Source organism: Aquaticitalea lipolytica, from assembly GCF_014641635.1.
Lineage (GTDB): Bacteria > Bacteroidota > Bacteroidia > Flavobacteriales > Flavobacteriaceae > Aquaticitalea > Aquaticitalea lipolytica.
This window is the reverse complement of sequence record NZ_BMIC01000001.1, coordinates 519,045-564,543: the sequence shown is the minus strand read 5'-3', so window position 1 is coordinate 564,543 and position 45,499 is coordinate 519,045. Positions and strand designations below refer to the sequence as shown.

Below are 45,499 nucleotides of genomic sequence, written 5' to 3'. Positions count from 1 at the left end.
CACGAATGTAACTGATGACAGTGATGATCCTAATGATCCGACTGATATCGATCCAGATACGGATGGTGATCCAGATGATCCAACAGTAACGACCATTGCGGAAAACCCAATATTAGAAGTTATAAAAACAGCAGCTGTTACGGATGATGGAGATGGTGTTGTTGGTGTTGATGATGTTATAACTTATACTATTACAGTAGAGAACACTGGAAATGTAACACTAACAAATGTTGGAATTATAGATACTTTTGAAGACCTAAATGGAAACCCATTAACATTAGCAACAGGTCCAACATTTGTAGGTCCAACATCAAGTTTAGGTAGTGCTGAAGGCACCTTACAAGTAGGCGAGATAGCTACCTATACTGCTACGTATGTGATAACACAGAGTGATGTAGATTCAGGCGGTGTAAGTAATAGCGTAGTGGCAAATGGTGATAGTCCATTAGGAACAAATGTAAATGATACTAGTGATGACGATGATGATTTAGATGGTAATACAACAGATGATCCAACAGAGACATTAACAGATTCAACATTTGAACTATCTGTGTTTAAAGAAGTTGATAATACATCTCCTTTAGTTGGTGAACAAGTGACGTTTACAATTATATTATCTAACGAAGGCTATGTTACAGCAAATAGTATAGTTGTTGATGAAGTTATACCAAGCGGTTATACATATGTTTCATCTATTACAACTGGAGGTACATACTCAGAAGTTAATGGAACATGGACTATAAGCCAACTAGATCCAGCACAAGTTGAGATATTACAAATTACTGTTGAAGTATTAGGATTTGGAGACTATTTAAATATAGCAACTATATCTGCTTTTGATGGTGGGACGGATGTTAATATAGATAATAATGAATCTGAAGCTTTTGTAGTGCCAATTTGTTTAACTATTTATAATGAATTCTCGCCAAATGGTGATGGTGTTAATGAGTTTTTCAATATCGATTGTATTGAAACTTATCCAAACAATAAAGTAGAAATATACAATCGTTGGGGTAACATTGTTTATGAAAAACGTGGTTACAGAAATGATTGGGATGGAACTTCAAATGGTAGAGTAGTTGTTAATGAATCTGATAAATTACCAGTAGGAACATACTATTATGTAATTGATTTAGGTGATGGATCTAAACCAAAAGTTGGTTGGTTATACATAAACAGATAATATTAAAGACAAGATTAAAACAATATAAAATGATACAAAAATCATCGATATTAAAAGTGTTATTAGTAGTGTTCACAGTTTTTGCTGTTGATATTAGTTTTGCACAGCAAGACCCTCAATACACTCAATATATGTATAACACAATGAGTGTTAATCCAGCTTATGCGGGACAGAGAGAAGTTTTAAGTGTTACAGGTTTATATAGAACACAATGGGTTGGAATAGATGGAGCACCAAAAACTCAAACTTTAGGAATTCACGCACCTTTAAGAAATGAGAAAATAGGATTAGGACTATCTATTGTTAATGATGCTTTAGGGCCAGCAACAGAAAGTTATATAGATGCTAACTTTTCTTATACTATACGTTTAGATGATGCTAATACAAAATTATCTTTTGGTGTTAAAGGAGGAGTACATTTACTAGACACAGATTGGAGTAAAGGAAGATTTCAAAATCCTGACGTTGTATTTAATGAGAATATAAGCTTATTGTCGCCAACAATTGGAGCAGGATTATATTTACATAATCGTAAATGGTATGTTGGACTTTCTGTACCTAATTTTTTAACTACCGATCATTATGATGATTTTCAAGAGTCTGTTGCAGCAGAGCGTCTTCATTATTATTTAATCGCAGGTTATGTATTCAACTTAAGTGAAAATACCAAATTCAAACCAGCAGCTTTGGTTAAAGGTGTTTCAGGAGCTCCAATTATTGCAGATGTTTCAGCTAACTTTTTATTCAATGATAAGTTTACTTTAGGTTTAGCTTGGCGTTGGGATGATTCTGTTAGTGGATTAGCAGGATTTCAAGTATCTGATGGATTATATATTGGTTATGCATATGATGCAACAACAACTAATTTGAATAATTACAATAGCGGATCACATGAAATTATGTTGAGATTTGAATTACAAAAACTAGGTAGAATATTATCACCACGATTCTTCTAAAAAATAGACTATGAAAACAATTAAATTTATATTCATTATTGTACTAAGCTTAACATTTTCTTTTGGATATTCTCAAAAGGGAAAGGTCAGACAAGCAACAAAAGAGTATGATAATTATGCGTATTTAAGAACAAGTGAAATCTTATTAGATGTTGCTAATAATGGTTACAGATCTGTTGATTTACTCCAAAAACTAGGAAATTCTTTTTATTTTAATAATAAGATGGAAGATGCCGCTAAGTGGTATGGTGAATTAATGGCAATGAACGAGCCTGTAGATGCAGAATACTACTTCAGATATGCACAAGCATTAAAGTCGGTTGAAAATTATACTGAGTCTGATAAATGGATGAAGAAATTCCATGAAGCAAATAAATCTGATTTAAGAGGAAGAGCTTTTGCATCAAGAGTTGATTACTTGTCAAAAATTGAAGCTGCAAGTAGAGATTTTGAAGTGAAAAATTTAGACATAAACTCTGATAAATCTGATTTTGGGACAATTCAGTATAAAAATCAAATAATTTTTGCTTCAACTCGTGGTGGCGGAAAAAAATATCAGTGGAATGAACAACCGTTTTTAGATTTATTTTCAGCTGTTAAACAAGAAGATGGTAGTTATAATAATGTAAAAGAGTTTGGTGGAGATATTAATACTAAATATCATGAATCTACAGTTTCATTTACACCAGATGACAAGGCAATGTATTTTACTAGAAACAACTATTTTGAAGGCAAATACAAAAAAGGTGAAGATGGTGTTAATCGATTAAAAATATATAAGGCTACTAAAGGTGATTATGATAAGTGGGAAAACATTGAGTCAATTCCATTTAATAGTGACAACTATAGTGTAGCACATCCTTCAGTAAATATAAAAGGAACTAAGCTATATTTTGCTTCAGATATGCCTGGAACACTTGGTAGTTCAGATATATTTGTTGTAGATATTAATGATGATGGAACGTTAGGTGAACCTGTTAATTTAGGAGCGTCAGTAAATACAGAAGGACACGAAACATTTCCTTTTATTAATGAAGTAGGAGATTTGTACTTTTCTTCTAACGGATTTGCTGGTTTAGGTGGATTAGACGTATTTGTGATTAGAGATTTCGAAAATCGTTTAGAGAAAGGACAACCTTTAACTTTAGAAAATGTTGGTAAGCCAATTAATAGCTCTAAAGACGATTTTGCATACTATGAAAATTTAACAACAGAAGAAGGTTTCTTTACATCAAATAGAGATGGTGGAAAAGGAGATGATGATATTTATACATTTAAGTTCCCAGAATGTGTACAGGTTGTTGAAGGCATTGTAAAAGATAAAGATACACAAGAAATTATCCCAGGAGCTACAGTAACTTTATTTGATGGTGAAGGGAAGCAAATTGATAAAGTAGTAGTAGGTGATGATGCAGCATTTTCATTTGATGTTGAGTGTGATAAAGAATATTTAATTAGAGTTGAAAAAGAAACATATTCTTCAGATGAAAAACGTTTTACAACACCTAACAAAAAGCAAGAACTTAAGTTAGAAATAAACTTAGAGCAGGACGAACAAGAAATTAAGCCAGGAGACGATTTAGCCAAAACGCTAGATATTCCTATTATTTATTTCGATTTTGATAAATCTAACATTCGTCCAGATGCAGAAGTAGAACTTCAAAAAGTAATTGCAGTATTAAATAAATACCCAACAATGAAAATTGATGTTCGCTCTCATACAGATAGTAGAGCCACAACTCAATATAACGATGCATTGTCTAAACGTAGAAACAAATCTACAATAGACTATATCGTTAAAAAAGGAAACATAAGTAAAGACCGTTTAACTGGTCAAGGTTATGGTGAAAGCCAATTAGTAAACAAATGTAGTGATGGTGTAGATTGTACAGAAACAGAACATCAGTTAAACAGACGTAGTGAGTTTATCATTATAAGTATGTAAACACTATTAAATTATAGTTAAAAGCTGCCTTTTTTAAGGCAGCTTTTTTATTTATAGTGTATTTTAATTTTTTGTTGGTATTTTTGTATGCTATGATTGAAGAACACGTTATCCTTGTAAATGAGAATGATGAGCAAATAGGTACAATGCCTAAATTAGAAGCTCACGAGAAAGCTGTGTTGCACAGAGCTTTTTCTGTATTTATATTTAATGATAATAATGAACTGATGTTACAGCAAAGGGCATCACATAAGTATCATTCACCATTATTATGGACCAATACTTGTTGTAGTCATCAACGCGTTGGAGAAACTAATATAAAAGCAGGAAAACGTCGTTTACAAGAAGAAATGGGCTTTGTTACAAGTTTAAAAGATACTATTTCGTTTATTTATAAAGCACCATTTGATAATGGTTTAACAGAGCATGAGTTTGATCATATATTGGTTGGTCATTATAACGATGCTCCTAATATCAATCCAGATGAAGTTGAAGATTGGAAATGGATGCCTTTAGAAGACGTAAAAAAAGATATTTCAGTACATCCAGAAATATATACAGAGTGGTTTAAGATTATTTTCGATAAATTTTACCAACATATAAACATAACAAAATGATAGTTACAGTAAGTAGAAAAGCACATTTTAATGCTGCACATCGTTTGTATAGAAAAGATTGGTCAGACGAGAAAAATAATGCTGTTTTTGGCAAGTGCAGTAACCCTAATTTTCATGGACATAATTACGAGCTTATTGTTAGTGTAACTGGTCGCATAAATAAAGAAACGGGTTATGTTATGGATATGAAAATTCTTAAAGATATTATTAAGGAAGAAATTGAAGACGCCTTTGATCATAAAAACCTGAATGTTGAAGTTCCAGAATTTAAAGACTTAAACCCAACAGCAGAAAATATAGTTGTTATAACCTACAATAAGATTAAAGCAAAACTAGACCCAATTTTAGACTTAGAAGTTGTGCTTTACGAAACACCACGTAATTTTGTAACCTATTCAGGTAGATAATGAAGAGTATATTATATCCAATTAAATTTCAACCCATTTTAAAAGACAAAATTTGGGGAGGAAAAAAACTAAAAGCTATATTAAACAAAGATTCTAATCTGCCAAATGTTGGAGAGAGTTGGGAAATAAGTGATGTTGAAGGTGATACTTCAATTGTAAGTAATGGTAATTTAGAAGGTCAATCGTTAAAGCATTTACTAAGTACCTATAAAGCAGATTTAATTGGCGAAAAAAATTATAAGCACTTTGGTAACAAGTTTCCGTTGCTAATTAAGTTTATAGACGCTAAAGAAGATTTATCAATACAATTACATCCTAATGATGAATTAGCAGCAAAACGACATAATTCGTTTGGAAAAACTGAAATGTGGTATGTAATGCAAGCTGATAAAGATTCTAATTTAATAGTAGGTTTTAATCAAAAGGTAACACCAGAATTATATCTAAAACATCTTGAAGATAAGACACTCACCAAAATTCTAAACTTTGATAAAGTAAAAGAAGGCGATACATATTTTATTGAAGTAGGTCGTGTACATGCCATTGGAGCAGGTGTGTTATTGGCAGAAATACAACAAACCAGTGATATTACATATAGAGTTTATGATTGGGATAGAGTTGATGATAAAGGTAACGAACGCGAATTGCACAACGATTTAGCTCTTGATGCTATTGGTTTTGATATGGAAGACGACTTTAGAGTTGTTTATGATAAGGAAATGAACCAATCTAATCAAATGGTAAGTTGTCCATATTTTACAACAAGTTATTTAAAAGTTGATTCAAAGCTAAAAAAGGAAAACACAAACGATTCATTTATTATTTATATGTGTGTTGATGGTGAAGCAGAGATTTCAACACAATCACATTCCGAAACGATTGTTAAAGGAGAAACAATTTTACTTCCAGCAGCAATCAAAACTTATGAAATAACTTCTAAAAATGCTACACTATTAGAAGTTTATGTTTAATTTTGCACGCAATTAAATAAAAAGATATTATGGCAAATGTTAGAAACCTAAAGAAAGACATTAATTATGTTATAGGTGATATTATTGAAGCAATCTATGTTTGGGAATATACAAACACTGATAAAGACACAAAAAAGAGCGAAGCGTTAATTGATGAGGCTATCGAAGTTTTTGATGAACTTATTGCTAAAGTAAACGATAAAACTGTTGAGAATAGAAAAGCTCACCTTAAAGCGGTTAACAATGAGTTAGAAGTTAAAGGAAGAGCGTTAATCGAAAAGATTAACAAACTCTAATAATTTTTTTTCAAAAGATTTGCAAATATAATTTTCACTATTATATTTGCAGTCTTCAAAAGCCGATGTAGCTCAGCTGGCTAGAGCAGCTGATTTGTAATCAGCAGGTCGTGGGTTCGAGTCCCTCCATCGGCTCTTAAAAAGTCTCTCAAAATGAGAGACTTTTTTGTTTTATTAATTGTCGTTTTCTTCAAGGTTTTCATCTTCATCTTTGTCTTTCTTTTTCTTTTTAAGCCAAGAGAATATTCCTTTTTTAGGTTCTTCTTTAAATTGTATGGTATCTTTTTTGCTGCCAAAAAGACGCTTAAAGAATCCATCAGTTTTTGTTAATTCGCAGTCTAAAGACATTAAAACCTCTTCAGTAGGATATTCAAATTGAGCTTTTGTAATAGCATTGTATTTTGAATCTCTGTTTAGTTTTTGAAGGTATTTGGCAAAAATTGGAAGTGCTGAGTTTGCGCCTTGTCCAATACCTGTATTGCTGAATCCTATTTGCTGATTATCGTTGCCAACCCAAGTTAAGGTTACTAATTTTGGAGTTATACCAACAAACCAACCATCTTTATTATCTTGAGTAGTTCCTGTTTTTCCAGCTATTGCATTTTGCAGATTGTATTTGGTTCGCAACCTATTTGCTGTTCCATCATTAACAGTAGCTTTCATGAATTCTAATAAAACTTGTCTTGTATCGTCACTATAAGCTTTTTCGGTTACAGCTTTTGGGTTTATATCTTCATACGAAGCAATTACATTACCGTTTTTGTCTTCAATTCTTGTAATAAAAACTGGAGTTACTGGTTTACTATCATTAACATATGTTGTATAGGCTCTAGCAAGCTCTATCATGCTTAAATTCGCAGAACCTAAGGCAATAGAAGGCACAGCTTCAATATCGCTTTTAATGCCCATATTATGAGCTTGTTTAATCACTTCGTCTATACCTACTTCATCCAATACTTTTACAGCGATAGTATTTACTGAATTGCTCAACGATTTTTCTAAAGAATAATTAAGATTTTCTTCATCTTCAATATCAGATGAGTTAGTTGGTGTCCAGTTTTTTTCATCAGTATAGGTAACTGCTTTTAAAGGAAAATACGTGCAAGGCGACATACCGTTTTCAATTGCAGCAGTATATACAAAAGGCTTAAAAGTTGAACCTACTTGACGTTTGCTTTGCGATATATGGTCATATTGAAAAAATCTGTAATCTATGCCTCCAACATAAGATTTTATAGCTCCAGTTTTTGGGTCTAAAGACAAAAATCCTGCATTTAAAAACTTTGAATAATATTCAAGACTGTCTAATGTAGATATGGTTTTTATTATGGTTTCATCCCAAGAGAAAAGTTCTGTTTTATGTGTCTTTTTTAACTCGTCTTCAATAGCCTTTTCCGATAACCCTTTTGCTTTTAAGTCTCTATATTTTTTTAATCGCTTTTTGGCTTCCAGATAAGCAGGTTTGTTTTTTAACCAAGGTGCTCTTTTTCCGTATGCTACTTCAAATTGATGTTGTAACTCTTTCATATGTTCTCGCATAGCTTCTTCTGCATAGCGTTGCATAGTATTATCTAAAGTGGTGTAAATTTTAAGTCCATCGTGATAAATATTATATTGCTCACCATCAGGTTTTGTGAATTTTTTCTGTTTCAGAATAGCATCTAATTGCTTTTTTATTTCTGCTCTAAAATATGGAGCTAATCCTTGGTTTGGAGCATAATACTGATAATCTAAAACAATGTCTTTGCTTTTATTTATTGCTGCATCAGTATCAGACAGGTACTTGTAGTTTACCATTTGATCGATAACTAAGTTACGTCGTGCTTTAGATTTTTCAGGAAATAACCTCGGGTTATAACTATGATTTGCTTTTAATGTGCCAACAAGAGTTGCTGCTTGCCATACATTCAAATCTTTAGTATGTACATTAAAAAATTTTTCTGAAGCACTTTCAATTCCGTAAGTGTTATCAGGAAAGGGAACAGTGTTTAAGTATAAGGTTAAAATCTCTTTTTTACTGTAAAGGCTCTCAATTCGTTTAGCAACAATGCTTTCTTTTATTTTATTTACAACGGTTCCTATAGCTCCAGAATGTTCTCTTCCAAAGAGATTTTTTGCTAGCTGTAAAGTAATAGTGCTTCCTCCACCTGAAGATTCGTCAGACAGTAAAATGGTTTTAAAAAACACTCTTAATAAACTCTTGTTGTCTACTCCATTATGCTCATAAAAACGAACATCTTCAGTTGCAATTAAAGCATCTAATAAGTGTTGCGGAAAATCTGAAAAAGTTATCGATTGCCTATCGTAGATGTAAAGCTTTCCAATAAGATCGTTATTTGCGTCTAGAATTTGTGTTGCTTGACTTTGCTTAAGACCTACTATTTTTTCGTTAGAAGGAATTTTTCCCCAAAGTCCAAAGTAGATGCTTGCATAAAAGCAGGTAAAAAGTACTATAAGCGTTAGGATACTAAAACCTATTCGCTTAAGCCATTTATAAAGTTGTTTTTTGTTTAGCTTCATTCAGTTTTATATACGTTACAAATTATCAAATAGTCTTTGAAAGCTATGAGATTTAACGTTTTTTAAAACTAATTAGTCTAAAAACAGAATATAAGGAGTAAAAAAAGGAACTATTGCGCTTTTCTTTTATTGATATAGTCTTGCAATTGTTTTCCGTATTTAGATGCTTTTACTTTTGGAGTTAATTGGTTATTAATAGTATCTAAATATTTAATATTTGCGTCATAAATTTCAGAAAGCGCTAAATAAGGTGCAACTTCACTATCCTTATTATTTATTGCAAAATTGATTGTGTACAAGTATTTACTTTTTATAATGCCTTGATATTGCTTTACACTTTTGTTAAGCTTAACAGTATCATTATCTTTTTGAGCATCAAGATTGTCTTTAATAATGTCTAAGTTTTTATTGTTGTAGCGTGACATCATTAAAAGGTATTCTTCTAATTTTTCTTGTTGTTTTGAACCTTTAATCTTTGCATCCATCTCGAAGTTTTTTAAGGTTGAATTAAATTCAGTAACACCCTTATCAGCAAAGAATGTAATAATATGCTCTTCATTATCATTCATATGAAGTTTTAAAAACAGAACCTCAGGAGATTCTATATTTGTATGTAGCTCAAACTCTGGATTTCCATTTACAACCAACGAATCTATAGTTTCAAAAACAGAGTCTTTTACCTTTTGAAGATACACTGTTCCTTTTTTTAACCCTTTAACGTTTCCTTTTAAAGTAAAATTTGAATCACTGTCTTTACCACAAGAGATTATCAAAAGTAAAAGGACTAAAAGACTTAATTTTTTCATTGGTTTTTAATTTTTTTGAAGCTGATTAGTTAATTTTTTGGTTCGCAAATATCTTATAATTATTCAATAAAAACTAACCTGCAGAAGCTATTTTCATAAGCTCTGCACATAAAATTGCACCATAGGTTCCCACTACATAACCAAACACTGCTAGTAATGCTCCAACAGTAGCTAGTGATGGATGAAATGCTGCTGCAACAACAGGAGCAGAGGCTGCTCCGCCAACATTTGCCTGACTACCTACAGCCAAGAAAAAGTATGGTGCTTTTATTAGTTTTGCGACTAAAATTAATAATCCAGCATGAATAACCATCCAAACTATACCAATAAGGATAAGCCCTGGATTTTCAAATATTTTACCTAAATCCATTTTCATACCAATGGTAGCGACTAAAATGTAAATAAAAACACTTCCAATTTTACTGGCTCCAGCGCCTTCATAATTTTTTGCTTTTGTAAATGATAATAAAATTCCCATTAAGGTTGCAATAGAAATCAACCAAAAGAAACTACTTCCAAATGATGATAATGCACTTTTCGGATTTCTTACCGATTCAAAATTATCGACTAAATATTTTGAAATAACATCTGCGCCATAGTGTGCAATTCCAACAGAAACAAAAGCAAACATGAGTATAACTATTATGTCTGTTAATGATGGATTACGTGTTATTTTATCTGTAAATGTTTGTACTCTGTGTTTTAGTTCGTCAATAGCAGTATTGTCAGCTTTTAGCCATTTGTCAATCTTAGCTTTCTTCCCAATTCCGAAAAGTAAAACAGCCATCCAAATATTGGCAACAACAATATCTACTAATACCATTCCACCATATAACTCCTGATTAAATTCATATATTTCTAACATCGCAGCTTGGTTGGCACCACCACCAATCCAACTACCAGCAAGTGTAGCAAGACCTCTCCAAACAGCATCAAAACCAGCACCTCCAACGGTTTCTGGTGAAAAAGTAGAGATAATTAAAATAGCAATTGGTCCACCTATAATAATACCAACAGTACCTGTAAAAAACATGACTAATGCTTTCCATCCTAAATTAAAAACTGCTTTTAAATCGATACTAATGGTTAAAAGTACCAACGAAGCAGGAAGCAGATAACGACTGGCAACATAATAGGTTTGTGATACATCTGCAGATATTAATCCTAGAGAATTAAAAACCGCAGGAATCATATAACACATTAAGAGTCCAGGTATATATTTGTAAAATTTAGACCAGAATCCTGTTTCTTTCGATTCGGTGTAGAATACAAAGCCTAAAGCTAGCATTAAGAGTCCGAATACAATTCCGTCGTTAGTAAAAATAGGTGCGTTTTCCATTTTAGTTATTTTATCTGTGCAAAATACCAAAATTAACTAAACATTAAAAAGGTATTTTCGTTTTTGGCACGAAGTTTGAAATATACTTTTCGTAAAACTTTACTCTCTTCATTAGACAAAAGGAGTAGTTAACCTTAAGAGAAGTTAATATTACATTTGGTTGGTTAGTTAGTAAAAAAGCACCTTTTTAAGGTGCTTTTTTAGATTTATAATGTTTGGTGAATTTATTTTTTAATAAATGCAACAATAGTATTTATGAGTTCTTCTGATACTTTTCCTGCATGATCGTTATACGATTTTGCATTTTCCTGATCATCACCTTCAATAATAAAAAGCACATGATTCATTTTATCAATAAGTTTTAATTCAGAATTTTTTGCTGAATCATTAAGCAGTTTTGCTTCTTCAACACTTACTTGCAAATCTTTAGTGCCATTAACAATAAGTATTGGCATGTCTAATTTTTTAATTTCTTCTTGCGGATTATAACTCATCCAATTGGCAATAAAACGCTGAACACTAATATCGAAAACAGAAGCTAGTGCAGCAGGATAATCTGTAGTAGTTTTACCTTCTTTAAGTACAGAAAACACGCGTTTTGTATCATCAGTAAACATAGGAGCTGTTTTTTGTATTTGCTCTGTAATTACATTATCAATAGTTTGTCCTGCTCCAGCAAGCGATACAAAGCCATCAACATTCTCTTTTGCAGCCATCATACCAATTAAGCTTCCTTGACTATGACCAATAATATAAATTTTCTTGTAAGTGTTTTGCTTTTTAAAATAGTTAACCACATCTATTGCATCACTAACAAAATTATCGAACATAATATTTGGGTCGACATTTCCTTTACGAATTTGCTTTACAATGCGCTTATCGTACCTAAACGTTGCTATACCATTATTTGTAAGATTGACTGCAAGCTTTTTAAGATTACTGGTTTTTAAAAAATTCTGGTTGCCATCTCTATCTGTTGGTCCAGAACCAGCAATAATAATAGCTAATGTATTAGAACCTGAGTTTGGCGTAAGTAACGTACCATCAATAAATTTTGTAATTGGTAAATCGGTTTGCGTAAATGTTATTTCTTGACTGTAACCTAAATAACTGATTACTAGAAAGAAGAGTGTTGCTATTTGTTTCATCTGCTAATACTAATTGTTTTTAAACGTCAGATGGAACATTCATATTAATATTCCGTTGTTCTATTAAGAATTAATAATGAATGTTTCATTTTTTTATGCACTGTTATGTGATGCTAAAGTAATTGTTCTAATTCAAATTTGTTGTAACAACGCAAAAGTTGTTCCGTTTATGATGTGTTTTATTATTTTTTTTAGACAATTTTAAAACGCATTTCATCGTTAATATCGTTAATTTCATCTACAAATGTTAAAATTTAATGTATTTCATCGATTAATAATGTATTTTGACAGATAATATCAATTTTAATTTTACATTTGAAGTGTACTAAAATTTAGTTTTTAGTTCAATGGATTAATTAATTAATATTTGCATATGTGTTGACTTAGAGACCCTAAATCTACCACATATATAAAAAGCAAATTAGGAGAACCAAGGTTGAGGGACCTTGGTTTTTCCGTTTTATATACCTAAAGGTTAAATTAATCCGCTCTCCAATTTCGCGTTTTGTTTTTGGTATTTGATGTAACCAATGTGCTTGCATTTCGCCTTTCATGATTAATAGGCTTCCATGTTCTAGTAATAGTTTGTGTTTTTGATCTTTTAACGTTCGGTGTTTAAAATGAAAATAGCGTTCGGCACCAAAACTTACTGAAGCAATTACAGGATGCATTCCTAATTCTTTTTCATTATCGGCATGCCAACCATTGCTATCGCTACCAAATCGATATAAATTAAGTAATACACTAGTAAACGTATGGCTAGCCAATTGTTCAACATCAGCCTTTATGTCTAATAAAGGTTTTGTAAACACTATTGGTTTCATGGTAATGTTAGAGTAGGTGTAAGGCTCATTATTATTACCATACAAAGCTGTTAAACGTGGTTGTAAATGTGTTTTTCCAAAAAGTGTAATACTATCGTGTTGCCAATTGGTTTTAGCTTTAAGGAGCTTTAAATACGCATTAGCTTTTTCAACCGAATAAAAATTTGGAATATAAATAAGCTCTGCATTTGGGAGCTGAAGCACTCTTTTTTCTGAAGAAAACAAATTCATAGCCTAATTTTTTTCTAAATTAGCCTTTATGAGATTAAAACACAACATAATTATTGTTGCCTTTATAAGTATTGCTTTTGCCTTTACAAAGCAAGATGTTCCAGTTTTACCTGAAGGGTTTGTGTATGTTAAATCTGTAATACCAGATTTAGATGTAGAGTTACGTTATTATACAAGTAATAATTTTGTTGGAGATACCATTGATGGTTATGCCTCAAACGAGTTAATACTAACAGAGCAAGCTGCGCAAGCTTTAAGGCTTGTAAAAGAAGAACTCGAAGTGCAAAATATATGCTTAAAAGTGTATGATGGTTACCGACCACAACGTGCAGTAAACCATTTTATGCATTGGGCAACCGATTTGAATGACACTATAAATAAGCAACAATTTTATCCAGATGTGGCTAAAAAAGATTTGTTTAAAGAAGAATATATTGCCACACGTTCTGGGCATAGTCGTGGGAGTACGCTAGATTTAACGCTTACAGATGGCAAAACAGGAGTGCCTTTAGATATGGGAAGCCCTTACGATTTTTTTGGTGAGCAATCTTGGGTAGATTATGACAATATTACTGAAGCACAAAAAGCCAATAGGCAATTATTACAAACGGTTATGTTAAAGCATAATTTTAGAAACTACCCAAAAGAATGGTGGCATTTTACTTTACGTTGGGAACCTTTTCCTGATACTTATTTTGATTTTGTGGTGGAGTGAGAGTTTGAGGGTTCGTTTAACGGTTACGTATAATATTAGTGGCACGTTTAAGCACTAATTTAGTAAATAGAAACTTGCCAGCGGAAAATTCCGCAGGAATTTTCCAAGTAGACTAGAACCAGCCATTAATTTTATGCTTTGTTGTAACCAGTTTTTTAATCCGTTAGTATTTTAATTTTTGCTTTTGTTTCCTTTATAGTAGTGATATTATTTTCAATGTTCTTTATTCCAATATCCATAAAACCAAGTTCAGTCTCACAATGTAAATTATGGTTTTCATCATTCTTTTTTTCTTCAAGATGTAATTCGGATTTTTCTAAATAATCCTTATAAATCCAATATGGTCCATTTTGTTTTAGAAATTCGATTGATTTATAAATATCTACGAGTATTGATAAGTTTTTTTTGAAAATTAAATAAAGTTCATTTTTAGGAACACTTTGATAGATATCTAGTTGTAGAACTTGGAAGATACTCGTTGTAAATTGGTCGGTTTGCCTCATTTCAAATAACTGTCTCAATTCCAAATGTTTTCTCGTTAATTCATCCAAAATTTTGTTCTGATTATTTAGGTCATTGAGAATCATTTGTTTTTTTCTCGATAAATCAATTTTTCTCTTTATCCAACTGATTAATAAAATCAGAGTTTGTCCAATTATAGCACCAATTAATGCAATCAGTAGTGTTTTTTGGAAAGGAAAAGGTTCTTGAATTAAAAATATCATTTGTTGGTTTTCTCAAATTGGTTACAATGCGACGATATGGATTGTTTCAATTATCTATATCGATAGTTAAACGAAGTTAGTTTTAAAAAGCGAAATAATCAATACGTAGTTCTACGTAATTTTATAATTATTGATGCCTTTTTTTGGTTTTGTGGTGGAATGAGGTTTGAGGTATAATAAGTAGGACAGAAGCAAGTAATTAATTATACATGGTGTTGTGCATAGTATTTTATTCTTTGCATATTTTTCCAGTTATAGATTGTGTTTCTCCATTCACATTTAATGTTGATTTAAAATAGAAACATTTTCCTTCAATTTTTACCATTTCATTCAAAACCCCATTATTGTCATTTAAGAATTTTTCATATTCGCTTAATTCCATTTTTGATTCGTCATACTTGAGTCGGTATGTACAATCATCAATCCATTCAATTATCTCGTATGCAGTTTTATTAAAATCCATTCCAAGAATATTTTCTGGGTCTTCAACTATTTCAGTTTGTTGATTTCCATTTCGGATTATTTTATATGCCAGAATAGTTTGATTATCTGCTGGAACAAAGAAATTTCCATTCTTAAAATCCGAGCAAGTCAATTCCTGAGCACTCGTAGTAAGTCCGATTAATAATACTGAAAATAGTAAGAATGTCGTTTTTTTTATATTATACATTGTTGTGTAGCGTTTTTTTACATTTGATTAAATACTCCATTATAATCAATTGGATAGATGATTTCATAGTTCCAATCATCTTCTGCTGTATTCAATCTTTTCATTATTAAACTTTTATCTAACAGATTCTCTTGATTAAGAATTCCCATAATCAACTGTACCGACTTTTCCCATTCAGTAACTTTAAAAAGCATGTTAGCGCCACCTGGGCCTAAATCGCCTGCTGCCCATTCTCCTAATCCATTGCTATTCAATTCTTCATGAATCTTTTCTTCCATTGAATGTAGTAAATCTAAAACCTGAAAATCATTTTCATTTTTAGGTTGCATCTGTACAAAAATGATTTTTCCAATATTGTCAAAACTCTCTCGGTAACCCTTATTTTTTAGAGCAGATTTTATTGAGTCAACTTCAGGTTCCAACACTATTTTTTTATTAGTTATTTTCTGAAGTGTGTTGTAATTTTCATCAAAACTTATTTCTCCTTCTATTAAATTCAGATTTGAACTGTCTTTTACAATTCGACTAAACTCAATTTTTTCTTCTGTCTCGTTTTTATAATTTGAACTGAGGTATTCAATTTTCACTTTTTCAGTCGGTTTTTTATTTGTTTTGTTATTACAACTCAAAGCAAAAAAGATTATTAATATTATTCCTATGTTCTTCATTTCTCAAATGCTACACAATACGACGATATTGATTGTTAAACGAAGTTAGTTTTAAAATGCGAAATAATCAATACGTAGTTATACGTAATTTTATAATTATTGATGCCTTTTTTTGGTTTTGTTGTGGAATGAGGTTTGAGGTTTAATAAGTATGCGAGAAGCAAGCAATTAATTATACATGGTGTTGTAAAACGTTTTTGTTTACTCAAATATTTATAAAATGATTATTTGGATATTTTGTTTCTCGATAGGTTTGCTGAAAACTCTGTATATCAATGGTAATCTTGCTTTCCAAACCTTTAAACTGTCTAGGTTCTTAAAATCAATCCGATAATTACCTCTTTCTGGAATATCGAGAATTTTTATTTTTTTCGCCAGTTCTCCAAATTCATAAGATTGAATTCTCCATTGTGTATCTCTTGGATTAATTATTTGTCCATTTTGAGTATTCGTAAGAGTAAAAGTAAAATCTTCTACTACAACGTCCCAACCACCAAGAATATATACACTAAATATTCCTACGTGTAATTCTATAATTCTGTTCGAGCTACATATATTTATTGGGAACCCAAATTCCGTATATCGAATATCTGTTTCTGTTATTTCAATGTTTTCTGGAACTTTATTTCTATTAAGAAAACCTAAGATCTTCTTGTCAGGTGTTAGTTGTTCATAACTACTCTTAATATATGGTCTTGCTCCATCAGTTGGTTCAAATTCAGTTTGTAAATACTCAATTTCTTCATTATCCAATTCACGCACTGTTCCGTCATTTTCAACATAAACAAATTCAAATTGTTCTTTTTTCTTATTCAATGGAATGTGAGTTTTAATTGAAATTCAGGATTTTCTCAAGTGTTGCACAATGCGACGATATCGATAGTTAAACGAAGTTAGGTTTAAAAAACCAAATAATCAATACGTAGTTACACGTAATTTTATAGGTAATAGTAAGCCCAATACATTAAAAAAAACTGCAAAGGTATACGTAAAATAAGTATCCATTTTGGTATACCAGCACCTTCTTTTTCGCCAGAGAGCATATAAAAATGCACTAATAAAAAACCCGTTAGCATTGCTATAATACCATATATAGCAACATCTTTAGTAGCTGCAAAACACAAGCCTATTCCTAAACCTATTTCGGCAACTCCACTTAATTGTACTAATAATTTATGGTATGGCAAATAGCGAGGCATGATACGCAAGTACGCTTTTGGTTTTACAAAATGCATAATGCCAGCAAAAATATACATTGCTGCCATAAGATAAATGTGCCAAGGTGAGTTCATAATTATTTTATAATGTTAACCCAATTACAAAAAGTGCAACAATAGCGACTATAATTAGTAATGGTAAAAATACATTGGCTAATGCTCTGCCAATACTAAAATGTTGTATTCGCATTACACCAATTACCATAATCATCATAGACCATAATGATAAAACAATATCTACAATTCCAACTGCAATAAACACATAACCTTCAATTTCACTTTCTGGTGTATAGTATTCTCTTGGTGCTTCCCAACCATATAATAATACAATACACAAGGTAGTTAAAATACCTGCTATTAGTGGAATGTTAGACCAAGCAATTACAGTTCTGAAATCTTGATTGTTTGCTTTTCCTCCTAGAAAAGTGGCTCCAAACAAACGAAAAAACCAAGCAGACACATAATACATTAGCCAAGTAAGTAATGTGCCTATTGCTAAACCTCCAACCGAATAACCAAAACCGTATGCATCTAAGGATAAGTTTTTTGTGAGTAGCCTTTCTAACGTTGCTATAAATGCAGAAATGACTAATAGTATAGCTACATACTTTGTTGGATCGAACTTTAAAATATAGTCGAAAACCTTTTTAGGTTTTACCCAAATTTCAAAAATTAGATTTTCAGTATTTAAATCAGAAAAATCTTCAAGATGCTCAAACTCTTCAAATTTATTATCTTCTTGTAAGTCTGTCATTCATTATTTTTTTGAAGCTATCCACTTATCAATTTTAGTTTCTAAAAGTGCTAATGGTAAACAACCAGATTCTAATACTTGGTTATGAAATTGAGCAATATCAAATTTATCACCTAATTCCGATTCTGCTTTTGCACGTAACTGACGTATTTTAAGTTGCCCTATTTTGTATGATAAAGCTTGTCCAGGATTAGCCATATAACGCTCAATTTCTGAAATAATACCTTCTTCGCTTTCTGCTTCATTTTGTAATGAGTATTTAATAGCTTGCTCGCGTGTCCACCCTTTTGAGTGTATTCCTGTGTCGACTACCAAGCGTATAGCTCTGTGCATTTCTGCGCTTAGCATTCCAAAATACTGATAAGGGTCTGTGTATAAGCCTAACTCTTTTCCTAACGACTCAGAGTATAAAGCCCAACCTTCGCCATAAGCACTATACCAAAGCGTTTTTCTAAAGGCTGGCAAATCTTGGTTTTCTTGTTGTAATGAAATTTGAAAATGGTGTCCAGGAATGGCTTCGTGTAAAAACAACGACTCGTCAGAAAACACATTATACTTTGTAGCATCTGGTATTGGTGTATAAAATATACCTGGACGTGTACCATCTAAAGAACCTGGATTGTACTCTGCACTTGCTGAATTTTCTCTAAAAGCTTCGGTACGACGAACTTCAAAAGCTGTTTTTGGTTGCAAATCGAATAAACGATCTACTTGAGGTTTCATGGTTGCATGAATTTTATTAAAATTATCAATAACCTGTTGTGGTTTTGTAAATGGCATTAAAGCTTTGTTGTTTCTTACATGGTCGAAAAACGAAATTAAATCACCTTTAAAACCAACTTGCGTTTTTACTTTTTCCATTTCAGATAAAATACGAGCAACTTCACTTAATCCTAATTGATGAATTTCATCAGCAGTCATATTTGTAGTTGTATATAATTTTATTTGATGGTTATAATAAGCTTCACCATTTGGTATGCTAGCAATACCACTAGTTGTACGACCAGCTTCAAGGTAAGTAGTATTCATAAAATCGTGTAACTGATGGTAAGCTGGTACAATTTTGTTTAATACCATAACTTTATAAGCATCAGTAAGTTCTTTTTTATCTTCTGGCGAAAAACTATCTGGGAATTTTTTTGCAGGCGAGTAAAATAAGTTCTCGTCTAAATTTGTTGTTGTTAACGATTTTAGCTGTGGCAATACTTTTTCAATTAACGATTTTGGTAATACGTGTCCTGCAGCAATACCTTCAGTCATACGTTCTTTAGCATAAGCCATCCAAACTAAATAGCCATCAACACGCTTTAGCCAGTTTTTATAATCTTGTACAGTTTTAAAAGGTTGTGCACCTTCACCACTTGCATATTGTCCCATGCTGAGTTGTACTGTCCACATTTGATTTATAGGTGTGTAATCTTCTCTAAAGGTTAATCGCGATAAATTCATATCGCATTCCCAAATTAAAATAGCCTTACTCAATTGCTCACTCTCTGTTAAATCAGCATCCTTAAAAAAGCTAATCTTTTCCTTAAAAGCAGTGTAAAACTCTTTTTCCTTAGCTTTAAATTCTTCTGAAAGCACATTAGGAAAAAGGTCGTTATATCTATTATCTCCAGCAGAAGTTGCATTTAAAGGATATAGCTGCAAACTCTCTTCATGATAAGCATCTAATACGGTTTGAAAATCTGTAGGCGAAACTGTCATCTCTGTTTCTGAATTTGTTTTTGGATCTTTTTTACAAGCTGATACTGTTATAGCAATGCATACAAGCATTAAAATTTTTTTCATTTGAAGATTTTTTTAATTTGAAGTGATAAATATACAATTCTTAAGTCTAAAATAAATCAAAAAAAAACTGCCATCGGTTAGGATGGCAGTTTTATTAAGGTTGATTAGTAAAGATTATTCTTTATCTAAATTTTTAGTCATTGTAAAGCCAGCAAATAAACCAATGCCAGCCATTAAGAAAATAGTTCCTGGATAGGCAACATCGTCATCAACTCCTAAGTTATAATGTAAAATTGAAGCGATAAAAATACCAATACCAATACCCATTAATAATAAAGCTAGGTTTAAAATAAGTACTTTCCAAATTGGCGCAGCTTGCTGCTTGCCTTTCATAAAAATACTAGCATCAGCACCTTTTTCTATTAGTGCCAAACGCTCTTTGTTTCTGGTAGAGAAGTATAAATAAAATACTCCGAAAATTGCACCAAATATTACTGGTATAATAATTAATTCTGATCCCATAATTGTTCGTTTTAAATTGATTAATTTTAATGTGTTCATAGCTTATGACGACAGGTTTTAAAATTTGGTTACACATAAATTAAAAAAAAATATTTTTATTAAAAATGTGTAACCTTAAGCAACGTGTTGTCGTCTTTATATACAAATGACCACCAACGACGAAAAAATCATCAATCAAATCATTGCTGGCGACTCTAACGCATTTAGTGTGTTGGTAGATCGTTACAAAGATTTAGTGTTTACATTGTCGTTAAAAATGTTGAAGAATAGAGAAGAGGCTGAAGAGGTTGCGCAAGATACTTTTATAAAAGTGTTTAAATCGTTGAGCAAGTTTAAAGGCGATTCAAAATTTTCGACATGGATTTACAAAGTGACTTATAATAGTTGTTTAGACAGATTGAAAAAAAACAAAAAAGAACAACTTAAAGTTGCTATTGACGAGTACACAGAGCATCAAGTGAAAACTATTGATAATGCTCTTGAGAATATGGTTGAAGAAGAACGACAGCAAGCCATAAAAGCATGTTTAGAATTATTGCCGCCAGACGATAGTTTTTTACTAACTTTATACTACTTTGAAGAGCAATCGTTAGACGAGATTGCAAAAGTTGTTGGCTTAACTGCAAACAATGTAAAAGTAAAGCTTTTTAGAAGCAGGAAAAAATTAACCTCAATTTTAAAAGCGAATTTAGAACCAGAAATTATTGAACATTATGAGCGAGAACGTAGATAAACATATCGAAAAATTAGTTGATAAAGCTATGAAAGATGCGACTTTAGAAACGCCTTCTTTTAACTTTACAGCTCATGTAATGTCACAGGTTGAAGCTATTGCAAAACCGAGTACAACAGTTTATAAGCCACTTATTTCTAATAAGTTTTGGGTTCTTCTTTTTGGTTGTGCTTTAGTATTGGTTGCTTTTTCAGTTTTTGGAACTCAGCCAGAAAGCAAAAATTGGTTTGATACTATTGATTATAGTATATTTTCTAACAATAGAGTAACAAATGCTGTATCTGGATTTAGATTTTCGCAAACTTCATTTTATGCTATATTAATGTGTGCTGTAATGCTATTTATACAAGTACCATTATTGAAGCATTATTTTAATAAGCGTATGGAGTTTTAATTGTTTAATACCAACGTTTTTTATTCTTTTTAGAACCTTCACCTTTACGGCCTTTTTTATGTTTGCTGCCTTGTTTTTTGTGCACAATAGGCTTTGCTTTTGGATCTAATGGATAAGGATGTTCGTCTTCAACAGGAATTTGAACATTTATAAGTTGCTGTATGGTTTTTATGTATGCTTTTTCGTCAGCAGAGCAAAACGAATGTGCAGTTCCTACATTTCCTGCACGCCCTGTTCTACCTATTCTATGTACGTAAGTTTCTGGTACATTAGGCATATCAAAATTTACAACAGCATCTAACTCGTTAATATCTATACCACGAGCAGCAACATCTGTTGCAATCAATATATTTACATAGCCATTTTTGAATTTGTTTAAAGCTGTTTGCCTATCACTTTGAGCTTTGTCTCCATGAAGAGTTTCTACTTTATAACCGTTTTTTATAAGGGTTTGTTCAAGCTTATCAACGCCAAATTTAGTACGTCTAAAAATTAAGATACTACCTTTAATAGTATTACGAAGTAAGTGTAAGCACAACTCAATTTTATTGCGTTTTGGTACGTAATATAATATCTGACTTACATCTTTGGCAGCAGATGAGGTTGGCGTTACTTCAATACGCTCTGGGGACTTTAAAATACTATTAGCTAGTTGTTCAACTTTAAAAGGCATAGTTGCCGAAAACAACAAGGTTTGCTTAGTTTCAGGACATAAACGCTCTACTTTTTTAACATCATCAATAAAGCCCATGTCTAACATTAAATCGGCTTCGTCGAGTACTAATATTTCAATATGATCGAGGTTAATATAATCTTGTTTATGTAAATCGAGCAAACGACCAGGAGTAGCGACTAAAATGTCGACACCTTTTTTTAATACATCTATTTGAGGCTCTATGCTCGTACCACCAAAAACAACTGTACTTCGTAAGTTTGTGTTTTTGCCATAAGTTTTAAAATTTTCACCAATTTGAACAGCCAACTCACGCGTTGGACTAATTACTAAAGCTCTTATTTTTTTTCCTTTTTTAGGAGCATCTTGTTTATCAAATAATAATTGTAAGATTGGTAATGCAAAAGCAGCTGTTTTACCTGTACCTGTTTGCGCTGAGGTAATCACATCTTTTTTGCCTAAAACCAAAGGGATGGTTTTTTCTTGAACTAAAGTTGGATCTATATAGCCAGCATCTTCAATGGCTTTTAAAATAGGCTTGTTAAGTTGTAAATCTTTAAATGACATCTGTACTAATTTGATGCAAAGATAACTTAAAAGTTGAAGATTGATTTTTTAGTTTTGATTCACTCTGAGGTAATTTAATAGTAGTTAATAAAACATAAATTAATTATAGCTTAACTCTTTGTTATCATTATAGTATAAGTTGCAACTACATCATTTCCTATTTTTAGATGTACATCGTACGAACCCTTTTTTGTGAATTTGTTTTTAAATTCAACGAAACCATTTTCATTTTTAACATCATAAATACTGAAAGCATATTCTTTAGTTCCTAGATAGTAAACTAGCGAAATAGTATTGTTATCTGTTTCTTTAAGTGTTTTAAAACTAAAATCAATTTCAGAATTTATTTTTGTTTTCACACTCATTTGTTGTGGGCTTATAGGAATTATTTTGTGCTCAAAAGTTTCGCCATAAACCAAAGGAGAGGTAACAAAATCCATTTCGGTTGTTGTATTATAAAGCAACCATTTTTTGTCTAGTGGATAATGATTTTTTGCAAATAAAACAGGGTCTGTTAAAAAGTAGCCATCATTATAATCTTTAATAAAAATTCTATTAGAGGAATATCCACTAGACCATGTTGCATCACACAAATACCATTTGTTATTCAGTTTTACTGCATTCCAAGAATGATTTGCCATATCTAATGCGTCTACATTTGAGTTTACGGTTCTTCCATAACCATCTATAATTTTACATTCAATGTTGGCTAAAAAACATAACTCTTTTATTAAATAAGCATAACCTGTACACATGGTTTTCTTATGTTTTAATAGTTTTTTAAAAGCAATTTTTTTGTATTCATTATTCCATTTTATGTAAGCAATGCTATCGTTTTTAAGCTTCTTTCTTTTGTTTGTAACTATATCATCTTGTCTTATGTCACTTTTTATATTGTTACAAACCCAAGTGTAAATTGCTCTGAATTTTTCTACATCTGTTGGTAAGTTGTAAGTAAGATTATGCGCAAGTAGAGGAAGATTTTCTAAGCTATAGCCTTCATTTAATTTGGCAATATTATCAGCTCTAGTAAAGTTAACAGTATTAAAATCTGATACTTGCGCATAACCTATACTAATAAAGAAAATAAAAAAGTAAGCGAATACATTTTTCATAAGAAGCTATTTTTATTAATTTCTTTTAGATTTATAAACTTCTTTTACAGCAACTTTACCCATAATAAAGCATGAGTCCATTTTCATGTCAATTTTTAACTCAATGTTACTAGCAGAGTTTTCATTCATAATTGTTACTTTTTGCGATTCCATTCCAATATAGCTGAAGACTAAAACATCTCCTTTTTTAAGTTTTATAGGAAATTGAAAATTGCCATCAAAATCGGTTGTTGTACCTGTTGTTGTGCCTTCTAAAAGAATATTAACACCTGGTAATGGTATAGATTCGTCTGAGACATTTCCTTTTACAATAAAGCTTTTTTGAAACTCAGAAACGTTAACCTCTTTAGTATTGCTGTCTAATGACACTTTCTGTTTTTTAGTATCTTGAGCTTGTGCAGTAAATATTGAAAGTACTGATAAGCATGCAATGCCAACACTACTCAAAAAGCTTAGCTTTTTTCTCTTCTGTGTATAAGTTTTTAGTTGAGTATTTTTAAATCTTCCGCAAGTATTTTGAGTACTATGATTTTTAAAATACGTGATAGTTTCTTGAGCATTCATTTTTGTAAAGTCAATAACTTCTTTTTTACAAGAGCCACAAAATCCGCCTCCTGGAGTTGGCGAAAATTTATTGAAGTTTTCTGAGCAAGGTGTTTTAATGTTTAAGTTAAATTGAGAGTTCATAATAATTGATTTTAGATTGTTTATATACATCAAACCTATACATCAATTATATAATTTAAAATGAACAATTAGTTAACTAACCCTTTTAATGAGTAAAGCATCACTCTGAATGAGTTTGTAAAAAACATTTTGCTAAGTGAAGTTTTGTTTTGCTTTTATCATAATTGCTATTTCATGATTAATTAACTAAAAAATGATACCATAATAACTATTTAAATTTTGTAAATTTGCCTGCGTTTAACAACGCAACATGACAACGACTACAAAATACATATTTGTAACTGGAGGTGTAACATCCTCACTTGGTAAAGGGATTATCGCAGCGTCTTTAGCCAAATTACTTCAAGCACAAGGTTATAGAACTACAATTCAAAAATTAGACCCTTACATTAATGTCGATCCAGGAACTTTAAATCCTTACGAGCATGGCGAGTGCTATGTTACTGATGATGGCGCCGAAACCGATTTAGACTTAGGTCATTATGAGCGTTTTTTAAATGTGCCAACAAGCCAGTCTAACAACGTTACTACAGGTCGTATTTACCAAAGCGTTATCGAAAAAGAACGTCGTGGAGAGTTTCTTGGGAAAACAGTTCAGGTTATTCCGCATATTACCGATGAGATAAAGCATCGTGTTCAGATTTTAGGAAAATCTGGCGATTATGATATAGTTATCACAGAAATTGGAGGTACTGTTGGTGATATTGAGTCGTTACCATATATTGAAGCTGTACGTCAGCTAAAATGGGACTTAGGTGAAAACAATGCAATTGTAATTCATTTAACTCTTGTTCCTTACCTATCTGCTGCTGGCGAATTAAAAACAAAACCAACACAACACAGTGTAAAAACATTGATGGAGAGTGGAGTGATGGCTGATATTTTAGTTTGCAGAACAGAGCATGAATTACCTGAAGATTTAAGAAGTAAGCTTGCTAAGTTTTGTAATGTACGCGAAGAAGCTGTCATACAATCTATTGATGCATCAACCATTTACGATGTGCCAAATTTAATGTTAGATGAAGGTTTAGATAAGGTTGTGCTTAAAAAGCTAAATCTTAAAAGTGATGAACCTAACTTAACTCAATGGAATCAGTTTTTAGAGCGTCATAAAAACCCAAAAGGTGAAGTCACTATTGGGCTTATTGGTAAATACGTAGAATTACAAGATTCTTATAAATCTATACTAGAAGCTTTTATTCATGCAGGTGCAGAAAACGAAGTAAAAGTAAAAGTAGAGTCGATACACTCTGAATATTTAACACCAAAAAATGTAGCTAAAAAATTAGGGCATTTGCATGGTGTATTAGTAGCACCAGGTTTTGGAGAAAGAGGTATTGAAGGTAAAATTGAAGCTGTACGATATGTAAGAGAGCACAATATTCCGTTTTTTGGAATTTGTTTAGGTATGCAAATGGCAGTTATCGAATATTCACGTAATGTACTTGGATTGAAAAATGCTAATTCTACCGAAATGGATGCTGATACCGAACATCCTGTTATTGATTTAATGGAATCTCAAAAAACAATTACAGATAAAGGAGGAACTATGCGTTTAGGTGCTTGGGATTGTAAACTTACTGAAGGAAGCCTTGCTAAAGACATATATAAAACAGAAAATATAAAAGAGCGTCATAGACACCGTTATGAATTTAATAATGATTATCAGAAGCAAATTGAAGAAGCAGGAATGATAGCAACAGGGTTTAATCCTGACACAAATTTGGTTGAGATTGTTGAAATACCAACTCATAATTGGTTTGTAGGCGTGCAGTATCATCCTGAATATAAGAGTACTGTTGCAAATCCACATCCATTATTTGTGGCATTTGTTAAAGCAGCATTAAATTTTAAAAAAGACAAAAATAGTGTCAGTATGGCACAAAATTAATATTGGATAGTTTTTTGATACACTATTCACATTCTTTTACAATCACCAGAAGTTTTTGGTGTGCGATTTAAAGAACCTTATTAAACTGAACGAACAGAATACATGGAAGAAAAAAAATTTGATCTTAACTCCACCATCGGATTTATATTAATCTTTGGGATATTATTATTTATGCTTTGGCAAAATCAGCCAACTCCTGAAGAATTAGCAGCTGAAAAAGCAAAACAAGAGCAAGTAGAAGCTAAAGAGAAAGCTAACGAAGCTAAAAAGAAAAAAGACACTTTTGAAACAACAGCTAGTGATTATTCAAACACTTCGGCAGCAGACTCATTAAAGCTTTTAAGTTTAAAAAATAAATTAGGAGCCTTTGCTTATGCGTCTACATTACCTTCAGCTACAGATAATGTAACAACTGTCGAAAATGGAGTTTTGACTCTAAAATTTAGTAATAAAGGAGGTTATCTTTCTGAAGTTAAATTAAACGAGTTTGTAGATTATGATTCTGTTCCTATTTACTTAATCAATAATAAAAACACAGCATTTAATCTGTCGTTTGCAACAACAGATAACAGAAACTTAAATACTCAAGATTTATACTTTCAACCAACGGTTACTAAAAATGGTGAAAATACAGTAGTTTCTATGAAACTAAAAGTATCTGAAAGTGAGTTTTTAGAGTATCGTTATGAGATTCTTCCAAATAATTATATGATGAATTTCACAATCCGTTCTCAAGGATTGAATAATGTAATTAATACATCACAAGATGTAAATTTAGATTGGAAGCTTAAAACTAAACGTCATGATCAAAGTATAAGTTACGAAAACCGTTATACGCGTTTAACCTATCAGCATGACAATAAAAATAAGATTGACAAATTAGCTCAAGCTGGTGAAGATGAAGAAACAGAAACTGATGTTAATTGGTTGTCATACAGACAGCATTTTTTCAGTACAATATTAGTTGCAGATAAACCAATAAAAAGTGCTAGACTTATTTCTAAAGATTTAGTACAAAATGAAGATATCGATACTGTTTATACCAAACAGTTTCAATCTAAATTTGCATTACAAACACAAGCAGGAGAAATTAATGAGTCATTAAAACTGTATTTTGGACCAACAGATAGCAAAATACTTAAGCAATACAATGAAGATTTAGAGGAAAGTATTCCTTTTGGTTGGGGAATTTTTGGTTGGATAAACAAAGCATTATTTATTCCATTATTTAGCTTCTTAAGCTCATATATGTCTTATGGTATTGCCATTATTGTCATGACCATTTTAATTAAAATTGTATTATCATTTGTACAATATAAGCAGTTTTTATCTCAAGCTAAAATGAGAGTTTTAAAGCCTGAGTTAGATGCTATACGTGCAAAATATAAAGACAACAAATTAAAAGCTCAACAAGAAACAATGGCACTGCAAAATAAAGCAGGAGCAAGCCCATTGAGTGGGTGTTTGCCTGGTTTAATGCAAATTCCTGTATTCTACGCTTTGTTTATGTTTTTCCCAACAGCGTTTGCTTTACGTCAGAAAAAGTTTCTTTGGGCAGACGATTTATCATCTTATGATGTAGTTGCAAATCTACCATTTAACATACCATTTTATGGAGACCACGTAAGTTTATTTCCAATATTGGCAGCAGTTGCTATTTTCTTCTATATGAAAATGACAACAGGAGATCAAATGGCATCACAACCAACTCAAGAAGGAATGCCAGATATGAGTAAAATAATGAAGGTTATGATTTACTTCTCACCAATATTAATGTTGGTTTTCTTTAATCAGTACGCATCAGGATTGAGTTTGTATTACTTTATCTCAAACCTTATTAGTATTGGTATTATGTTAGTGATTAAAAACTACATACTAGATGAAGATAAAATTCATGCGCAAATACAAGTAAATAAAGCGAAACCTAAAAAGCAAAATCGTTTTCAGAAGAAAATGGCAGAAATGATGGAGCAGGCAGAACAACAAAAACAAGCGCAACAAAAAAGGAAAAAATAATTATATAATATAATAAATCAAAAAGCCTCTGAATTTTCAGAGGCTTTTCTTTGCTAACTAAATTAATCAATAAAGGTAAAAAACTATCAATATTCCACTATTGTGGAGGTAAAATCACTTTGTCAATTGCATGCACTACACCATTTATAGCTTGTATATCTACTAATGATGTAATAATGCCACTAACTCTATCATTTGGGTCAGTAATTGTAAAATTTGTTGCATTAACAGTAACATTTCCACCAAGAGTAGAAACTGTTCCACTACTTAATTGTGACGAAGTTACATTAGCGCCTACTACATGATATGTTAATACTGCTTCAACAGTAGAAGGAGGTATATCGCCTAAAGTAGTATTTCCACTTGGGTCTAATTCCAGTAATAAATTTCCAAATGCAGTATCAGTTGGTGCAAAAACTGTAAAAGGACCGTTTCCTGATAGAGTTCCTATTAAATTTGGTGATGTCGATTGAGAATCTGCTGATTGTAATGCGGCAACTAAATTAGATAATGCTGGATTAGCTAAAGCAAAATCAACAACAGTTGGTAAACCTATCACAGCATCTGCTATATGAATAGTACCATTAGTGGCCATAATATCAGCATTTGTTACAGATGATACACCATTAAATCTCACGCCATTTGTAGTATTAAAATATAAGCTTAAATTATTGTTTCCTGGACCTGTTGCACTTGTATTTGCATATCCAGATCCAGCAGAAATTAAATCTGTTGAAGTTACATTTCCAGAGATTACATGATTTAATAAAATTTGAGAAAGTACATCAGTAGGTACTTCGCTTAAACTTGCAAAACCATTATCTGATAAAAAAGTTGCAAATGCTTCGTTTGTTGGTGCAAGAACTGTAAATGGACCTTCACCACTTAAAACATTTACTAAATTTCCATCAGCAGCTTGTAAAGCAGCGACAAGATTGCTTAAATTTGGGCTTGCTAATGCAGTTTCAACAATGTTGAACTCTTGTTGAGTGTTAACATCATCATCACTGCATGATAACATCAATACCACTAGTGCTAGTATTGGTGTGATTTTTGAGATTTTTGAAATAATTTTCATTTTTTTGAGTTTTAAATAGAGTTAAAATAAATATTTTGTCTAACAAATTTACAAAATGATTAAACAAAAAATATATTTCGTTATAATTTTAACATTAGTTTTAACAAATGTTAATGCGCAGAGTATTAATCAATTTGATGCAAACGGAGAGCGTCATGGCCTATGGAAAAAGAACTTTGAAGGTACTGACCAACCGCGTTATGAAGGTACTTTTGACCATGGAAAAGAAGTAGGAATTTTTAAGTTTTATAAGCTTGTTGAAAAGAAGAGTAAGCTCAGTGCTACACGAGAATTCAATCCAAATGATGATACTATTATAGTAAAATTTTATGCTTCAACAGGCAAACTTATTAGTGAAGGAATGATGAGAGATAAACTCTTCATTGGAAAGTGGGTTTATTACCATAATAAATCAAAAGGTATTTTGTCTACAGAGTTTTATAATAATAAAGGACTTTTAGAAGGAGAGAAATTTGTGTATTATGAAGATGGTAAAATTGCAGAGAAATCAATTTATGTTGATGGTAAAATAGATAGTATTTCTACTTGGTACTCACCAGAAGGTATAGTTGTAAAAGAGTTTACATATAAAAATGGACTTTTGCATGGGCTTTCTAAATACTATAATGATAAAGGAGAAATACTTGCAGAAGGGAATTATAAAAACGACCAAAAGCATGGTATCTGGAAATACTATGAAGATGGTAAATTTAAAGAAGAAAAGGATTATACTACTTACAGTAAAAACCCAATTAAACAATAGCTAAAACCTATAATTAGTATAACAATTTATAATAGCAACTTTAATAGGTTGCTTTTTTTTATTTCTTAATTTTGCATTATGAAAAGAGTAATAGTAGGACTTTCTGGAGGTGTAGATTCAAGCGTTGCTGCTTATCTGTTAAAGGAGCAAGGCTATGAAGTTATTGGCTTGTTTATGAAAAACTGGCATGACGATTCTGTTACTATTTCTAATGAATGCCCTTGGTTAGACGATAGTAATGATGCAATGTTAGTAGCAGATAAGCTAGGTATTCCTTTTCAAACTGTCGATTTAAGTGAACAATATAAAGAGCGTATAGTTGATTATATGTTCAACGAATACCAAAAAGGGAGAACACCAAATCCTGATGTGCTTTGTAATAGAGAAATAAAGTTTGATGTTTTTATGAAAATTGCTCTCGATTTAGGAGCCGATTTTGTAGCAACAGGACACTATTGCAGAAAAGGAACAATTCAAAAAGAAGGAAAAGAAGTATATCAGTTACTTTCTGGAGTCGATAATAATAAAGACCAATCTTATTTTCTTTGCCAATTATCGCAAGAGCAATTATCTAAGTCATTATTTCCAATAGGCGAACTTACAAAGCCAGAGGTAAGAGAAATAGCAACTAAATTAGATTTGGTAACTGCAGATAAAAAAGATTCTCAAGGATTGTGCTTTATAGGCAAAGTGCGTTTACCTGAGTTTCTTCAACAGCAACTAAAACCAAAAGAAGGAGTTATTGTAGAAATTCCTGAAGATAAAAACTATTATAATCAAACTGAACCCATATTTAATTCAACAAGAGAAAAACTTCAATATCTAACTCGTAAGATTGAGTATTCAGTTACAGATGGAACAATAGTAGGTAAGCATCAAGGCGCACATTATTTCACAAAAGGACAGCGTAAAGGATTGGCTGTTGGTGGTACTGCAGAGCCTCTTTTTGTTATTGATACTGATGTTACTGATAATATTATATATACAGGTCAAGGTAAAGAGCATCCAGGTTTGTTAAAAAAAGCACTGTTTGTAACTGAAGACGAACTACATTGGATACGTGAAGATTTAGCTTTAAAAGTTGATGAGACTATGAGGGTTAAAGCACGTATTAGATATCGTCAGCCACTTCAGAATGCAATACTTCATAAAGTTGATAGTGGTTTGTATGTAGAATTTGAAAATGCGCAATCAGCAATAACCGAAGGACAGTTTGTCGCTTGGTATTTAAACGACGAATTAGTTGGTTCGGGAGTTATTTCATAAATTGCATCTATAATTTTCCCAAATTGTAGACAATGAAAAAGAAAATACTATTATTAAGCTTGCTTTTTCAAAGCTTAATGTATTCGCAACAAGATGCATGGATTTATCTTACAGATAAAGAAAATGTTGCAGCATCAATTTCTAATCCAATAACCATACTTACACAGAAAGCTATAGATAGAAAAAATGCTCAAGGTGTTGTTATTGATGCTCGTGATGTACCAGTTACTGAAAGTTATATAACACAATTAAAGGCTCAAATAGGAATAACTGTTTTGGCTAAGTCAAAATGGTTTAATGCTGTACATGTAAGAGGAAGTGAAGCCGACATTAATGCATTAACAGTTTTAAGTTTTGTAGATTATATAGATTTTGCTGATAAAAGTCTAAACACAGGAAGACCTTCAGTACAACAAAGTAAATTTGATACCGAAGAAGCACTCATCAATTTTGTATACGGAAATTCTCAAGTGCAAATAGATATGATTAATCTAGATAACTTACATGTTTCTGATTATACAGGTGATGGTATTACAATAGCTGTGTTAGATGCAGGATTTCCTAATGTAAATACTATGTCTGCTTTTCAGCGATTAAGAGATAATAATGATTTATTGAATGGTTATGACTTTGTTAATCGTACATCTAATGTTTATGCTTACACAGGAAATAGTCACGGAACTTTAGTGTTAAGTGATATGGCAGGTTTTGTGCAAGATCAGTTTGTTGGTACTGCTCCAGATGCGTCTTATTATTTATTTAGAACCGAAGATGCAGCTACTGAAAACCCTGTAGAGGAGAGTTATTGGGTTGAAGCTGCTGAACGAGCAGATAGTCTAGGTGTAAATATTATTAACTCGTCATTAGGTTATACTACTTACGATAATCCTAATTACAGCTATACACCAAGTGATATGAATGGTTTAACAGCTTTTATTACAAAAGGAGCAAATATTGCAGCAGAAAAAGGAATTTTGGTTGTTAATTCTGCAGGAAATTCTGGTGCAGGCTCTTGGCAAATAGTTGGAGCTCCAGCAGATGCAGCAGGAGTTTTTTCTATTGGAGGTGTAGATGCAAGCGGTAACTATGCGTCGTTTAGCTCACGCGGTGATGCATCGCAACCCACTTTAAAGCCAGATGTTGTTGCGCAAGCTGCAGGACCTTATGTTATAAACCAAAGCGATAATATAACAACAAGTAATGGTACTTCGTTTAGCTCACCTATTATGGCTGGAGCTATCGCATGTTTAATGCAAGCATTACCATCAATGTCTCCAAATCAAATAAAGCAATTTATAAGGCAGTCAGCGTCTCAATACTCAACACCAGATTATTTCTTGGGCTACGGAATTCCAGATATGCAAATGGCTTTAAATTTAGCATTATCAGTTATAGAATTTGAAACGGTACAGTCTAAAATTTATCCAAACCCAGTAAACGATATTCTTTATGTACAGTTGTCTTCTGTTTCAGAAAATACAGAAGTTACTATTTACAATGTACTTGGAAAAGTTGTTTTACAACAAAAACTATCCGAACTTAATAGTTCAGTAGATGTTAGTTCTTTTTCTTCTGGATTATATATGTTGTCAATCAGTTCTAACAAAAATTCAAAAACCCTTAAACTAATTAAATCGTAAATGTCTAATAAAATTACGACCCTCTTCAATATTAAATACCCAATAATTCAAGCAGGAATGATTTGGGCAAGTGGTTGGAGATTAGCGTCAGCTGCAAGCAACGCTGGAGCTTTAGGATTAATAGGAGCAGGCTCAATGTATCCCGAAGTGCTACGAGAGCATATTCAAAAATGTAAAAAAGCGACCGATAAACCTTTTGGTGTGAATGTGCCAATGCTATATCCTAATATTGAAGAGATTATGGATATAATTGTTGAAGAAGGTGTTAAAATTGTTTTTACATCTGCAGGAAACCCTAAAACATGGACTGTATGGTTAAAAGAAAGAGGTATTACTGTTGTGCACGTTGTTAGTAGCGTAAAGTTTGCACTAAAGGCACAAGAAGCAGGAGTAGATGCAGTTGTAGCTGAAGGATTTGAAGCTGGAGGACATAATGGAAGAGAGGAAACTACTACGTTAACCTTAATACCAATGGTAAAGGAGCAATTGCAAATTCCTTTAATTGCTGCTGGAGGTATTGCAACAGGAAGTGCAATGTTAGCTGTTATGATTCTTGGAGCAGATGGTGTTCAGGTTGGAAGCCGATTTGTGGCTTGTGAAGAAGCCTCTTCACATCAATTATTTAAGAAAATGGTTGTAGATGCAAAAGAAGGTGATACACATTTAACACTAAAAGAATTAGCACCTGTAAGAATGCTTAAAAATAAATTTTATAATGAGTTGCAAGAGCTTTATAAAAAAGGCCCAACTGTTGATGAATTAAAAGCATTACTAGGAAGAGCAAGAGCTAAGCGAGGCATGTTTGAAGGCGATTTAGAAGATGGAGAATTAGAAATAGGTCAGATTGCAGGACTTATTCATGATATAAAACCAGCAGCACAAATAGTTGACGATTTGATTGTTGAGTTTAATGCGGCTAAAGAAAAAGCCCAGTCTTTATAGAATTGGTATATACACAAAAGCGAATAACATTATCACTCAATGACAATGAATGTATTAATTCCTGATGGTAATAGTACTTGGGCATTATCTGTTATTAATTGTTTAGCAGAACAATCTGATATACGTTTATTTGTTTTATCTAATAAAAAAAGAACTGCAACAAAATTTTCAAGATATACAGATTATTACAAGTTTTATCCAAAAGCTGATGATACTTCTTGGATAAATATTATTAATAAAGAAATTGAAGACAACAACATTGATATTGTTGTTCCTATTGCCGAAGCAGAAATTGGTTTTTTTATCAAAAATATAAAACTCATTTCAAGCAAAGCTAAATTGATTTCCTTACCTAATTGGACTTCTTTTGATATAGCAATTAATAAACGAAAGCTAGGTGATTTTTCTGTTGAGAATAATATACCTTATCCTAATTCACTTTTTATTAAAGATTTAGACTCATTAGTAAATAATAATGATGTTGTTAATTTTCCTGTGCTTTTAAAACCTCTAAAACAAAAGGGTGGAGATGGCATTATAAAATTTAATAGTAAAGTTAATTTACAATCTTATATTTCTGAGAATCCTAGCGAAGAAGGTTATTTTATTCAGGAGTATATTAATGGTTATGACATAGATTGTAGCGTGCTTTGTTTAAATGGAGAAATACTTACTCATACAATTCAAAAAGGATATTTGCCAGGACATTCTCCTTACGCTCCACACCTAGGAGTAACGTTTGTTGAAAATGATGATGTTTTTAGAATTGTTGAGCATTTAATGAAAACTTTAAATTGGTCTGGTGTTGCACATATAGATTTACGTTTTGATAATAAAACCAAAACATATTATGTGTTAGAAATTAATGCGCGTTTTTGGGGAAGTGTAGAAGCATCTAAATTTGCAGGTGTGAATTTTCCTTTATTAGTATGTGAATTAGCAAAAAATAACAATATCGAAACTAAAGCATATAAACATATTGATTATATGCGCTTTAAAGGTGTTTTAAAATATATAAAAAAGCATCCTAGTTTTATTTTTAACCTTAATTTTATATTAAATAATACTGAAACAAAATCTGTTTTAACCGATCCAACACCTACATTATATAAATTTATTGAATGGTCAAAAAGACATCTTTTTTAAAAAGCTTTAGTCATTTAATAATACTTTATATAGCCTACTCAACCCATTTTCATAGGTGTTAAATTTGGCTAATAAGTCTACAGTAGTTAGTTGCTTTTCAGAAGTTGTCAATACAGAATTACGTTTACTTGTAAAGTATAAAGTGTTAGATGTTTCATCTACAAATGGACAATAATCCATCTTGTCAGAATTAATTTTATCTCCCATGTTTTTAGAAGGCGTCCAATCGCCATTGTCAGATTTGTAACTTATATATAAATCACCACTTCCAAATCCACCTTCTCTATTATAACACGTATATATTATGTACGATTCATCACGAGCCACAAAAGCATTAAACTCATAACCATCAGAGTTTATAGACGAGCTTAATTGTTTAGGCTCTGTATATTTACCATTAATAAACTCACTAACATAAATATTGTCTTTTTGTTTCAAGGCTTGGTTATCTAATGTAAAATACAAATTTCCAGAGTCAGTAATTACTGGATAAAACTCATCCATTACTGTGTTTATAGGCGATCCCATGTTTATAGGTGAAGACCATTTACTATTCAAATTATCTCTTTTAACATACCAAATATCGAAATCTTTAATGGTGCTTAAAGAGCTATCTAAAGGTCTGTTTGAAACAAAATAAAGTGTTAATCCATCACTAGAAAAATAAGGTTCCAAATCAAAAAACTGACCAGAGAACGATACGATTTCTGGCGTGCTCCATGTATTATTGGTCTTTTTTACACTTATTAATGCCGAGAGATCTCCCATATAACTCTGTGCAGAAAAAACAACCTCGTTTTTGTCATTACTAATTGCAATATCTCTAACATTAGGAAATTGTGATATAATTGATGCTAAAAAGGGCTCGACTTTGCTTATTTCCGATTGAGGAAATAAATAAGTGCTAAATGTTAATAGTAAGAAAGTAAAAATAAGCTTCATAGTAATGGTAATTGTTTCAGCAATTTACAAAACACATTACCTTAATAACTTTAAAGATATGTTAATTTAAAAAACAAAAGGGGAAAAGACTTCCCCTTTTTGCTTGAAACTTTATTGCGACAAAAATTTTTAATCCCTCTAAAATAATAGCCAAAAGTTTCTAACAGTACTAAATTGATTTTGTAGTATTTTTAAAACAAAACAATACTGTTCTATTTTCAAAAATATTGATTTGTAGAGTTTTAGTAAAATAATATTATTCTTACTTATTAACAATTTTTATTTTTTTGCTGTTTTAAGCATATTGAATAGTAATTAAAAAAAACTAACATTAATATAGTTTTAAAAAACTCCAAAAAACTACCTTTGCCCTTCTAAAAACACAGAGTGAATTTTTCAGAATATACTAGAGAATTTAAGTACAACTTAAAATTAGCAACACCAGTTATGCTAGGCATGCTTGGACATACTTTTGTAAGTTTGGTTGATAATATTATGGTTGGTCAATTAGGTTCGGCCGAGTTAGCTGCTGTGTCTCTAGGTAATAGTTTTATTTTTATTGCTATGTCTATTGGTATTGGTTTTTCTACAGCTATTACACCTCTAGTAGCAGAAGCAGATTCTGAGAAGGATTTTGAAAAAGGAAAATCATCATTTAAGCATGGTTTGTTTTTATGCACTGTTTTAAGCTTATTATTGTTTGCTGGATTATTACTTGCTAAACCATTAATGTATGCTATGGACCAACCTGAAGAAGTTGTAATACTAGCTATTCCGTATTTAGATTTAGTAGGTTTGTCATTAGTGCCTTTAATAATATTTCAAGGATTTAAACAATTTAGCGACGGACTTTCGTTAACTAAATATCCAATGTATGCTACCATTTTAGCTAACATAATTAATGTGATTCTAAACTACGTTCTCATTTTTGGAAAGTTTGGTTTTCCGCAAATGGGTATAGTTGGAGCAGCAATTGGAACTTTAGTATCCAGATTTGCTATGCTTGCGTTTTTATGGTGGTTACTTAAAGGCAGAGATAAATCTAAAGCCTATGTAACGAATATTAAGTTTTTTGTGCTTAATTCTACAATGCTTAAAAAAATTATCAATTTAGGGTTTCCAAGTGCAATGCAAATGTTTTTTGAAGTAGCCATTTTTACATCTGCAATATGGCTAAGTGGTACATTAGGTAAAAACCCTCAAGCTGCTAATCAAATAGCATTAAACTTATCATCAATGACATTTATGGTTGCAACAGGATTAAGTGTTGCAGCAATGATAAGAGTTGGTAATCAAAAAGGGTTACAAAATTTTACTGAATTGAGGCGTATTGCAAAATCTATATTCTTACTAGGAATTATTTTTGCTGTAATTTTTGCAATAGTATTTTTGGCGTTGCATAGTGTTTTACCAAAAATATATGTTAATCTAGACGATCCAATTAATGCTATAGATACAGCTGAGGTTGTTACAATTGCATCAACATTATTAATAGCAGCTGCAGTATTTCAAATAAGCGATAGTTTACAAGTAGTTACATTAGGAGCATTAAGAGGTATTCAAGACGTTAAAATACCAACTGTTATTACTTTTATTTCTTATTGGTTAATAGGGTTTCCAGTAAGCTATTTTTACGGTAAAGAAGAAGCTTTAGGTAGTCTTGGTATATGGCTTGGGTTATTAGCAGGTTTAACAAGTGCTGCAATATTATTGTATATTCGATTTAATTATTTGACAAAAAAGTTAATTTTACAAAAAGAAACACTCTAAAATTATATGGAATTACCAAAATTTATTCTTGGAGATAATACAGATTTTCCTGATGCTATTTATATAATACATACAGATTTTCCACGATTTATTCTTAATTTAGAAAATGATGATGTAGAATGGCTTGAAGAGTTTGATGATCATGATGAAAAAGAATTAGAATCTGAAGTTGAAAACTTAATACAACAAGCAACTGATTTTTACGATAGAGAAATAGCAAGATATAACGAATAATGATTGACCAATTAATTCAATACGATACAGATCTTTTCTTTTATTTAAACAGTTTAGGTACTCCAACTTGGGATGGCTTTTGGCTTGCTTATACATTTAAGCTAAACTGGATTCCGTTTTATGCACTTTTATTGTATTTGATGTATAAAAAAGTTGGTAAAAATCCTTTTATTATTACCGTTTTGGTAGTTGCGTTAATGGTATTGTTTACTGACCAAATTACCAATTTATTTAAAAGCGGTTTTCACAGATTAAGACCTTGTCATACTGCTGAACTTCTAGAAAGAGGAATGCGAGTTGTGAGAGAAGGCTGTGGTGGTCAGTTTGGTTTCTTTTCTGGGCATGCTTCTAACTCAATGGCTGTTGCAGTTTTTACGGGATTAATGCTTAAAGACCGTTTTAAATTTGCACCATATATTCTTGTTGTTTGGGCATTAGCTATGGCTTACAGTAGAGTTTATCTAGGTGTTCATTATCCTTTAGATATCTTATGCGGAATGACTTTTGGAGCTATATCAGCAGTAGCTTTTTATAAACTCAATAAATATTTAATAAGAACACTTATTAGTTCTTAGTGAGTATATAATAATAGTTATTTAATCGACCATTATATTTTTTTGAATCTGAAGGCACAGCATTAAGATCAAACTCATCAACTTCTTGAACATTATATTTAGATAGTAAAACTTCCCAATCTTCAGGGCTAATTCCATTTACAAGCATTCCAAATTGATGTTCTTTAGGAAAATTGAAAGTTCCATCTTCTAATTTTATAGGTGGAATTTTGTCTCCATATTGCCAAATGGTTTCAGGTGACACATAATTAAATCCGTAAACTTTAAAATTATCTTGTTTTAAATTTGAAATAGGTTTGTTAGCAGTACCTATAATAGGTTTTAAAAGAGGAAGAACCAACATGAAAACCGAAACAAAAAACACAACTGTAAGCAAAAAACTATGTTCTATATTTTTCTTTTTTAATTGATAAATCAACAACAAGCTGATAGATAATACTACAATTGTTGCAACTATAAACAGTAATATATTTGAAAACTCACCTTCTAATTGTAAATAAACAATAACAGGAATTGCAATTCCTATTAAAGCAATAAGTCCGAAATTAAAATAAACAGGAATCGTTTCTTTTTTGTCTTTTATGTCTTTGAATCTCCTTATTAAGTATTCAATATAAAAACCAGTATTTATTGCCAAAGGAATTAAAACTGGCATTAAGTATCTCGATTTTTTTTCAGGAATAACGGATAATAAAATCACAGCAAAAAGCGTCCAGAATAAACTAAATTTATATGCTTTTAGGTTGCTAACTCTTGTTTTTAAATAAGGATAAAGCAAGCTAATAAATGCAGGAATTGTCCAAATGCCACTTTGGGTAAAGAAACTCCAATAGTAATAAAACGGTTTTACATTATAGCTATGCCAATTACTTGTTTCTCTTTCGGCAATTGAAATAAACGTTTCAGGATCGGTTAACCTCACAAACAAAAACCACCAGCCACCAATTATAATTGCTGAAACAAACACAATAAGAAATGGCAATAATTTCGATTTTACATTTTTGTATTTGTATGAAAACCCATAAGCGAATAAAAATGGTAATAGTAATGCGTAAATAGAAATAGGACCTTTGCTAAGTATAGAGCAACCCATAAAAAAACTAGCTAATAGAATATGTTTAACATTATTTTTTTCACTACCAAAAAGTTGAAATAAATAATAAATAGCAACTAGCATAAAACCATGTGTGTAAATATCCCAAGGTGCTTCAAGGGTAATTCCTATAACATAAAAAGATGTAATTACTATTAATCCATTTATTAGGCTATGAGAAGTGTTGTTAACCAGTTTTTTTGAAAGTAAAAAAGTAAACACACCTATTATTGTAATTAAAATGAGGGTAGGAAATCTAAATGCTACAACAGATTTAATTCCGAAAATCAATCCAAAAACAGCAGAAAACCAAGTAGGTAAAGGAGGTTTTTCATATCTGGCTTCACCATTCATTGTTGTTAATAACCAATTACCATCAGTAATCATTTCTCTTGCAGTAATAAAATTACGAGCTTCCATAATGCTTACTGGCAAGGTGTCAATGCTAAAGATTAACATAACAATCACAACAAGCGAAATAAATAGTATGGGTTTATTTTGAAGTGATTTCAGCATTTGTTCTTTTTATTAAAAATAGATTTCTGGTGTAAATAATTGTGCCAAGACCATGACCAACAAATAAAACAGGATCTCTTCTAAAAATAGCATAAACTAGTATAGAAAGTGAGCCAACCAAACTTAATAACCAAAAACCAAATGGTAATGCAGAAACTTTTTTAAACTCAGAATATAGCCACTGATAAACAAAGCGAAAAGTAAAAATGAGTTGCGATACAATACCTAAAATTAATAACCAAAAAGGAATGTTTTCGTTTTTAAATAACAAATCAACATCAATCTTATTATTGTTAAAATAGTAGATGATTATTAGTGTTGGTATTAACAACAATGTCCATTGTACAACTTTTGGAAATCGTTTCCATTCACCTTGCAATTGTAGGTTACGTATATAAATAAAGTAAGTTAAACTTTGCCCTAACATAATGGCAAAATCTTGTCTTAAATACCCATAAATAAATAGTAAAAATGAAGCAACTAAGCTCAAGGTCCAAAAAGTAGTTGGAGTGATAACTCTTTTTTGTTTTTCTGAAACTATCCATTGAATAATGAGTCTCGACGAAAACAAAATCTGAGCAACAAATCCAATACTATAAATTAACCAATCGCTCATTCACTTTTTTTATTTACTGTGTAGTTAATATATTTTTTCTTCATCCATAAGTATGCAAAACAATCCATAAGAGGACCAAGTAATCTATTCCAAAGGCCAAATTTAGCAGTACCAGCAATTCGAGGAAAATGTTGCACAGGAATTTGAATTACTTTACCATTTTGAAGCATTACCATAGCAGGTAAAAAGCGATGCAAACCTTTAAACATTGGAATTCGCTTTGCATAATCTGTTTTAATCACTTTTAAAGGACAACCAGTATCATCCATACCATCGTGAGTAAAAGCTCTACGAATACCATTTGCTATTTTTGAAGACATGTTTTTTACAAAACTATCTTTTCTGTTAGCTCTAACACCAGTAACTAAATCGTAATCACTTATATGTTGTAATAACAGATTAAAATCTTCTGGAGCTGTTTGTAAATCAGAATCTATATAGCCAACCAACTCTGTAGTTGTATAATCAAAACCAGCTTTTATAGCAGCACTCAGACCTCTGTTACTTTCAAACGAAATAAATTCAAAAGCATGATTGCGTTTGCAAATAGCTTCAATGAGCTCTAAACTTTTATCTTTAGACCCATCATTAACAAACAAAACCTTTGTACTAACAGATGCAATTGTGGTATATTGGAGTAGTTCTTTTTCAACACGTTCCAGATTATCTTCTTCATTATAAACTGGTACAACTATGGTGAACTTATAATTCATTTGAATTGGCTTAGGTAGTACAAAAATATTCTTTTTTAATTTATAGGATAAAAAATGATACGATATTCTATAAAAAAGATAGTAAATTGCATACTTTTAATACTGAAGCCTAAAAAGATTTTTAATGAAAATATTAGTAACAGGAGCAGTTGGTTTTATTGGCTCACATACAGCAGAACGTTTACATAGTTTAGGACACGAAGTTATTGGTGTCGATAATTTTTCTGATTACTATAGTCTCACACTTAAAAATTTAAACGCAAAAGCATTAACTTCTAAAGGAATATCTATTATAAAACAAGATTTAAGAGAAGATAATCTTAGTACAGTTTTACCAACAGATGTAGATTATATTTTTCATTTTGCGGCACAACCAGGTATTTCATCAACATCTACTTTTGAAGACTATTTTACTAATAATATAATTGCTACAAAACATCTTATTGATTATGCTTTAAAGTGTAATAATTTAAAGTTATTTGTAAATATTGGTACGTCTTCAATTTATGGATTAGAAGCTACTTTCCCTGAATCTATTGCACCAAAGCCAGCATCGCATTATGGCGTTACTAAATTAGCAGCAGAGCAATTAGTACTACAAAAGAGTAGAGAAGAGAAGTTTAAATCTTGTTCTTTACGATTGTATTCTGTAATTGGACCAAGAGAGCGTCCAGAAAAAATGTACACAAAACTAATAGATTTAGGATTAAAAGATGAGGCGTTTCCTTTATTTGAAGGTAGTGATACACACTTACGTAGCTTTACCTATGTTGGAGATATAGTTGATGGTGTTGTTAGTGTAATTGGTAACGAAGCTAAAGTTGATGGCGAAATTATAAATCTTGGAACTGAGGTTGAACATACAACCCAAGAAGGTATTGAAGCTGTTGAGCAAGTGTTGGGAAAAAAAATTAAAATTAATGTTATTGCTAAACGTGCAGGAGACCAATTACGTACTAAAGCTAATATAGACAAAGCAAGAAAATTACTAAACTACAATCCGCAGACTACTTTATTAGATGCTGTTAAGTATCAAGTAGCTTGGTTTAAGGAGAATTTCAAATAAAAACTCGCCATATACTAAATACTGAAAATATTACTGTAATTAATGAGACTAGAGCTGCAAATAAAGACATAAACCTAATGTCTTTATTTCTTGAAATGTATAATGAGAGGATTAATCCTATTAATGGAAAAACTCCAAATAATTTTTTATATCCATATTGTAATAGCTCATTAATACCAAACAAAGCTTGAGTTTTTCCACTAGCGTTGGAGTAATGAATGTACATCTTATAATTTGTATAAATAGATGCAATTAAGAATAAACTACTTATGGCAAGGATTATATATATAACTTTTTTTTTAGTCATTTAATTTTAATAAATACTCAGCAGCTGCAAATGGTGTTGTTTTACCACTTTCTATTAAAGCCAATTGATTACTCAACTCTTTTTTTATTTCTGAAGCATTATAAAAATCAGATTTTAGTCTGTCGTCTATAGTTTGAAGTAGCCAAAACTTATTTTGCTCATTTCTTTTTTGTTCAAAAAAGGTATTGTTTTTAGCTTCGCTTATATAAGTTTCAATAAGTTCCCATATTTCAGAAATACCATCCTCATTTAAAGCACTACATAGCATTACTTTTGGTTGCCAACCAGAATCTTTAGCAGGATACATATGCAACGCTCTGTTAAACTCTACTTTGGCTAGCTTAGCTTTTTTAAGATTATCACCATCAGCTTTATTTATAGCAATAGCATCAGCCATTTCTATTATACCACGTTTTATGCCTTGTAATTCGTCACCAGCGCCTGCGAGTTGAAGCAATAAAAAGAAATCTACCATACTATGAACAGCAGTTTCACTTTGTCCAACACCAACAGTTTCTATAATAATAGTATCAAAACCAGCAGCTTCACATAAAATAATAGACTCTCGAGTTTTTCTGGCAACACCACCAAGTGAAGTGCCAGAAGCTGAAGGTCTGATAAATGCATTTTTATCTTTAACTAAATCTTCCATTCTGGTTTTATCACCTAAAATAGAACCTTTAGTTAACGAGCTACTTGGGTCAACAGCCAATACAGCTACTTTTTTGCCTAAATGGGTTAAATGTGTTCCAAAAGCTTCAATAAAAGTACTCTTTCCAACTCCAGGAACACCAGTAATACCAATACGTACAGACTTATTAGCGTGTGGCAAACACTGTTTTATAATTGCATTTGCTTTTTGTAAATGTTGCGGATTTGTACTTTCAACTAGTGTAATAGCTCTGCTTAATGCTGTAATATCACCTTTTAGAATAGCATTAACCAAATCGTCTGTTGTTGGTTGTGATTGACGTTTGCTTTTTATGCTATTAATAGCAGATGTGTTAGTTATTTCTGAATCTGAAACACCTTCTTTTTCGTGTAATGCTGTTGGATGTTGTTTGGGTTTTTTACTCAAAACACAGAGGTTTTACCTATTATTCTTGTTCTTTCACAATATCTAAAGGTACTTCAATTTTTGTAGTATCCCAAGCCATTGTTAGCTTCAGCCTATCTGTTGTATTATCAAAAGCTATTGTAAACTGCTCTACAATATCACTTAAATGATGAACAGGCACATCAATTTCTAAAAGATCAAATTGAGGATCACGCATAGGTTTCATTTGGTCATCAACTCCCCAAGGATATTGTTTGGAGTTTAAAATAAAATTCCATGTGCTATCACTTGGTATTGTCCATAATGTATAGTCACCTTTAGGTACATAAATACCTTGTATCATTAAATCTTTATTGGTAGAAAAGGTTGTTGCCTCATTAGCTCCAGTTCGCCATACTTCATTAAATGGTACTAAAGCACCAAAAACTTCTCTTCCTTTTTTTGAAGGTCTGTTGTACGTAACTTCTAGCTCAGTATCATTTAGTTCAAACCGAACAGTATCTTTTGGACTTAAACGTTTAGCAAATAAATTTTCAACAAAGTATGAGTATAAAAACAATCCAACTGTAACAATAGCAAGGATAATTAACAGGCGTTTTAAAAACGTATTCATAAATAAACTAATAGGTTAATTAATAGGTATAAAGATAATTTAAAAACATTGATGTATAAAGCTCTTAACGTAGATTTGTTAAAAAATGATACTAATTTTCAAAAAAAAATTAATTTTTTGCAACAACTCATTTTTTGTGTCGTCTTTATAATGAACTCAACTAATAACCAAAAGTATTACTAAAGCATGTTTCAAACCGATATCATTGAAAAATGCAAGCAGCACAACAGAAAAGCACAGTTGCAACTGTACAATCAGTATTGTGATGGTATGTTTATGGTTGCTAATAGGTTTGTAAAGAATTCAATGGAAGCTGAAGATATCGTACAAGAAGCCTTTATAAAAGCCTTTAGTAAACTACATCAATACAGTGGCGAAGTAACTTTTGGCGCTTGGTTAAAACGCATCGTTATTAATAAAAGTATCGACGTACTTAAATCTAAAAAAGAGCAATTGCTAGATTTAGATGAGGTGCACCTTAAAGTTGTTGATGCAACTAATGACGATTGGTTAGTGGACGATTTAATAACGCTAGATGAGGTTAAGGAAGCAATAGAAAAACTGCCAGATAAATATAAATATGTGGTTATGTTATATTTAATTGAAGGGTATGATCACCAAGAAATATCCCAAATATTAAATATTACCGAAGTTGCTTCAAGAACACATTTATCAAGAGGAAAAACAAAATTACAAGAACTATTAATACCATTACATCATGGCACAAGATCTTAAAAAAATGTTTAATGATGACCGAGAATTAAAAACTGGAAAAATGCCAGAAGGTCATGAAGCTAGATTTTTAAAGAAGTTAGAAAAAGAATTGCCAGCGCAATCAATC

The 45,499-nt window shown here is 31.5% G+C and carries 47 protein-coding genes and 1 tRNA gene (1 of these 48 running past the window's edge); 24 read left to right on the top strand and 24 right to left on the bottom strand.

The features are described from left to right. The 8 genes from IEW41_RS02615 to IEW41_RS02580 all read left to right on the top strand — a co-directional run. Window positions 1-1,183 (top strand): T9SS type B sorting domain-containing protein (locus tag IEW41_RS02615; protein ID WP_188604781.1); only part of this gene is annotated, 1,183 nt, incomplete at its 5' end. Window positions 1,184-1,212: 29 nt separating this feature from the next. Then, on the top strand, window positions 1,213-2,139 hold the full coding sequence (locus tag IEW41_RS02610) for a PorP/SprF family type IX secretion system membrane protein (RefSeq protein WP_188604780.1): 927 nt from the start codon (window positions 1,213-1,215) through the stop codon (window positions 2,137-2,139). A gap of 10 nt (window positions 2,140-2,149) precedes the next feature. Further along, window positions 2,150-4,084, top strand: a complete 1,935-nt coding sequence (locus tag IEW41_RS02605; RefSeq protein WP_188604779.1) for an OmpA family protein — start codon at window positions 2,150-2,152, stop codon at window positions 4,082-4,084. A gap of 92 nt (window positions 4,085-4,176) precedes the next feature. After that, complete coding sequence (gene idi, locus IEW41_RS02600) at window positions 4,177-4,701, top strand: isopentenyl-diphosphate Delta-isomerase (protein WP_188604778.1); 525 nt, start codon at window positions 4,177-4,179, stop codon at window positions 4,699-4,701. Further along, a complete protein-coding gene (locus tag IEW41_RS02595; RefSeq protein WP_188604777.1) occupies window positions 4,698-5,108 on the top strand; it encodes a 6-pyruvoyl trahydropterin synthase family protein in 411 nt (136 codons plus the stop codon). Before idi ends, IEW41_RS02595 begins: the two co-directional genes overlap by 4 nt. Next, window positions 5,108-6,079 (top strand): type I phosphomannose isomerase catalytic subunit, encoded by a 972-nt coding sequence (locus IEW41_RS02590; protein WP_188604776.1) that lies wholly within the window; start codon window positions 5,108-5,110, stop codon window positions 6,077-6,079. The genes IEW41_RS02595 and IEW41_RS02590 overlap by 1 nt, the downstream gene beginning before the upstream one ends. A gap of 29 nt (window positions 6,080-6,108) precedes the next feature. Continuing rightward, a complete protein-coding gene (locus IEW41_RS02585) occupies window positions 6,109-6,375 on the top strand; it encodes a hypothetical protein (RefSeq protein ID WP_188604775.1) in 267 nt (88 codons plus the stop codon). Window positions 6,376-6,436: 61 nt separating this feature from the next. After that, window positions 6,437-6,510 (top strand) — tRNA-Thr (locus IEW41_RS02580). 39 nt (window positions 6,511-6,549) lie between these two features. Here IEW41_RS02580 and IEW41_RS02575 read toward each other — a convergent pair. The 5 genes from IEW41_RS02575 to IEW41_RS02555 all read right to left on the bottom strand — a co-directional run bounded on the left by IEW41_RS02575 (window position 6,550) and on the right by IEW41_RS02555 (window position 13,243). Further along, the gene (locus IEW41_RS02575; RefSeq protein WP_188604774.1) at window positions 6,550-8,895 is read right to left on the bottom strand and encodes a transglycosylase domain-containing protein; all 2,346 of its coding nucleotides are present in this window, start codon (window positions 8,893-8,895) and stop codon (window positions 6,550-6,552) included. A gap of 110 nt (window positions 8,896-9,005) precedes the next feature. After that, window positions 9,006-9,701 carry a DUF4369 domain-containing protein gene (locus IEW41_RS02570; protein ID WP_188604773.1) on the bottom strand — a complete coding sequence of 232 codons (696 nt, stop codon included), beginning with the start codon at window positions 9,699-9,701 and terminating at the stop codon, window positions 9,006-9,008. A gap of 73 nt (window positions 9,702-9,774) precedes the next feature. Continuing rightward, the gene (locus tag IEW41_RS02565; protein ID WP_188604772.1) at window positions 9,775-11,040 is read right to left on the bottom strand and encodes a DUF819 family protein; all 1,266 of its coding nucleotides are present in this window, start codon (window positions 11,038-11,040) and stop codon (window positions 9,775-9,777) included. Between the two features lie 224 nt (window positions 11,041-11,264). Continuing rightward, a complete protein-coding gene (locus IEW41_RS02560) occupies window positions 11,265-12,188 on the bottom strand; it encodes an alpha/beta hydrolase (protein WP_188604771.1) in 924 nt (307 codons plus the stop codon). Window positions 12,189-12,586: 398 nt separating this feature from the next. Further along, window positions 12,587-13,243 carry an alpha-ketoglutarate-dependent dioxygenase AlkB family protein gene (locus IEW41_RS02555; RefSeq protein ID WP_188604770.1) on the bottom strand — a complete coding sequence of 219 codons (657 nt, stop codon included), beginning with the start codon at window positions 13,241-13,243 and terminating at the stop codon, window positions 12,587-12,589. A 28-nt stretch (window positions 13,244-13,271) separates the two neighbouring features. Between IEW41_RS02555 and IEW41_RS02550 the strand changes: the two genes are divergently transcribed. Further along, on the top strand, window positions 13,272-13,958 hold the full coding sequence (locus IEW41_RS02550) for a M15 family metallopeptidase (RefSeq protein ID WP_188604769.1): 687 nt from the start codon (window positions 13,272-13,274) through the stop codon (window positions 13,956-13,958). Window positions 13,959-14,113: 155 nt separating this feature from the next. On the opposite strand, the gene IEW41_RS02545 is transcribed toward IEW41_RS02550, so the two are convergent. The 8 genes from IEW41_RS02545 to IEW41_RS02510 all read right to left on the bottom strand — a co-directional run bounded on the left by IEW41_RS02545 (window position 14,114) and on the right by IEW41_RS02510 (window position 20,245). Further along, window positions 14,114-14,683: a hypothetical protein gene (locus IEW41_RS02545; protein ID WP_188604768.1), complete on the bottom strand. Its 570-nt coding sequence runs from the start codon at window positions 14,681-14,683 to the stop codon at window positions 14,114-14,116. 229 nt (window positions 14,684-14,912) lie between these two features. Then, entirely contained in the window at window positions 14,913-15,353 is a 441-nt protein-coding gene (locus tag IEW41_RS02540) for a hypothetical protein (protein ID WP_188604767.1), read from the bottom strand. A gap of 17 nt (window positions 15,354-15,370) precedes the next feature. After that, a complete protein-coding gene (locus tag IEW41_RS02535; protein WP_188604766.1) occupies window positions 15,371-16,021 on the bottom strand; it encodes a hypothetical protein in 651 nt (216 codons plus the stop codon). A 213-nt stretch (window positions 16,022-16,234) separates the two neighbouring features. Continuing rightward, the gene (locus tag IEW41_RS02530) at window positions 16,235-16,837 is read right to left on the bottom strand and encodes a hypothetical protein (protein WP_188604765.1); all 603 of its coding nucleotides are present in this window, start codon (window positions 16,835-16,837) and stop codon (window positions 16,235-16,237) included. Between the two features lie 122 nt (window positions 16,838-16,959). After that, window positions 16,960-17,313: a DoxX family protein gene (locus IEW41_RS02525; protein WP_188604764.1), complete on the bottom strand. Its 354-nt coding sequence runs from the start codon at window positions 17,311-17,313 to the stop codon at window positions 16,960-16,962. A 7-nt stretch (window positions 17,314-17,320) separates the two neighbouring features. Beyond that, complete coding sequence (locus IEW41_RS02520; protein ID WP_188604763.1) at window positions 17,321-17,992, bottom strand: Yip1 family protein; 672 nt, start codon at window positions 17,990-17,992, stop codon at window positions 17,321-17,323. Window positions 17,993-17,995: 3 nt separating this feature from the next. Continuing rightward, complete coding sequence (locus IEW41_RS02515; protein WP_188604762.1) at window positions 17,996-19,783, bottom strand: DUF885 domain-containing protein; 1,788 nt, start codon at window positions 19,781-19,783, stop codon at window positions 17,996-17,998. Between the two features lie 114 nt (window positions 19,784-19,897). Further along, on the bottom strand, window positions 19,898-20,245 hold the full coding sequence (locus IEW41_RS02510) for a DUF6249 domain-containing protein (RefSeq protein WP_188604761.1): 348 nt from the start codon (window positions 20,243-20,245) through the stop codon (window positions 19,898-19,900). A gap of 145 nt (window positions 20,246-20,390) precedes the next feature. On the opposite strand from IEW41_RS02510, the gene IEW41_RS02505 reads away from it, so the two are divergent. Continuing rightward, window positions 20,391-20,978 carry an RNA polymerase sigma factor gene (locus tag IEW41_RS02505; protein WP_188604760.1) on the top strand — a complete coding sequence of 196 codons (588 nt, stop codon included), beginning with the start codon at window positions 20,391-20,393 and terminating at the stop codon, window positions 20,976-20,978. Next, the gene (locus IEW41_RS02500) at window positions 20,959-21,372 is read left to right on the top strand and encodes a hypothetical protein (protein ID WP_188604759.1); all 414 of its coding nucleotides are present in this window, start codon (window positions 20,959-20,961) and stop codon (window positions 21,370-21,372) included. The genes IEW41_RS02505 and IEW41_RS02500 overlap by 20 nt, the downstream gene beginning before the upstream one ends. 4 nt (window positions 21,373-21,376) lie before the next feature. Here the strand turns inward: IEW41_RS02500 and IEW41_RS02495 are convergent, their stop codons facing one another. The 3 genes from IEW41_RS02495 to IEW41_RS02485 form a co-directional block, all read right to left on the bottom strand. Then, window positions 21,377-22,612 carry a DEAD/DEAH box helicase gene (locus tag IEW41_RS02495; protein WP_188604758.1) on the bottom strand — a complete coding sequence of 412 codons (1,236 nt, stop codon included), beginning with the start codon at window positions 22,610-22,612 and terminating at the stop codon, window positions 21,377-21,379. Between the two features lie 110 nt (window positions 22,613-22,722). Next, entirely contained in the window at window positions 22,723-23,727 is a 1,005-nt protein-coding gene (locus tag IEW41_RS02490; protein WP_188604757.1) for a transglutaminase domain-containing protein, read from the bottom strand. 15 nt (window positions 23,728-23,742) lie between these two features. Beyond that, entirely contained in the window at window positions 23,743-24,414 is a 672-nt protein-coding gene (locus IEW41_RS02485) for a carboxypeptidase-like regulatory domain-containing protein (RefSeq protein ID WP_188604756.1), read from the bottom strand. A 250-nt stretch (window positions 24,415-24,664) separates the two neighbouring features. Between IEW41_RS02485 and pyrG the strand changes: the two genes are divergently transcribed. After that, on the top strand, window positions 24,665-26,305 hold the full coding sequence (gene pyrG / locus IEW41_RS02480) for a CTP synthase (protein WP_188604755.1): 1,641 nt from the start codon (window positions 24,665-24,667) through the stop codon (window positions 26,303-26,305). Window positions 26,306-26,407: 102 nt separating this feature from the next. Continuing rightward, window positions 26,408-28,321 carry a membrane protein insertase YidC gene (gene yidC, locus IEW41_RS02475; RefSeq protein WP_188604754.1) on the top strand — a complete coding sequence of 638 codons (1,914 nt, stop codon included), beginning with the start codon at window positions 26,408-26,410 and terminating at the stop codon, window positions 28,319-28,321. A gap of 97 nt (window positions 28,322-28,418) precedes the next feature. Here yidC and IEW41_RS02470 read toward each other — a convergent pair whose 3' ends face one another. Continuing rightward, window positions 28,419-29,399, bottom strand: coding sequence for a fasciclin domain-containing protein (locus tag IEW41_RS02470; protein ID WP_188604753.1), 981 nt, complete (start codon window positions 29,397-29,399; stop codon window positions 28,419-28,421). A gap of 55 nt (window positions 29,400-29,454) precedes the next feature. Between IEW41_RS02470 and IEW41_RS02465 the strand changes: the two genes are divergently transcribed. The 5 genes from IEW41_RS02465 to IEW41_RS02445 all read left to right on the top strand — a co-directional run bounded on the left by IEW41_RS02465 (window position 29,455) and on the right by IEW41_RS02445 (window position 35,156). Next, window positions 29,455-30,162, top strand: coding sequence for a toxin-antitoxin system YwqK family antitoxin (locus IEW41_RS02465; RefSeq protein WP_188604752.1), 708 nt, complete (start codon window positions 29,455-29,457; stop codon window positions 30,160-30,162). 78 nt (window positions 30,163-30,240) lie between these two features. Further along, window positions 30,241-31,428, top strand: a complete 1,188-nt coding sequence (mnmA, locus tag IEW41_RS02460; protein ID WP_188604751.1) for a tRNA 2-thiouridine(34) synthase MnmA — start codon at window positions 30,241-30,243, stop codon at window positions 31,426-31,428. 32 nt (window positions 31,429-31,460) lie between these two features. Further along, on the top strand, window positions 31,461-33,068 hold the full coding sequence (locus IEW41_RS02455; protein ID WP_188604750.1) for a S8 family serine peptidase: 1,608 nt from the start codon (window positions 31,461-31,463) through the stop codon (window positions 33,066-33,068). After that, a complete protein-coding gene (locus IEW41_RS02450; protein WP_188604749.1) occupies window positions 33,069-34,010 on the top strand; it encodes an NAD(P)H-dependent flavin oxidoreductase in 942 nt (313 codons plus the stop codon). Between the two features lie 39 nt (window positions 34,011-34,049). Beyond that, window positions 34,050-35,156 (top strand): ATP-grasp domain-containing protein, encoded by a 1,107-nt coding sequence (locus tag IEW41_RS02445; protein ID WP_188604748.1) that lies wholly within the window; start codon window positions 34,050-34,052, stop codon window positions 35,154-35,156. 6 nt (window positions 35,157-35,162) lie between these two features. On the opposite strand, the gene IEW41_RS02440 is transcribed toward IEW41_RS02445, so the two are convergent. Then, window positions 35,163-36,098 carry a PD40 domain-containing protein gene (locus tag IEW41_RS02440; RefSeq protein WP_188604747.1) on the bottom strand — a complete coding sequence of 312 codons (936 nt, stop codon included), beginning with the start codon at window positions 36,096-36,098 and terminating at the stop codon, window positions 35,163-35,165. Between the two features lie 387 nt (window positions 36,099-36,485). Between IEW41_RS02440 and IEW41_RS02435 the strand changes: the two genes are divergently transcribed. The 3 genes from IEW41_RS02435 to IEW41_RS02425 are packed head-to-tail and all read left to right on the top strand — an operon-like array spanning window position 36,486 to window position 38,677. Beyond that, on the top strand, window positions 36,486-37,868 hold the full coding sequence (locus IEW41_RS02435; RefSeq protein ID WP_188604746.1) for an MATE family efflux transporter: 1,383 nt from the start codon (window positions 36,486-36,488) through the stop codon (window positions 37,866-37,868). Between the two features lie 6 nt (window positions 37,869-37,874). After that, window positions 37,875-38,102 (top strand): DUF8828 family protein, encoded by a 228-nt coding sequence (locus IEW41_RS02430; RefSeq protein ID WP_188604745.1) that lies wholly within the window; start codon window positions 37,875-37,877, stop codon window positions 38,100-38,102. Beyond that, window positions 38,102-38,677: a phosphatase PAP2 family protein gene (locus tag IEW41_RS02425; RefSeq protein ID WP_188604744.1), complete on the top strand. Its 576-nt coding sequence runs from the start codon at window positions 38,102-38,104 to the stop codon at window positions 38,675-38,677. The genes IEW41_RS02430 and IEW41_RS02425 overlap by 1 nt, the downstream gene beginning before the upstream one ends. Here IEW41_RS02425 and IEW41_RS02420 read toward each other — a convergent pair. Genes IEW41_RS02420 through IEW41_RS02410 form a run of 3 tightly spaced genes read right to left on the bottom strand, consistent with a single transcriptional unit; the run spans window position 38,667 to window position 41,615 of the window. Further along, the gene (locus tag IEW41_RS02420) at window positions 38,667-40,286 is read right to left on the bottom strand and encodes an ArnT family glycosyltransferase (RefSeq protein ID WP_188604743.1); all 1,620 of its coding nucleotides are present in this window, start codon (window positions 40,284-40,286) and stop codon (window positions 38,667-38,669) included. The two genes, IEW41_RS02425 and IEW41_RS02420, sit on opposite strands and share 11 nt — an antisense overlap. Further along, window positions 40,264-40,902 (bottom strand): lipid-A-disaccharide synthase N-terminal domain-containing protein, encoded by a 639-nt coding sequence (locus IEW41_RS02415; RefSeq protein WP_188604742.1) that lies wholly within the window; start codon window positions 40,900-40,902, stop codon window positions 40,264-40,266. The genes IEW41_RS02420 and IEW41_RS02415 overlap by 23 nt, the downstream gene beginning before the upstream one ends. Then, window positions 40,899-41,615 carry a glycosyltransferase family 2 protein gene (locus IEW41_RS02410; protein WP_188604741.1) on the bottom strand — a complete coding sequence of 239 codons (717 nt, stop codon included), beginning with the start codon at window positions 41,613-41,615 and terminating at the stop codon, window positions 40,899-40,901. The genes IEW41_RS02415 and IEW41_RS02410 overlap by 4 nt, the downstream gene beginning before the upstream one ends. A 124-nt stretch (window positions 41,616-41,739) precedes the next feature. Between IEW41_RS02410 and IEW41_RS02405 the strand changes: the two genes are divergently transcribed. Next, on the top strand, window positions 41,740-42,681 hold the full coding sequence (locus IEW41_RS02405; protein WP_188604740.1) for an NAD-dependent epimerase/dehydratase family protein: 942 nt from the start codon (window positions 41,740-41,742) through the stop codon (window positions 42,679-42,681). On the opposite strand, the gene IEW41_RS02400 is transcribed toward IEW41_RS02405, so the two are convergent. The 3 genes from IEW41_RS02400 to IEW41_RS02390 are packed head-to-tail and all read right to left on the bottom strand — an operon-like array spanning window position 42,674 to window position 44,658. Continuing rightward, window positions 42,674-42,988, bottom strand: coding sequence for a hypothetical protein (locus IEW41_RS02400; protein ID WP_188604739.1), 315 nt, complete (start codon window positions 42,986-42,988; stop codon window positions 42,674-42,676). The genes IEW41_RS02405 and IEW41_RS02400 overlap by 8 nt on opposite strands. Further along, complete coding sequence (meaB, locus tag IEW41_RS02395; RefSeq protein ID WP_188604738.1) at window positions 42,981-44,066, bottom strand: methylmalonyl Co-A mutase-associated GTPase MeaB; 1,086 nt, start codon at window positions 44,064-44,066, stop codon at window positions 42,981-42,983. The genes IEW41_RS02400 and meaB overlap by 8 nt, the downstream gene beginning before the upstream one ends. Window positions 44,067-44,085: 19 nt before the next feature. Then, window positions 44,086-44,658 (bottom strand): DUF2911 domain-containing protein, encoded by a 573-nt coding sequence (locus IEW41_RS02390; protein WP_188604737.1) that lies wholly within the window; start codon window positions 44,656-44,658, stop codon window positions 44,086-44,088. 186 nt (window positions 44,659-44,844) lie between these two features. Here IEW41_RS02390 and IEW41_RS02385 point away from each other — a divergent pair, with 186 nt between their 5' ends. Together IEW41_RS02385 and IEW41_RS02380 are read left to right on the top strand one after the other, a co-directional pair. Then, the gene (locus IEW41_RS02385) at window positions 44,845-45,393 is read left to right on the top strand and encodes an RNA polymerase sigma factor (protein WP_188604736.1); all 549 of its coding nucleotides are present in this window, start codon (window positions 44,845-44,847) and stop codon (window positions 45,391-45,393) included. Further along, window positions 45,377-45,499 carry the 5' end (the start) of a hypothetical protein gene (locus IEW41_RS02380; protein WP_188604735.1) on the top strand. It continues 441 nt past the right edge of the window, so only the first 123 of its 564 coding nucleotides appear in the window; the start codon lies at window positions 45,377-45,379; the stop codon falls past the right edge of the window. The genes IEW41_RS02385 and IEW41_RS02380 overlap by 17 nt, the downstream gene beginning before the upstream one ends.

Coding starts and splice junctions, on each gene's coding strand:
- IEW41_RS02610 (WP_188604780.1), top strand. CDS start 1,213: ATGATACAAAAATCATCGATATTAAAAGTGTTATTAGTAGTGTTCACA.
- IEW41_RS02605 (WP_188604779.1), top strand. CDS start 2,150: ATGAAAACAATTAAATTTATATTCATTATTGTACTAAGCTTAACATTT.
- idi (WP_188604778.1), top strand. CDS start 4,177: ATGATTGAAGAACACGTTATCCTTGTAAATGAGAATGATGAGCAAATA.
- IEW41_RS02595 (WP_188604777.1), top strand. CDS start 4,698: ATGATAGTTACAGTAAGTAGAAAAGCACATTTTAATGCTGCACATCGT.
- IEW41_RS02590 (WP_188604776.1), top strand. CDS start 5,108: ATGAAGAGTATATTATATCCAATTAAATTTCAACCCATTTTAAAAGAC.
- IEW41_RS02585 (WP_188604775.1), top strand. CDS start 6,109: ATGGCAAATGTTAGAAACCTAAAGAAAGACATTAATTATGTTATAGGT.
- IEW41_RS02575 (WP_188604774.1), bottom strand. CDS start 8,895: ATGAAGCTAAACAAAAAACAACTTTATAAATGGCTTAAGCGAATAGGT.
- IEW41_RS02570 (WP_188604773.1), bottom strand. CDS start 9,701: ATGAAAAAATTAAGTCTTTTAGTCCTTTTACTTTTGATAATCTCTTGT.
- IEW41_RS02565 (WP_188604772.1), bottom strand. CDS start 11,040: ATGGAAAACGCACCTATTTTTACTAACGACGGAATTGTATTCGGACTC.
- IEW41_RS02560 (WP_188604771.1), bottom strand. CDS start 12,188: ATGAAACAAATAGCAACACTCTTCTTTCTAGTAATCAGTTATTTAGGT.
- IEW41_RS02555 (WP_188604770.1), bottom strand. CDS start 13,243: ATGAATTTGTTTTCTTCAGAAAAAAGAGTGCTTCAGCTCCCAAATGCA.
- IEW41_RS02550 (WP_188604769.1), top strand. CDS start 13,272: ATGAGATTAAAACACAACATAATTATTGTTGCCTTTATAAGTATTGCT.
- IEW41_RS02545 (WP_188604768.1), bottom strand. CDS start 14,683: ATGATATTTTTAATTCAAGAACCTTTTCCTTTCCAAAAAACACTACTG.
- IEW41_RS02540 (WP_188604767.1), bottom strand. CDS start 15,353: ATGTATAATATAAAAAAAACGACATTCTTACTATTTTCAGTATTATTA.
- IEW41_RS02535 (WP_188604766.1), bottom strand. CDS start 16,021: ATGAAGAACATAGGAATAATATTAATAATCTTTTTTGCTTTGAGTTGT.
- IEW41_RS02525 (WP_188604764.1), bottom strand. CDS start 17,313: ATGAACTCACCTTGGCACATTTATCTTATGGCAGCAATGTATATTTTT.
- IEW41_RS02520 (WP_188604763.1), bottom strand. CDS start 17,992: ATGACAGACTTACAAGAAGATAATAAATTTGAAGAGTTTGAGCATCTT.
- IEW41_RS02515 (WP_188604762.1), bottom strand. CDS start 19,783: ATGAAAAAAATTTTAATGCTTGTATGCATTGCTATAACAGTATCAGCT.
- IEW41_RS02510 (WP_188604761.1), bottom strand. CDS start 20,245: ATGGGATCAGAATTAATTATTATACCAGTAATATTTGGTGCAATTTTC.
- IEW41_RS02505 (WP_188604760.1), top strand. CDS start 20,391: ATGACCACCAACGACGAAAAAATCATCAATCAAATCATTGCTGGCGAC.
- IEW41_RS02500 (WP_188604759.1), top strand. CDS start 20,959: ATGAGCGAGAACGTAGATAAACATATCGAAAAATTAGTTGATAAAGCT.
- IEW41_RS02495 (WP_188604758.1), bottom strand. CDS start 22,612: ATGTCATTTAAAGATTTACAACTTAACAAGCCTATTTTAAAAGCCATT.
- IEW41_RS02490 (WP_188604757.1), bottom strand. CDS start 23,727: ATGAAAAATGTATTCGCTTACTTTTTTATTTTCTTTATTAGTATAGGT.
- IEW41_RS02485 (WP_188604756.1), bottom strand. CDS start 24,414: ATGAACTCTCAATTTAACTTAAACATTAAAACACCTTGCTCAGAAAAC.
- pyrG (WP_188604755.1), top strand. CDS start 24,665: ATGACAACGACTACAAAATACATATTTGTAACTGGAGGTGTAACATCC.
- yidC (WP_188604754.1), top strand. CDS start 26,408: ATGGAAGAAAAAAAATTTGATCTTAACTCCACCATCGGATTTATATTA.
- IEW41_RS02470 (WP_188604753.1), bottom strand. CDS start 29,399: ATGAAAATTATTTCAAAAATCTCAAAAATCACACCAATACTAGCACTA.
- IEW41_RS02465 (WP_188604752.1), top strand. CDS start 29,455: ATGATTAAACAAAAAATATATTTCGTTATAATTTTAACATTAGTTTTA.
- mnmA (WP_188604751.1), top strand. CDS start 30,241: ATGAAAAGAGTAATAGTAGGACTTTCTGGAGGTGTAGATTCAAGCGTT.
- IEW41_RS02455 (WP_188604750.1), top strand. CDS start 31,461: ATGAAAAAGAAAATACTATTATTAAGCTTGCTTTTTCAAAGCTTAATG.
- IEW41_RS02450 (WP_188604749.1), top strand. CDS start 33,069: ATGTCTAATAAAATTACGACCCTCTTCAATATTAAATACCCAATAATT.
- IEW41_RS02445 (WP_188604748.1), top strand. CDS start 34,050: ATGACAATGAATGTATTAATTCCTGATGGTAATAGTACTTGGGCATTA.
- IEW41_RS02440 (WP_188604747.1), bottom strand. CDS start 36,098: ATGAAGCTTATTTTTACTTTCTTACTATTAACATTTAGCACTTATTTA.
- IEW41_RS02430 (WP_188604745.1), top strand. CDS start 37,875: ATGGAATTACCAAAATTTATTCTTGGAGATAATACAGATTTTCCTGAT.
- IEW41_RS02425 (WP_188604744.1), top strand. CDS start 38,102: ATGATTGACCAATTAATTCAATACGATACAGATCTTTTCTTTTATTTA.
- IEW41_RS02420 (WP_188604743.1), bottom strand. CDS start 40,286: ATGCTGAAATCACTTCAAAATAAACCCATACTATTTATTTCGCTTGTT.
- IEW41_RS02415 (WP_188604742.1), bottom strand. CDS start 40,902: ATGAGCGATTGGTTAATTTATAGTATTGGATTTGTTGCTCAGATTTTG.
- IEW41_RS02410 (WP_188604741.1), bottom strand. CDS start 41,615: ATGAATTATAAGTTCACCATAGTTGTACCAGTTTATAATGAAGAAGAT.
- IEW41_RS02405 (WP_188604740.1), top strand. CDS start 41,740: ATGAAAATATTAGTAACAGGAGCAGTTGGTTTTATTGGCTCACATACA.
- IEW41_RS02400 (WP_188604739.1), bottom strand. CDS start 42,988: ATGACTAAAAAAAAAGTTATATATATAATCCTTGCCATAAGTAGTTTA.
- IEW41_RS02390 (WP_188604737.1), bottom strand. CDS start 44,658: ATGAATACGTTTTTAAAACGCCTGTTAATTATCCTTGCTATTGTTACA.
- IEW41_RS02385 (WP_188604736.1), top strand. CDS start 44,845: ATGTTTCAAACCGATATCATTGAAAAATGCAAGCAGCACAACAGAAAA.